Annotated in this window: 38 protein-coding genes (1 of these 38 cut by a window edge); 21 read left to right on the plus strand and 17 right to left on the minus strand. The window is 63.0% G+C overall.

Annotation, left to right across the window (positions count from 1 at the left end; all coding sequences use genetic code 11):
* Window positions 1-209, plus strand: the 3' portion of a protein-coding gene (locus tag AC27VE_RS14795; protein WP_488704288.1) for a hypothetical protein. 25 nt of this gene lie to the left of the window's left edge; 209 of the gene's 234 nt are visible here — the last part of the coding sequence; the start codon falls outside the window, past its left edge; it ends in the stop codon at window positions 207-209.
* An 864-nt stretch (window positions 210-1,073) separates the two neighbouring features.
* Window positions 1,074-2,057 (plus strand): Bug family tripartite tricarboxylate transporter substrate binding protein, encoded by a 984-nt coding sequence (locus tag AC27VE_RS14800; RefSeq protein WP_488704289.1) that lies wholly within the window; start codon window positions 1,074-1,076, stop codon window positions 2,055-2,057.
* Window positions 2,058-2,102: 45 nt separating this feature from the next.
* Here AC27VE_RS14800 and AC27VE_RS14805 read toward each other — a convergent pair whose 3' ends face one another.
* The 3 genes from AC27VE_RS14805 to msuE form a co-directional block, all read right to left on the minus strand.
* Entirely contained in the window at window positions 2,103-3,131 is a 1,029-nt protein-coding gene (locus tag AC27VE_RS14805) for a methionine synthase (RefSeq protein WP_488704290.1), read from the minus strand.
* 28 nt (window positions 3,132-3,159) lie between these two features.
* A complete protein-coding gene (locus AC27VE_RS14810; RefSeq protein WP_006224243.1) occupies window positions 3,160-4,143 on the minus strand; it encodes a DUF1852 domain-containing protein in 984 nt (327 codons plus the stop codon).
* 98 nt (window positions 4,144-4,241) lie between these two features.
* Entirely contained in the window at window positions 4,242-4,823 is a 582-nt protein-coding gene (gene msuE, locus AC27VE_RS14815) for an FMN reductase (RefSeq protein WP_488704291.1), read from the minus strand.
* 144 nt (window positions 4,824-4,967) lie between these two features.
* Between msuE and AC27VE_RS14820 the strand changes: the two genes are divergently transcribed.
* The 3 genes from AC27VE_RS14820 to AC27VE_RS14830 all read left to right on the plus strand — a co-directional run bounded on the left by AC27VE_RS14820 (window position 4,968) and on the right by AC27VE_RS14830 (window position 8,109).
* Window positions 4,968-5,891: a LysR family transcriptional regulator gene (locus AC27VE_RS14820; protein ID WP_488704292.1), complete on the plus strand. Its 924-nt coding sequence runs from the start codon at window positions 4,968-4,970 to the stop codon at window positions 5,889-5,891.
* 54 nt (window positions 5,892-5,945) lie between these two features.
* Window positions 5,946-6,839, plus strand: coding sequence for a methylenetetrahydrofolate reductase (locus AC27VE_RS14825; RefSeq protein WP_488704293.1), 894 nt, complete (start codon window positions 5,946-5,948; stop codon window positions 6,837-6,839).
* A 100-nt stretch (window positions 6,840-6,939) separates the two neighbouring features.
* Complete coding sequence (locus AC27VE_RS14830; RefSeq protein WP_488704294.1) at window positions 6,940-8,109, plus strand: hypothetical protein; 1,170 nt, start codon at window positions 6,940-6,942, stop codon at window positions 8,107-8,109.
* 12 nt (window positions 8,110-8,121) lie between these two features.
* Here the strand turns inward: AC27VE_RS14830 and AC27VE_RS14835 are convergent, their stop codons facing one another.
* Together AC27VE_RS14835 and AC27VE_RS14840 are read right to left on the minus strand one after the other, a co-directional pair.
* Window positions 8,122-9,219: a DNA glycosylase AlkZ-like family protein gene (locus AC27VE_RS14835; protein WP_488704295.1), complete on the minus strand. Its 1,098-nt coding sequence runs from the start codon at window positions 9,217-9,219 to the stop codon at window positions 8,122-8,124.
* A gap of 12 nt (window positions 9,220-9,231) precedes the next feature.
* Window positions 9,232-10,119, minus strand: a complete 888-nt coding sequence (locus AC27VE_RS14840; RefSeq protein ID WP_315131342.1) for a LysR family transcriptional regulator — start codon at window positions 10,117-10,119, stop codon at window positions 9,232-9,234.
* Between the two features lie 82 nt (window positions 10,120-10,201).
* On the opposite strand from AC27VE_RS14840, the gene AC27VE_RS14845 reads away from it, so the two are divergent.
* Both AC27VE_RS14845 and AC27VE_RS14850 read left to right on the plus strand, forming a co-directional pair.
* Window positions 10,202-10,912: an SDR family NAD(P)-dependent oxidoreductase gene (locus AC27VE_RS14845; protein WP_488704296.1), complete on the plus strand. Its 711-nt coding sequence runs from the start codon at window positions 10,202-10,204 to the stop codon at window positions 10,910-10,912.
* Window positions 10,913-10,962: 50 nt separating this feature from the next.
* A complete protein-coding gene (locus tag AC27VE_RS14850) occupies window positions 10,963-11,199 on the plus strand; it encodes a tautomerase family protein (protein ID WP_006224253.1) in 237 nt (78 codons plus the stop codon).
* 287 nt (window positions 11,200-11,486) lie between these two features.
* Here AC27VE_RS14850 and AC27VE_RS14855 read toward each other — a convergent pair whose 3' ends face one another.
* Entirely contained in the window at window positions 11,487-12,101 is a 615-nt protein-coding gene (locus AC27VE_RS14855) for a TetR/AcrR family transcriptional regulator (protein WP_488704297.1), read from the minus strand.
* Between the two features lie 94 nt (window positions 12,102-12,195).
* Here AC27VE_RS14855 and AC27VE_RS14860 point away from each other — a divergent pair, with 94 nt between their 5' ends.
* Complete coding sequence (locus tag AC27VE_RS14860) at window positions 12,196-13,428, plus strand: glycosyltransferase (RefSeq protein WP_488704298.1); 1,233 nt, start codon at window positions 12,196-12,198, stop codon at window positions 13,426-13,428.
* On the opposite strand, the gene AC27VE_RS14865 is transcribed toward AC27VE_RS14860, so the two are convergent.
* The gene (locus AC27VE_RS14865; protein ID WP_488704299.1) at window positions 13,414-14,541 is read right to left on the minus strand and encodes an MBL fold metallo-hydrolase; all 1,128 of its coding nucleotides are present in this window, start codon (window positions 14,539-14,541) and stop codon (window positions 13,414-13,416) included. The two genes, AC27VE_RS14860 and AC27VE_RS14865, sit on opposite strands and share 15 nt — an antisense overlap.
* A gap of 99 nt (window positions 14,542-14,640) precedes the next feature.
* Here AC27VE_RS14865 and AC27VE_RS14870 point away from each other — a divergent pair, with 99 nt between their 5' ends.
* Window positions 14,641-15,258 (plus strand): TetR/AcrR family transcriptional regulator, encoded by a 618-nt coding sequence (locus tag AC27VE_RS14870; RefSeq protein WP_006224258.1) that lies wholly within the window; start codon window positions 14,641-14,643, stop codon window positions 15,256-15,258.
* A gap of 47 nt (window positions 15,259-15,305) precedes the next feature.
* On the opposite strand, the gene AC27VE_RS14875 is transcribed toward AC27VE_RS14870, so the two are convergent.
* Window positions 15,306-16,919 carry an NAD(P)/FAD-dependent oxidoreductase gene (locus AC27VE_RS14875; RefSeq protein ID WP_280025961.1) on the minus strand — a complete coding sequence of 538 codons (1,614 nt, stop codon included), beginning with the start codon at window positions 16,917-16,919 and terminating at the stop codon, window positions 15,306-15,308.
* A gap of 342 nt (window positions 16,920-17,261) precedes the next feature.
* Between AC27VE_RS14875 and AC27VE_RS14880 the strand changes: the two genes are divergently transcribed.
* From AC27VE_RS14880 to AC27VE_RS14900, 5 genes are all read left to right on the plus strand, one after another.
* Window positions 17,262-17,840, plus strand: a complete 579-nt coding sequence (locus AC27VE_RS14880; RefSeq protein ID WP_488704300.1) for a fimbrial protein — start codon at window positions 17,262-17,264, stop codon at window positions 17,838-17,840.
* Between the two features lie 30 nt (window positions 17,841-17,870).
* Complete coding sequence (locus AC27VE_RS14885; RefSeq protein WP_488704301.1) at window positions 17,871-18,611, plus strand: fimbria/pilus periplasmic chaperone; 741 nt, start codon at window positions 17,871-17,873, stop codon at window positions 18,609-18,611.
* 162 nt (window positions 18,612-18,773) lie between these two features.
* Complete coding sequence (locus AC27VE_RS14890; protein ID WP_488704302.1) at window positions 18,774-21,347, plus strand: fimbria/pilus outer membrane usher protein; 2,574 nt, start codon at window positions 18,774-18,776, stop codon at window positions 21,345-21,347.
* Window positions 21,344-22,111 carry a fimbrial biogenesis chaperone gene (locus AC27VE_RS14895; RefSeq protein ID WP_488704303.1) on the plus strand — a complete coding sequence of 256 codons (768 nt, stop codon included), beginning with the start codon at window positions 21,344-21,346 and terminating at the stop codon, window positions 22,109-22,111. Before AC27VE_RS14890 ends, AC27VE_RS14895 begins: the two co-directional genes overlap by 4 nt.
* 322 nt (window positions 22,112-22,433) lie before the next feature.
* Window positions 22,434-23,429, plus strand: coding sequence for a fimbrial protein (locus tag AC27VE_RS14900; protein ID WP_488704304.1), 996 nt, complete (start codon window positions 22,434-22,436; stop codon window positions 23,427-23,429).
* A gap of 110 nt (window positions 23,430-23,539) precedes the next feature.
* On the opposite strand, the gene AC27VE_RS14905 is transcribed toward AC27VE_RS14900, so the two are convergent.
* Window positions 23,540-26,770 (minus strand): two-partner secretion domain-containing protein, encoded by a 3,231-nt coding sequence (locus AC27VE_RS14905; RefSeq protein WP_488704305.1) that lies wholly within the window; start codon window positions 26,768-26,770, stop codon window positions 23,540-23,542.
* 71 nt (window positions 26,771-26,841) lie between these two features.
* Window positions 26,842-28,494 (minus strand): ShlB/FhaC/HecB family hemolysin secretion/activation protein, encoded by a 1,653-nt coding sequence (locus AC27VE_RS14910; protein ID WP_488704316.1) that lies wholly within the window; start codon window positions 28,492-28,494, stop codon window positions 26,842-26,844.
* Between the two features lie 549 nt (window positions 28,495-29,043).
* Between AC27VE_RS14910 and AC27VE_RS14915 the strand changes: the two genes are divergently transcribed.
* Window positions 29,044-29,727 (plus strand): response regulator, encoded by a 684-nt coding sequence (locus tag AC27VE_RS14915; protein ID WP_488704306.1) that lies wholly within the window; start codon window positions 29,044-29,046, stop codon window positions 29,725-29,727.
* Between the two features lie 38 nt (window positions 29,728-29,765).
* Here the strand turns inward: AC27VE_RS14915 and AC27VE_RS14920 are convergent, their stop codons facing one another.
* The 6 genes from AC27VE_RS14920 to AC27VE_RS14945 all read right to left on the minus strand — a co-directional run bounded on the left by AC27VE_RS14920 (window position 29,766) and on the right by AC27VE_RS14945 (window position 36,084).
* A complete protein-coding gene (locus tag AC27VE_RS14920) occupies window positions 29,766-30,566 on the minus strand; it encodes an APH(3')-II family aminoglycoside O-phosphotransferase (RefSeq protein WP_488704307.1) in 801 nt (266 codons plus the stop codon).
* Window positions 30,567-30,637: 71 nt separating this feature from the next.
* A complete protein-coding gene (locus AC27VE_RS14925; protein WP_488704308.1) occupies window positions 30,638-31,492 on the minus strand; it encodes a class I fructose-bisphosphate aldolase in 855 nt (284 codons plus the stop codon).
* A 17-nt stretch (window positions 31,493-31,509) separates the two neighbouring features.
* Window positions 31,510-32,490, minus strand: coding sequence for an aldo/keto reductase (locus tag AC27VE_RS14930; protein WP_488704309.1), 981 nt, complete (start codon window positions 32,488-32,490; stop codon window positions 31,510-31,512).
* Window positions 32,487-33,527, minus strand: a complete 1,041-nt coding sequence (locus tag AC27VE_RS14935; protein WP_488704310.1) for an ABC transporter permease — start codon at window positions 33,525-33,527, stop codon at window positions 32,487-32,489. Before AC27VE_RS14935 ends, AC27VE_RS14930 begins: the two co-directional genes overlap by 4 nt.
* Window positions 33,527-35,047: a sugar ABC transporter ATP-binding protein gene (locus tag AC27VE_RS14940; protein WP_088587129.1), complete on the minus strand. Its 1,521-nt coding sequence runs from the start codon at window positions 35,045-35,047 to the stop codon at window positions 33,527-33,529. Before AC27VE_RS14940 ends, AC27VE_RS14935 begins: the two co-directional genes overlap by 1 nt.
* On the minus strand, window positions 35,044-36,084 hold the full coding sequence (locus AC27VE_RS14945; protein ID WP_035212942.1) for a substrate-binding domain-containing protein: 1,041 nt from the start codon (window positions 36,082-36,084) through the stop codon (window positions 35,044-35,046). The genes AC27VE_RS14940 and AC27VE_RS14945 overlap by 4 nt, the downstream gene beginning before the upstream one ends.
* A 178-nt stretch (window positions 36,085-36,262) precedes the next feature.
* On the opposite strand from AC27VE_RS14945, the gene AC27VE_RS14950 reads away from it, so the two are divergent.
* Genes AC27VE_RS14950 through AC27VE_RS14960 form a run of 3 tightly spaced genes read left to right on the plus strand, consistent with a single transcriptional unit; the run spans window position 36,263 to window position 40,220 of the window.
* On the plus strand, window positions 36,263-37,753 hold the full coding sequence (locus tag AC27VE_RS14950) for an FGGY family carbohydrate kinase (RefSeq protein ID WP_488704311.1): 1,491 nt from the start codon (window positions 36,263-36,265) through the stop codon (window positions 37,751-37,753).
* On the plus strand, window positions 37,750-39,468 hold the full coding sequence (locus AC27VE_RS14955; RefSeq protein WP_488704312.1) for a glycerol-3-phosphate dehydrogenase/oxidase: 1,719 nt from the start codon (window positions 37,750-37,752) through the stop codon (window positions 39,466-39,468). The genes AC27VE_RS14950 and AC27VE_RS14955 overlap by 4 nt, the downstream gene beginning before the upstream one ends.
* Window positions 39,465-40,220, plus strand: a complete 756-nt coding sequence (locus AC27VE_RS14960) for a GntR family transcriptional regulator (protein ID WP_488704313.1) — start codon at window positions 39,465-39,467, stop codon at window positions 40,218-40,220. The genes AC27VE_RS14955 and AC27VE_RS14960 overlap by 4 nt, the downstream gene beginning before the upstream one ends.
* 17 nt (window positions 40,221-40,237) lie before the next feature.
* Here the strand turns inward: AC27VE_RS14960 and AC27VE_RS14965 are convergent, their stop codons facing one another.
* Window positions 40,238-40,831 (minus strand): hypothetical protein, encoded by a 594-nt coding sequence (locus AC27VE_RS14965; RefSeq protein WP_488704314.1) that lies wholly within the window; start codon window positions 40,829-40,831, stop codon window positions 40,238-40,240.
* 328 nt (window positions 40,832-41,159) lie between these two features.
* Between AC27VE_RS14965 and AC27VE_RS14970 the strand changes: the two genes are divergently transcribed.
* From AC27VE_RS14970 to AC27VE_RS14980, 3 genes are read left to right on the plus strand one after another with little or no spacing between them, the layout of a single operon-like run.
* Window positions 41,160-41,873: a gluconate 2-dehydrogenase subunit 3 family protein gene (locus tag AC27VE_RS14970; RefSeq protein WP_088587135.1), complete on the plus strand. Its 714-nt coding sequence runs from the start codon at window positions 41,160-41,162 to the stop codon at window positions 41,871-41,873.
* Between the two features lie 2 nt (window positions 41,874-41,875).
* Complete coding sequence (locus tag AC27VE_RS14975; protein WP_006224279.1) at window positions 41,876-43,651, plus strand: GMC family oxidoreductase; 1,776 nt, start codon at window positions 41,876-41,878, stop codon at window positions 43,649-43,651.
* Window positions 43,652-43,663: 12 nt separating this feature from the next.
* On the plus strand, window positions 43,664-44,977 hold the full coding sequence (locus AC27VE_RS14980) for a c-type cytochrome (protein WP_424624684.1): 1,314 nt from the start codon (window positions 43,664-43,666) through the stop codon (window positions 44,975-44,977).
* The last annotated feature ends 111 nt before the right edge of the window (window positions 44,978-45,088 follow it).

The following is a 45,088-nucleotide window of genomic DNA, read 5'->3' on the forward strand; positions in this document are numbered from 1 at the left end:
TAGATTACGAGTGGATTGCAAAGCAGATCGGGAAACTGCTTGCCGATTCAAATAACGGCATTACGATCATTGATTTCTCTAAAGTACCGGCTCATGTGCGTCCTGTCGTCACCGGGACACTGGTCCGTCTGCTTTACGACGTCCAGTTTTGGATGAGTGCGGATGCCCGCACACCGATCACATTGCTTTGCGATGAGGCGCACCTCTAGCTGCCAGTGAAGGATGACCCTGACGCCGTTCAACGACAGCCCCTATGGTCATTCGAGCGCATCGCAAAGGAAGGGAGGAAGTATGGCTTCTCTTTACTTGTGGTGAGCTAGAGACCATCGGATGTCAGCCGGACGATTCTGTCTCAATGCAATAATTTCCTGGCTCTCAGACTTACGAACGATAGCGGTCACAATGTCATCAAGAGGCTTAGGCCAGACTCTCTAGTTGGTTTGACGGCTATGCTTCCTCTGCTCGACACGGGCGAAGCCCTCTTACTGTATGGTGCTGTACTTCTCCCGACACGGATCAAACTGGATCAACCTCAAGTGAGCCTGATAGCGCCACACGAGACTTCTGGAGGGAATGGGGTACGCTCATGCCCGACGAGAAGCTAGTTGGGGCTGCAGTCGAGTCTTTGCGCAGTCAGTGGCGGGCAGGTGGCTAGGACTTTTCCCTGCTTCACGGACGGGCAGACTGATGGAAATCGAGGCATGGCACTTCTCATGGTATTGGGAGCGGGGTATTGCTTCTACACACCTATTTCAATAGGTTAATGCGGTCGATTGATAACTGAGTGGGAATAACGTCCTTGGCGGGCAACCGCCAGCGATTGCAATAAGAACGGGAGGACTCGAATTCGAGTCCTCCCTTTTTTTCGTTCGGACTAAAGCGGTATCGCTAAGCCGTGCTTGTCGTCACCAGCAAACTAGGGTTATCCGGGATTCTTTATGCTTAAAGTTTTGTGAAGAATGAGCGGCAGATGCAGGGCTGCCGCCGCGATGAGGCATCACGGCGGTTCACCGGGGTGCGGCACCTGACGCACCGTACGCAGGTCGCGTGGTGGCGCCCCGTAGGAGAATTGCATGCTGCTGCGTAGACAATGCCTGGCCATGATGATGCTGGCGCTGACGGGCTGGGCGACGGGCAGCCATGCGCAAACGCAGTCTCAGGCCTGGCCCGCCAAGCCGGTGCGCCTGGTCGTGGGGCTGGCCCCTGGCGGGTTGGTCGACGTGCTGGCGCGCACGGTACAGCCGCATTTGGCCGAGGCCTTGAAGCAGACCGTTATCGTGGAGAATCGGGGCGGCGCGGGCGGCAACCTGGCGGGCGCCGAGGTCGTGCGCAACGGCGGAGATAATCACACCTTCTTGCTCAATCCGTCGACGACTGAATCAGTCAACCCGCTGATGTTCGCCAGCATGCCGTTCGATCCGCAGCGGGACCTGCGGCCGGTCGCCTTGTTGGCCAACAGCCAGTTGTTCCTGTTCGTCCGGTCCTCGCTGGGCGTCGATACGCTCGAAGCCTTCGTCGAATACGCGCGCAAGCAGCCCAATCCGCTCAACTATGGGTCGGCCGGCAACGGCACGACGCCGCATCTGGCTGGCGAGCTGCTCAAGCAGGCTACCGGCATGCAGGCCACCCATGCGCCGTATCGCGGCGTGGCGCCGGCGATACAAGACCTGGCCGCGGGCCAGATCGACTTTGCGTTTGGACCGGCCACGGTCTTCCCCATGGTGCAATCGGGCAAGCTGAAGGTGCTGGCGGTGGCGAGCCGGCAACGGGCGGCCGTGGCGCCCGACATCCGCACCTTTTCTGAGGCCGGCATTGACGGCGTTTTCGCGGACAGCCTATTTGGCGTGTATGCCGCCGCCGGCACCCGCGATGATGTGGTCGATCGCATGAACGGAGAGATCAACAAGGTGCTGGCGCGGCCCGAGATCCAGGCGCGTTTCCTGGACGCGGGCGCCGAGGCGCTACCGCTGCGCGCGGCAGACTATGCCGCGCGCGTGCAGGACGAAAAGAAACTGTTCGCCCCGTTGATGAAGTCTTTGGGGTTGAAGGAACAGTAGATAGAACAACGGTCCCTTCGCACCCCTTACCGCTTCAGCTCAACATTAGCCGAGCAGTTCCTTCCGAACAATCTCCGCGCCTTCGCTCAGCGCCAGCAGCTTGCCTTTCGCAATGGCGCGCGACAACGGCGCCATGCCGCAGTTCGTGCACGGATACAGCTTGTCGGCGTCCACGAACTTAAGCGCGTTGCGCAGCGTATTGGCGACTTCTTCCGGCGTTTCAACCTTGTCGCTGGCCACGTCGATGGCGCCGACCATGACCTTCTTGCCGCGAATCAGTTCGAGCAGATCGATCGGCACGTGCGAGTTGTGGCATTCCAGCGAGATAATGTCGATATTGGATTGCTGCAGCTTGGGGAACGATTCCTCGTACTGACGCCATTCCGAACCCAGGGTCTTCTTCCAGTCGGTGTTGGCCTTGATGCCGTAGCCGTAGCAGATGTGCACGGCGGTTTCGCACTTCAGGCCTTCGATGGCGCGTTCCAGGGTGGCGATGCCCCAGTCATTCACTTCGTCGAAGAAGACGTTGAATGCCGGCTCGTCGAATTGAATGATGTCGACGCCTGCGGCTTCGAGTTCCCGGGCTTCCTGGTTCAGGATCTTGGCGAATTCCCAGGCCAGCTTTTCGCGGCTCTTGTAGTGGCCGTCGTACAGCGTGTCGATCATCGTCATGGGGCCAGGCAGGGCCCATTTGATGGGTTGCTTGGTTTGCTGACGCAGGAACTTGGCGTCTTCGACGAAAACCGGCTTCTCGCGGCTGACGTCGCCCACGACGGTGGGCACGCTGGCGTCATAGCGATCACGAATGCGGACGGTTTCGCGCTTTTCGAAATCCACGCCGCTCAGGTGCTCGATGAACGTGGTGACGAAGTGCTGGCGGGTTTGCTCGCCGTCGCTGACGATATCAATGCCGGCGTGTTGTTGTTCTTGCAGCGCCAGGCGCAGGGCGTCTTGCTTGCCCTCGACCAGTTCCTGGTCTTCCAGTTTCCACGGCGACCACAGCTTTTCGGGCTGGGCAAGCCAGGAAGGCTTGGGCAGGCTGCCGGCGGTCGAGGTGGGCAATAGCTTTTTCATGATCTGTGGTCTTGTGTGTTTTGAGTGATTAGAGGGCGTAGTTGGCGGCCCAGCTTTCGAGCGTCTTTGCGTACGGCTTGATGAAGTGCTCTTCCGTGAACTTCCCTTGCTTGACGGCTAGCTGGCTGCGTTCTTCGCGGTCATAGACAATCTGCGTCAACGAGTAATCCTGGTTCTTCAGGCTCGGTTGATAGAGCTTGCCGGCGGCGGAATTGGCGTTGTAGATCTCGGGGCGGTAGATCTTCTGGAACGTATCCATCGTGCTGATGAGGCTGATCAGCTCAAGATTGGTGTAGTGGCCAAGCAGATCGCCTTGGAAGTAAAAAGCCAAGGGCGCGGCGCTACCCGGGGGCATGAAGTAGCGCACCTGCAAACCCATTTTTTCGAAGTACTGATCCGTCGGGGAGAATTCATTTTGCTGATATTCAACGCCCAGGATGGGGTGCTGGTTTTCAGTGCGATGGTAGGTCTTGCTGCTGGACGCGCTGATGCAGATGACAGGCGGCTTGCTGAAGTGCGCCTTGTAAGTGCTTGAATTCACAAAGTGCTTGAACAGCTTGCCGTGCAATTCGCCGAAATTGTCGGGCGTGCTGAACGTGGATTTATTGTTGTTGTGTTCCGACAGCAGCACGCTGAAGTCGTAGTCGCGCACGTAGGACGAGAAGTTATTCCCGGTAATGCCTTCAATGCGTTCATTGTTTTTCCGGTCGACGATATTGGTTTTCAATATTTCGATCAGCGGAAAAACGTCACTGCCGCCTTCGGCGCCAATGTGCATTTCAACGGAAATGATTTCGAGCTCAACCGCGTAACGATCGCCCTTGGGGTTGTCCCAATGCGCCAAGCTGTTGAAACGCCGGTCAATCATTCGCAGGGTGTTGCGCAAATTCTCCTGGCGGCTCGCGCCCCTGGCCAGATTGGCAAAGTTGGTCGTGATGCGCGTGCTGTCGGACGGCTGATAATTCTCATCAAAAGAGATGCTCTTGATGCTGAAGGTGAAGTCTTGGCTCATTGCGATTAGGTGTGATTATTTTTGCGAAAATTGAGTCGGTCTGCCGCTGGTCGGCGGACGCTATCGCCGCGCGACGCGGCAGCCGGATTAGCTTGGGTTCAGGCTGCGACCGCTTCTCGCTCGGTGGCAGCACTTGAAGGGCGCATCAATTCGACCAAGGGCAACGCCCGTTGGACCGCCAGCCTGGCCCGTTCGATCAGGGCCTCGTCCTGCAGGCGGTAGTCGGCGAAATCCTTGTCGGTCGCGTAGACGCCCAGCGGCAACGTGCGTGCCTGGAAGAAGCTGAACAGCGGCCGCAATTGGTGATCGATCATCAGGGCATGGCGTTCGCTGCCGCCGGTAGCCGCCAACAAGACGGGCTTGTCGATCAAGGCGTCCTGATGAATGAAGTCGAAGAAGTGCTTGAACAGTCCCGTGTACGAGCCGCGGTAGACCGGGGTGGTCACCACCAGGATGTCAGCCTGCTCAACCACGGCAAGTTCGCGCTCCACCGTGTCGGGCAACTGCGAGCGCCAGACCGCGCCCGCCAGTTGCGGGGCGAGCTGGCCCAGTTCGACCAGGTGCTGTTCACACGGAACTTCGTCGGCGATCAGGTCCAGCAGGTGCTCTGCCAGGGCTGCCGACTTCGAGGGGCGTTGCAGTCCGCCGGAAACTGCTACGAGACGGAGTGGACGTGTCATCTTTGCTTCACATGAATGGGTCTACGCGGCGCCGCATCTGCTTTTGTGCGGGTGCAGCAACAGGCCGGGATCCGCATACTAGGGGAGGGTGGTGATGAAGTAAAATGGTTTTATTTCACGAATCCATGAGCGGAAATCATCTGAATGCTTGAGCGCATCCACCTCAGCATCGTCCAGCAGGTCGAAAAGCAAGGGTCGTTGACGGCCGCTGCCGGCGTGCTGAACCTGACCCAGTCGGCCCTGAGCCACAGCATGAAGAAGCTGGAGCAGCAACTGGGCACCGACGTCTGGCTGCGCGAAGGTCGAAGCCTGCGCCTGACGCAGGCCGGCCAATACCTGCTGGCGGTGGCAAACCGCGTGCTGCCGCAACTGGACCTGGCCGAAGAGCGCCTGGGCCAGTTCGCGCAGGGCGAGCGGGGGGCGCTGCGCATTGGCATGGAATGCCACCCTTGCTACCAGTGGCTGCTAAAGGTGGTGTCCCCCTATCTGGCCGCATGGCCCGACGTGGATGTGGACGTCAAGCAGAAGTTCCAGTTCGGCGGGATCGGCGCGCTGTTCGGCTACGAGATCGATCTGCTGGTCACGCCTGACCCGCTGTTCAAGCCGGGCCTGAAGTTCGAGCCCGTGTTCGATTACGAACAGGTGCTGGTCGTGCCCAAGGGCCATGCCCTGGCAACGGCTGCGTACGTAAAGCCCCAGCAGTTGACCCAGGAAGTGCTTATCAGCTATCCCGTGGACATCGAGCGCCTGGACATCTACAACCAGTTCCTGTTGCCGGCCGGCGTGACGCCCAAGCGCCACAAAGCCATTGAAACTACCGACATCATGGTGCAGATGGTGGCCAGCGGCCGCGGCGTGGCGGCGCTGCCACGCTGGCTAGTCGAGGAATACGCGGCCAGGATGGACGTGGTGCCCGTGCGGCTGGGCGTGCGCGGCATCGCCAAGCAGATCTTCCTGGGTGCGCGCGAGGCAGAAACCGCCATCGACTACGTGCGGGCCTTCATCGAACTGGCCCGCCAGCCGGCCGCTGGCGCCACCTCGGCCCCTGTGCAAGAAGTCACTCGCTGAATCCCACCGTTGAACGTAAACCGCTAGCCGAGCCGTTCGGCGTGCCTGTCATTGATGCCCTTGATTCATCCCCGTTCCCCCAAGTCGCCCAGCCACATCACCGATGCCTATTCATTGGAAGTCAGCGCGAAGGACATTCCAGCGCTGACCGCGGCGGCGCCGCGGATATTGCCGGGGTCGACCATTTCCATTCCCTATCTGCCAGGCCAGGACGACGACGCGCGACTAGCCGCCGCGCGGGCCGTGCGCGCACTGGGCTTGGTACCCATGCCGCACCTTTCTGCGCGCCGTATCGCCTCGCTTGCCGAGCTGGATTCCTTCGTCCAGCGCGCCGTCGCTGAAGCCGGCGTCGAGCGCTGCTTCGTGATCGCAGGAGATCCGTCGACGCCGCTGGGGCCGTTTGCCGATAGTTCCTCGTTGATCGAAACCGGCGTATTCGAGCGCGCGGGCATCCAGGTTGTCGGCGTAGGCGGGCATCCGGAAGGCCATCCGGTCATGAGCGCGGCCGACCGGTGGGAGGTACTTGAACGCAAGTGCCGCAGCATCGGCATGCGCGGCATGACGCCCTTGATCGTCACGCAGTTTGGATTTGATGCCGACATCGTGCTGGCGTGGCTGAAAACCCTGCGCGAGCGTGGCATTGAGCATCCCGTGCGCGTGGGCGTGCCGGGCCCCGCAGGTATCGCGGTGCTTGCGCGCTATGCCGCCTTGTGCGGCGTCAGCGCATGCGCATCGATGTGGTCCAAGTACGGCATTTCCCTGGGCAAGCTGTTCGGCACGGCTGGGCCGGATGTTTTTGTGGATCGCTTGGCTGCGGGGCTCACAGAAGAACATGGAGAGGTAAGCCTGCATTTCTTTCCATTCGGAGGGATCGCACAGTCTGTGAAATGGATAGAGCAGTATCGTTCCCGCGTCGAGCAACGGCGCCCCGCCAGCGCATCCCTATAGTGCTCATAAGCATTGAGGTACCATCTTTCGACAGCGATCCTGGGATGTTCTTGAAGGCGGCCACAGGCCGTCTTCAACGATGCAGACAGGGATCGCATCAATGCCAAACGAATCAAGAAAAGGAAAAAATCTGATGCGCTTAAAGGCTCTTGCCCTCTGCTTGATGGCCGGTTTTGCAGGTTCGGCCGCCGCACAAGACAGCACCCAATCGTTGCAGCAGGCATTCAAGCAGATACCGCAGGTGGTGCTTACCGCCCCGGAAGCGATGCAGATATTCTTTGTGGACGTGCAAGCGTGGCGCGGGCTGGAGAAAGCCGGACCCTCTGCGGATGGCATGCGAAGATTGGCGATGGCGCAGTGGATCAGCCCGCTTCAATCCGTGGGATACGGTCTGGATCAGTGGTCGACCAACGCGAAAATCCCTTTCGATGAGCTCTCCTATTTCGCCGCGTTCGGCCAGGCGCCTGGCAACGTCACCTATTGGGGGATGAAGGACGGTAAATCCGTGGCGGGGCTGGTTGATCGCTTAAAGCAGGCCGATTTCGCCGCGGTGGGGGGCGACGTCCCCGGCGTGCTCGCCAATGGCGAGGCGCAGAAGATGGACATGAAAAAGGCCAATCCCAGAGACCCCTGGAGAGGCTCGATGGGCAAGGCCAGCTTTGTCCTGCCGCTGGATACCGCGCTGGTTCAAGCGCCCGCCGCAACGGGAATGAACGTACTGGCGAAACCGACGCCGTCGGTGGCCGACAGTGCAGTCGTTGCCGCCTCGGTTGCTGGGCTGAAGGAAGCCGTTTCTTCTGCCGACGGCCACATTGTGCAGGCCGCGGTGATTTCGCCGGTCTTGGGCCTGGAAGGCGTGGATCCGGCGAAGGTATTGCCCGCTACGTCCGCAGACTTCGACGCGGCAAAGCGCAATCTTGAAGCGGCTGCGGCATCCAGCGCACGCGGCATCCCGCCTTACTTCTCCGGCATCCTGGCAGACGCCCAGATCAACAACGTCCCCGCTGTGGTGATTTCGCTGGCTTACGCGGATTGCGCCACCGCCAAGCAGGCCGTTGACGGCATCGGCGCCGCATGGAAGGAAAGCATGGCTGCGTCGGTAGAGGCCACGGTTTCAGGGCGTACCGTCCAGGCCGGTAAGCTGTGTGCCGCGGTCGTCAGCATGACTTCCCCCAAAGCAGAGAATGCGGGCAACCCGATTCTGTCTCAGGTGATGAACCGCTATATGCAGCGCGATTTCAAGGTGCTGCAGATCGGCGCGTCGCGCTGATTGCCAGACAGGTCAGCGCGGGGTGAGGAAGTGCTTCATGCCTTCTATTTCCTCATCCAGCGCATTGCGGAACGCAGCGTCTTTGGGCGCTGTGCCCGCCACATAACCGAACGCGGGCGCCAGGCGTCCTTCGTTCGCTGACACGTTGGCCCAGCCGATCACCTTGTCCCGCCATAGCATCGGCAGTGCGTAATAGCCAAACTGGCGTTGCGCCGGCGGCGTGTAGGCCTCGAACTTATACGTCCAGTCCCAGAGCAGCGTGAAGCGGCGCCGGTCCCAGACCACGGGGTCGAACGGGGCCAGCAGCCGTAGTCGGTCATCGACCGCATAACGGCGCGAGCGCGGGTTTTCGTCGGCAGGCCAGTACCAGGTGGTTCCATCGATGTGGCAACTGGCCAGGTGCTCGCGCGCCAGGCGCAACGCCGCCTGGATTTGCGCGGTCAGATGGGGAGCCCCATAGCCGAGCAATCGCAGCAGATAGGTCAGGCTGGCGGCGGGCAGCGGCGCGTATTTGCGTACCACCAGGTCGATCAACGTGGCGGCGCGCCGAACGGCGCCGGCGGGGCTGTCGTCCGCGGGCGGGTGCGAGGCGGCCTCGTAGATACGCGTGCCACTGTCGCGCCGTTTCACTCGCAGCAGGCCGCGATAGTGCATGCCGTCCAGCAATTGCGTGCTGGCGTTGCTTGATCCGCCCCAATAGTTTTTCACGCGGCCATGCTGGAAATGCTGATCGACCTGGCGCGGGTGAACCGCGCCGTGTTCACGCACGAAAGCCAGCACGTCCGCGGCTTTGCGCTCGGTCTCGGCATCCCAGGCTTTCCTGGCCTGGCGGGGGTGCATCAGCGTCAGGTGTTCGCTGGGCAGGAAGCCGTAGTTGACCAGGCAGTCCTCGTCGATGGCCAGGCGCGTGTAGCGGCGCTCCAGGTCGCCCGCGCGGTAGTCCTTGACGCGGTGGCGCAGCGTCAGGTCCTGTGCCCGGGCGGGGGCGCGGATCGGGTCGGCCTGCACAAAGCCCAGGCGTCGGATTGCCGCCGGCAAGGTGACGGGCGTGAACAGGCTGCGCACCACGGCGTAGCGGCGCAGGTCTTCAAGGCGGGGTTCAGTAGGCATGTGGCAATTGAATCACGGTGAGAACAACGCCCGCTCATCGTCGAACACTTCAACCAGATATTCGACAACCGTCCGAATCGGCAGGTCTTTACGGTCTTGCCGTCGAGTCAGCAGCATGATCTCGCGCGGCGGCGGTGCCGCGTCCAGCTTGCACGGTGCAAGACCCGGCGTCGTCCGCCCGACGTAGTGCGGCAGCAGCGCAATCCCCACGCCTGATCCGGCTGCCGTGGCCTGCGCCACCTGATTGTTCGCCCGAAAGACCATGCGGGCCTGCGGAAAATGGCGGGCAAGCCAAACGGCCTCGGGTAGATAGGCATTCGCCTCATCGAACCCGACAAAGACAGGTTCCGCCCCGCCTTCGATCCGTTCACAAAGGGTGGGTGTTCCATAGAAACCGAATGCCATCAGGCCCAGGGGCTTTGCGATGAAGTCACCGTCCTGGGGGCGGCCCAGGCGGACGGCGATATCAGTGACATGCCGCTCCAGGCTGACCGAGCGCAGATCAGTGGCCAGGTCGATGTCGATGCCGGGGTGCTGCAGCGGCAATCTGGCCAGTCTGCCCACCAGAAACCCCTGGGACAGGGCAGGGGGAGCATTGACCCGGACCAGGCCGCGCGGCGTGCCATCCGCGCTGCCTCTGCCCAGGGTGTGGACGGCAGCCTCCATGTCGCTGGCGGCCGCCAGCGCGTGGGTTCCTGCCGGCGTCAACACGTATCCCTCGGGCCGGCGTTCGACCAGCTTTTCCCCAAGTGTGGCCTCCAGGGACTGAAGGCGGCGCGAGATCGTCGAATGGTTGGTCGACAGCGCCCGCGCAGCCGCGGACAGGCTGCCGTAGCGCCCTAGCGCGAGGAATACGCGGATGTCCTGCCAATCGGGCTCTGTGCGTTTTTTATCAGCCATTGAGCAAGAATAGCGGATTTTCGAACAGGTGCGATGCGCCTACTGTACGGGTCACGCCAACCCCAATACAGAAGGAAGCATCATGAGCAACGAACAGAAAGTCGCCATCGTTACCGGCGCATCGCAGGGCCTGGGCGAGGGTATCGCCCGTGCATTTCTCAGCCGCGGCTACCGCGTCGTCGGGACGTCCCGGTCCATCAAACCGTCGGACAATCCGAACTACCTGACCATCGCGGGCGACATCGGCGATCCGGCGACGGGAAGGCAGGTTGTGGAGCAGGCGTTGGCCCGTTTCGGACGGGTGGACACCCTGATCAACAACGCCGGCATTTTCGTCGCCAGCGAATTCACGGCATATACCGAGCAGCAATACCGGGACATGCTGTCGACCAACTTGAATGGGTTCTTCTACACCACGCAGCATGCCGTCGAGGCGATGCTCAAGCAGGGCAGCGGCCACATCGTGCAGATCACTACGACCCTGGTTGACCAGGCCAACTCCAACGTTCCGTCGGTTCTGGCGTCATTGACCAAGGGTGGCCTGGCCGCGGCAACGCGTAGCCTTGCGATCGAGTATGCCTCGCGCAACATTCGCGTGAACGCGGTGTCGCCGGGCATCATCAAGACGCCCATGCACGCCCCGGAAACGCATGGCGCGCTGGCCGCGTTGCATCCCATGAAGCGCATGGGCGAGGTCGCCGACGTGACCCAGGCGGTACTCTATCTGGAGGATGCCGGTTTCGTGACTGGCGAGATCCTGCATGTGGACGGCGGGCAAGTCGCGGGCGCCTGACCGTCGAGAAGGCCGACCCCTATAGCGATGCAATCAACCGGAGAACACAGATGCCCTACGTGAATATCAAAGTCACCCGCGAAGGAACCGCGCCCGGCGCGACGGCGACCACGCCCGAGCAAAAGCGCGCGCTCATCAAGGGCGTCAGCGACTTGCTGTTCGAGGTGCTGGGAAAGCCCCATGCGTCGACCTTCGTCGTCATCGACGAGGTCGACATGGAGAACTGGGGCGTTGGTGGCGTCACGGTGCCGGAATACCGCGCGCAACAGGCCAAGGTCGACAAGTAGATCCGCCGACATGGCATCCGGCTGCGGTTCCGGTGTTCAGGAACGGTGGTCGGATGCCCGCCGGACGGATCTGTCTGTGCCGCTGGCGCGACCGCTATTTGTCCACCGACCGCATATCGCAGGTCGTTTCCTCAGCGGTGCAGATGCCGCGAAACCAGGCGCGCACCTGTATCGCGGGCTTCTCATTGGCTGTCCAACCCGAGAAACTGCATGCCGTCGGGCCTGGCGGGACCCAGGCTGCGACCTTGGGCGCGGCATGGGCCGTGAGCTGCCAGCGAATGCCGCCTTTATCCGGGTTGTTTTTTCGCGCCAGCCCCATTCAGGAACAAGTCCATCACAGCCTGGAATTCCCTGGAAAGAGACAGGCCCGGTACGCTCAGCCAGCGCAGCAGTGCACCGAAATACAGGTGATGGAACGAGGTTGCAAGCTGGTCCGCGGCAAGGGTGGCGTCCAGCTCGCCCGCCTGCTGGCCGCCCGCAATCAGCTGTTGCCACGCGGATGCGATACCGCCGCTGCGCTGGTCGTCGGCGGACCCCATGTTCAGCAGCCGATACCGAAGGTATGCCATCAGATAGGTCGGATGCGCTTCGCACCAATCCGCCGACGCGCTCAAAATGCACCAGAGCCGGTCCCTGAATGTCTTGCATTGGCTGACCGCATGCTGCAGGCCCGCCAGGTCGCGTTCAAGCTCCGCATCCACCCAACAGGCAAGCACGGCCTCCTTTGTGGGGAAGTGGTTGTAGAGCGTTCGTTTGGCGACATCGGCAGTGGCGGCAATTTGCTCCATCGTCACGGTTTCGTAGCCGTGCGCGTCGAAGAGGGATGCTGCGGTGCGCGTCAGATGGGCCAGCATCTGCAGCCGCTTGCGTGCACGGCGTCCCGGGTCGTCGATCGGATCCATCGCTTGAATTCCATTTAAGTGCACGAATTGCAAAAGTATACGTCGTGCACTAATATGCGTCCACTTCCAGTGCCAGATTTGGAAAGGGCGAACCATGCAACTCGCTGTCGTGACTTACGGGACCGAGGGCGATGCCCGCCCCCTCGCGGCCCTCTGCCGCGCCCTGATGGATGCCGGGCACGAAGCCCGGCTGTTGGCCGACCGCTCCACGCTGAGTTCGGCGCACGCGCTGGGCGTGCCTTGCGGGGCGCAGTCGGGCGATATCCGGCAAGCGCTGATGCCCGGCCAGGCCCTTTCCGTCGCCGTGCAAGAAAAGGGCGGCTTCAACCGCACAGCCAAGGCGTTGGCGGAAATCGCCAACACCCACACGTCGGCCTGGATGCGGGAGGTGCTTGAGGCCTCGGAGGGTTGCGATGCCATCATCGTGTCGGGGCTGGCGGCCTTCGTGGGCTTGTCAGTGGCCGAATACCGGGGCATCAAGGCAATCGGCGCAGGCCTGATTCCGATCACGCCCACGGCTGATTTCCCTTCACCCTTCCTTCCGCCCGGCAAAGTGCCGCGCTGGCTCAACCGCGCCAGTCATCGCTTGGTCAATGGATTGCTGTGGCAGGCGTTCCGGAAGAAAACCAATGCAGCCCGGGCGAGTGTGTGCGGCTTGAGCCCCAGAAAAAAGGTGTGGACCGATCACCCCATGCTGTACGGCTTGTCGCCCAGTCTGCTTGCCCAGCCCGGTGATTGGCCCGGCAACGCGCGGGTGTGCGGCCAATGGAATATGCCGCCTGCGGCGTGGACGCCGCCTCAGGACCTGGACGACTTCCTGTCCGCGGGCGAAGCTCCCCTCTATATCGGATTCGGAAGCATGGCGGGCTTTGACCGCCGGCAATTCCTGGACACGCTGGTCAACGCGGTCGGCGGCCGGCGAGCCTTGTTCTATCCTGGTTGGAGCGGCATGGAGGCGGCAGCGCTGCCGGCGAACTTCTTCAAGATCGGCGAAGTGCCCCATCATTGGCTGTTCCCGCGCACCGCCCTCGTCGTTCACCACGGCGGAGCGGGAACGACCCATTCGGCGGCACGCGCCGGCGTCCCCTCGGTAGTGATCCCTTTCGCCGGAGATCAGTTCTTCTGGGCGGACCGGCTCCGGCAATTAGGGGTTGCGCCCGCGCCCGTGATGGGCAAAAGCATTTCTGCCGCCCAACTCAGGCAGGCGATCGATGACGCAGCGCGTGACGACATGCGAGTCCGCGCGCGCGCGCTTGGCCTGAAGATGGCCGGCGAGAACGGCCTGGGCACGGCAGTGAAGGCGGTCGAGGAACTATTGCGCCGCTGACGCGGGCGCCTGCTCGGCGTGGCTGACAGGCACCAGTTTTCGCCACCATGCTTCACCCGCGTGGGGCGCGTTCAGGTCCACCCGCTCGCCCATTTCAGGCGTGGTCAAGGCCACGTTTTTCATGGCGGCCAATTCCGCCACGCGTTCAAACGGTTCCTGCCAGGCGTGCATCGCCAGGTCGAAGGTGCCGTTATGAATCGGCAGCAACCAGCGGCCGCGAAGATCCAGGTGCGCCTGAAGCGTCTGTTCCGGCTGCATGTGCACGTAGGCCCAGCGCTTGTCGTAGGCGCCGGTCTCCATCAGCGTCAGATCAAATGGGCCGAAGGCGTCGCCGATGGCCTTGAAGCCGTCGAAGTAGCCGGTGTCTCCGCTGAAGAACACGCGCAGGTCCGCATCTTGGATGACCCATGATGCCCACAGGCTGCGGTCGCTGTCGGTCAAGCCACGGCCCGAGAAGTGCTGGGCCGGCGTGGCCGTCAAGCGCAGCCCGTCGACTTCCGTCGACTGCCACCAGTCCAGTTGTTCCACCTGCTTCGGATCGATGCCCCAGGCGATCAGTTGGTCGCCGACGCCTAGCGGGGTGATGAAGCGGCCGGTCTTGCCGGCCAGTTGCATGACGGCCGCGTGGTCCAGATGGTCGTAATGGTTGTGGGACAGGATGATCCCGGCAATGGGGGGCAGGTCTTCAATGGCGATGGGGGGCGCATGAAAGCGCGCCGGCCCGAACCATTGCACCGGCGAGGCGCGTTTGGAGAAGACCGGGTCGGTCAGCCAGTAACGGCCACGCAGTTTCAAGAGCACGGTGGAATGGCCCAGGCGGTACAGGCTGCGGTCGGGGGCGGCGTCAAGCTGGGCGCGAGTTAGCGCGCGGACAGGAATGGGTTGGTCGGGAACCGTGCCGGTGGGCTTGTCGAACAGGAATGCCCACGTCAATTTCAGACCGTTCCAGAAGCCCATGGGCGGGCGCGGCGATACGTTCCCGAAACGGCCGTCGCGATGCTGGGGCGAGTCGGGGTAGCTCGGCTGAGTGCAATGGACGTAGGCGGTATTGGCGGTCACGGCAAGAATTCCAAGCAGTAAGAAGGCAAGGGCGTAGACGGAGAGACGCTTCATGGAAGGCATCTTGAATGTAGACTGCACAGTGTAGTTTTGTTTTTTTAAAAAGTACACTGCCCGGTGTAAAATAGCGTTTCTATCGTCTTAGGCCGTTCCATGCCCAATCCGCCCAAACGTCTGACCGACCGCAAACGTGAAGCCATCATGCGTGCGGCGGTGGACGAATTCCGGACGGCGGGATACGAGGCCACCAGCATGGACCGCATTGCCGCTGCCGCGGGCGTTTCCAAGCGTACGGTCTACAACCATTTCCCCAGCAAGGAAGAGCTATTCGGACAGATGCTTGAGCAACTATGGGACAGCAGCGCCTCCAGCGTGGACTTGGCCTATCGCACTGACCTGCCGCTGGATCAGCAGCTTAAGCAGCTATTGATGCAGAAGCTTGAATTGCTGGGCGATTCCAATTTCATCGATCTGGCGCGCGTAGCGCTGGCCGAGATCATCCATTCCCCCGAGCGGGCGCAGGGCATCGTGTGCCGGATGGGAGAAAAGGAAAGCGGCGTCACCGCATGGATCCAGGCCGCGATCGCGGATGGACGCCTGGCCGCAGTCGACCCGGATTTTGCGGGCCATCAGTTGCAGGGGCTGGTGAAGAGTTTTGCGTTCTGGCCCCAGGTGACCTTGGGGCAAGCGCCGTTGAACCCGGCCGAGCGTCAGCGGGTGGCGGATTCCGCAGTGGCGATGTTCCTGGGCTGCTACCAGCGCCGTAGCTGAAGGGGCGGGCGGCATTGCGCCGCCCACGCACCCCGAATCAAGTCAGCTCAGGCCTGCCGGCCCATGATGCTTAGTGCCACGGCCTCGGCAATCTTGATGCCGTCCACGCCGGCCGACAGGATTCCCCCCGCATAACCGGCGCCTTCGCCAGCCGGGAACAAGCCCTTGGTGTTGATGCTTTGCAGCGTTTCGTTGTCGCGCTTGATGCGGATCGGCGACGAGGTCCGCGTCTCTACGCCGGTCAGCACGGCGTCGTGCATGCCATAACCCTTGATGGTCTTGTCGAAGGCGGGAAGCGCCTCGCGGATGGCGGTAATGGCAAACTCGGGCAGTGCGGTGGCCAGGTCGGTCAGGTGCACGCCGGGCGTGTAAGAGGGCAGCACGGAACCGAATTCCGTCGACGCCTTGCCCGCGATGAAATCCCCCACCAGTTGGCCCGGCGCGCTGTAATCGCCGCCGCCCAGCTCAAACGCGCGCGACTCCAGCGCACGTTGGAAATCCACGCCAGCCAGCACGTGTTCCGGGTAATCCTCCTCGGGCGAAATTCCCACGACAATACCCGCGTTGGCGTTGCGTTCGTTGCGCGAATATTGGCTCATGCCGTTGGTGACGACGCGATTGGGTTCAGAGGTTGCCGCCACCACCGTGCCGCCGGGGCACATGCAGAAGCTGTATACCGATCGCCCGTTGCTGGCGTGGTGCACCAGCTTGTAATCCGCCGCGCCCAGAATCGGATGGCCGGCGTTCGGCCCGAACCGCGCCTTGTCGATCAGCGACTGCGGGTGTTCGATCCGGAAACCCACCGAAAACGGCTTGGCTTCCATGAACACGCCCTGGTCGTGCAGCATCTGGAAGGTGTCGCGCGCGCTATGGCCGATGGCCAGCACGACGTGGTCGGCCTCGATATGCTCGCCACTGGCCAGCGTCACGCCGGTGATCTGGCCGTTCTCTCGCTGCAGCGTTTCCACCTTGCTGGAGAACCGGACTTCGCCACCCAGTTTGGTGATGGTGTCGCGCATGACTTCCACCATGCCCACCAGGCGGAACGTGCCGATGTGCGGCTTGCTCACGTACAGGATTTCTTCCGGCGCGCCGGCCAGCACGAATTCCTTGAGCACCTTTTCGCCGTAATGCTTGGGGTCCTTGATCTGGCTGTACAGCTTGCCGTCCGAGAAAGTCCCCGCACCGCCTTCGCCGAACTGCACGTTCGATTCCGGATTCAGTACGCGCTTGCGCCACAGGCCCCACGTATCTTTGGTGCGTTCCCGCACCGCCTTGCCGCGTTCCAGGATGATGGGCTTGAAGCCCATCTGCGCCAGTACCAGTCCGGCAAACAGGCCACAGGGGCCGGTGCCGATGACGATAGGGCGCTTGTTCAGGCTGGCGGGCGCCTGGGCAACGAACTTGTATTCGGTGTCGGGCGTGGGCTTCACATGGCGATCATCGTGAAACCGCTTGAGCAGCGCGGCTTCATTTTCGATATCGATATCCAGCGTGTAAGTCAGCAGGATATTGTGCTTTTTGCGCGCGTCGTAGCTGCGCAGGAAGATGGTGAAGCCGTGCAGGTCGCTGGCCGGAACGCCCAGTTTTTTCAGAATCGCTGCGGGCAATTCTTCGGGGGTGTGGTTCAACGGCAGCTTGATTTCAGACAGTCGCAACATGCTTTGGTCCAGATGAATGGGCGATCACAACGTCGCCAAACCGCGAATTGTACTGGACGGCACCTGACTGGACCCCAGCGAAAGGCCGTGGCATGGCCTCATTCGACGTCGTTTTTCTCCTGGAACGATTCGAGAAATTACGAGGCGGTTTTACTCGGCTTCCTACGGACTTGGTGGGGGGATATCACTAAAGTATTGCTTGTCTATTGCATTCGCTGCGATGGCATAAGCCCGACGGCAACGCATCGCGTGCGAACGAAACTGCGCATGCGGTGCGGCGCTAGTTCGCTGCCAGGGTCTTGTCGACCTTGGCGGTTAATCCTTTAGTCCCAGGAAAAAAACATGAAACGTAGTACTTTCGCATCTCTTTCTGCAGCCGGCGCATTGGTGGTGGCATTGGCGCCGGGCGTCTCGCACGCCCAATGGGATGGCCAAGTCAAATTCGTGGGTAAGGTCAGCGACGTCACTTGCCTGATCAACGGCAACGCGCCCGGCATGAACAACATTCTGGAAGTGCCCATGGGTGAGTACGCGCCCACCGTGTTTACCGGTATCGGTGTCAAAACCCGGGACGAACCGTTCCATATCAGCCTGACTGCCGGTGGCGGGCTAGCGTGCTCAACCAGCGCGACCGCCCGCGTCGCGTTTGACAACGATTCCATCCACGTTGACAAGGCATCTGGCAACTTGAAGATCTCCAGCACCTCGCCCGCTCAGGGCGTGCAGATCGAGATCTATGATGCCGGCAACAACCGCTCGGGCAAGATTCATCTGGGCGTGGCCCAAACGTCTCCCCAGGAAGTCGTGCTTGGCACTGCGGGTGGCACCCTGTCTTACACGGCCAACTACGTCTCGACCGCCGCGGCCGTCCTGCCTGGTACGGCCAATTCGATTATTCCGTTCATGGTTGCGTACGAATAATCGACGGCTGAGTCAGTAGGGGTATCAATCATGACGCTAGTGGTGCGTAAGATGTTTTTTGCTATGGCGGCTGGCGTCATGACCTGGGCGGCTTGCGCCAGTTCGGCGCAAGCTGCTTTGGTGCTGATGGGAACGCGGGTGGTGTACCCGTCCGATGCCAAGGATGTTTCAATCCGGGCCCGCAACGAGGGTTCTGAACCCATGCTTACGCAGGTTTGGGTGGATGATGGCAGCGCGGGCATCGCGCCGGCAAATATGGTGGTCCCATTCACGGTCTCGCCTGTGCTGACCCGGGTTGACCCAAACTCCAGCGCCCTGATCCGCTTGACCTATACCGGCGGCGAACTGCCGGACGACCGGGAATCCCTGTTCTACCTGAATGTGCTGGAAGCGCCGCCACGCAGCGATTCCACCACGTCGGCGATGTTCACCTTCAGGACTCGTATCAAGATTTTCTTCCGGCCAGCGGCTCTGCGCGACCGCCAGGAGGACGCACCCGCCGCACTCGAATGGAAACTGGTCGGCTCGGGGGGAAGCAGGGCGCTAGAAGTCAAAAACCCGACGCCATTTCACGTGTCCATGTCTTCCATCGAATCGGTGGTTGGCGGAAAGCGCACAAGCATCGGCAATGGGATGGTCGAGCCCTATGGTGTGCAGCGCTTCAAACTGCCCGAGGGCACAAGCACCGGCTCCGGAAAGATTCGCGTCGAGTACGAAGCGATCAACGATTTCGGCGGTCGTCACACGTTGACGCGCGAGTTGTCGCGCTAGACGCATCTGGCCGCGACGCTTCAGCGGCCATACCACTAAAGCACTTGCATCTGGATGGTTGGAATGTACGCTTCACTGCGGGGAAAGACACGTCTTGTGATTGGCCAATGCCGGGACGAACACGGGTTCGGTCATGCCGCACCGCGACTAAGGCCCAGGCGGTTGATCGTCGCGTTGGCCCTGGCTTTCAGTTCCGAAGCCCAGGCCGTGGAGCCTACGCGGCACGTCCAGTTCGACCCCCAGGTTCTTATGCCTGGCCTCGGGGGCGACACCATCGACCTTTCCCGTTTTGAGCGCAGTGGCTTTATTTCGCCGGGGCAGTACCGGCTGGAACTCTACGTCAACGGCAAGTGGCGCGGCACGCAGGATATCGAGTACCGCGGTTCGCAGGCGCTTGGCGGGCAGCCCTGCTACGACGTGGGCTTTTTGCAGCGCGCGGGCCTAGATGTTCAGCGCAGCGCCCGCTATGTCGCCGAGCAGGGTCGGGTGCCGCTGGGTGACAACCCGGTTTGCGAGGAACTGGACCAATTTGTGCCGGGCGTTTTGGTGAAGACCGATTTGGGTGAGCAGCGGCTGTATCTGACCGTGCCGACCTACTACCTGCGTACCGAATTGGCCGACAACTACGTGGATCCAAGTTATTGGGACAGCGGCATCACGTCGGGCAGGCTGAACTACAACGCCAATGCCAACACGATGGAAAGTCGCGGCAATCGCTACACGCGGGCTTATGCAGGCTTGAATGCGGGGCTGAACGTGGGCGCCTGGCGCTTGCGTCACATGGGGTCGTTGACGTGGGGGTCCAGGGGCGCTGGCGCGGACTATCAGCGCGGGCAGACCTATCTTAGTACCGACATCCCGGCATGGCGCTCGCAGTTGCGCATCGGCGAAACCTCCACCAATGGCGATTATTTCGACGCCGTATCGTTTCGCGGCGTGAATATCAGCAGTGACGAGCGCATGCTTCCTCGAAGCCTTCGTAACTACGCGCCGGTGATACGCGGCACGGCGTCCACCAACGCGTCGGTATCGGTGTATCAGCGCGGATTCCTCATCTACGAGGTCACGGTGCCGCCAGGGCCGTTTGCCATCGACTCCCTGCAGGCCGCGGGGTACGGCGGAGATCTCGAGGTCAAGGTCGTCGAGGCCAATGGCGAGGAGCGCCGATTCATCGTGCCGTTCGCCACGGGCGTAGAGCTCCTGCGTCCGGGTACGACGCGCTATTCGGTCTCGGCCGGTCGCGCGATGTCGTCGGTGAACCGCAGCAGCGGTCAGAACATATTCGAAGGGGTCATCCGGCGAGGCCTGAGCAATATGGTGACCGGCTATGGCGGCGTGGCAGCCAGCGATTACTACGGCGCGGCCATGGGAGGAATGGCGCTCAATACGTCGTTGGGCGCATTTGGCGGCGATGTGACCGTGGCCAGCGCGAATCTGCCGGACCAATCCAGCATTTCTGGTTCCAGCTATCGCTTTGCCTACAGCAAGAATCTTCCAAACAGCGGAACCAACTTTTCGTTGGCGGCCTACCGGTACTCCACCAGCGGCTACGTCGGTCTGAACGAGGCGATCGCCATGCGCGATGCGGGTCGAGGCAGACACTATGGCGATCTGGGCCGGCCACGCAATCGTTTCGACCTGAATATCAGCCAGCGCCTGGGGGCATCCGGTGGAACGCTATATGCCAGCGGAACCGCAACGCAGTACTGGAATCGCTCTGGCAGTGCCGTGAACTACAGCATGGGGTACTCCAACCAGTGGCGCGATGTGTCCTATTCGTTCAGCGTGCAGCGATCGCAAAGCATATGGCCGGGAAGCGCTGTATACAGGGCGGGCCGTGAGAAGAACACGGTGCTGGCGTTCAACCTCTCTTTTCCATTGGGCCGCTCCGCACGTGCGCCTGTGATGAATACGTTCGTCAGTCGAGACAGCCGGGCTGGCACCAACGTGACCACGGGCGTCGGAGGAACCCTGGATCAAGCCGGTGATCTTTCGTATTCCGTGTCCGCTTCCCGAGACACCCGTGCCGGCAGCAATTCGGCCAACGGCAGCCTGGACTACCGGGCGCCGATGGCCAGCGTGGGTGCCAGCGTTTCCCAGGGAACGGGCTACCGGCAAGGCAATTTGCGGGCCAATGGAAGCGTGCTGGCGCACCAAGGCGGGCTGACATTTGCGCCCATGATGGGCGAAACCGTGGGGCTGCTGTATGCGCCGGATGCCGAGGATGCTCGAGTCGGATTCGGGCAGAGCAAGATCGACAGCCGTGGGTATGGCCTGATTTCAAGCCTGTCCCCCTACCAGATCAACACCGTTGAGCTGAACCCGGGCGACATGTCCGATGACGTGGAATTGATGAACAGTTCCCGCACCGTGGCGCCGCGAGCGGGGGCGGTTGTGCTGCTTTCCTATCCCACCCGGCGTGCGCGGCCCGTGCTGATCGACAGCACGCGGCCCGATGGCAGCACGCTTCCGTTTGGAGCGGAGGTGTTTGACATCGCCAGTGGCGAGTCCATCGGCGGGGTGGGCCAAGGCAGCCGCATTGTCATGCGGGCGCCGCAAGACCAAGGTTCCATTCGCGTAGAGTGGGGCAGCAAGCCCGAGCAGCAATGCCAGATTGACTATGAATTGCCGCAACGCGCAAGAGGCGTCAAACAGGACGGCTTCGATACGTTGCAACAGACCTGCCACCCGGTGCCCGTGCAAGCGCGGCCGATGTCTCCGCTGGCGCGCCGATGAGCAACATCAATCGCGCCTGTTCCACGCGATGGTCGATAGGATGGCTGTTATTGCTGCTGTGCCTGCCGATGGCGGCTGCGTGGGCTGACCTGGCCGTCACCGGCACGCGCTTCGTCTATCGCGAGGGGGCAAAGCACGTCTTGGTTCCTCTGAGCAACACCGGCGAAGCTCCCATTCTGGTGCAGGCCTGGCTAGACCACGATGGCGCTGAAGCGGACCTTAGCCGCCTGCAAGTGCCATTCGTGTTGATGCCCACGCTGTTCAGAATCGACCCCGGCGAACGTACGACGTTGCAATTGCGGTATACGGGCGAGGCGCTGCCGCAAGATCGGGAGACGGTCTTGCGGATCAACCTTCGGCATACGCCATCCACCGGCCAGTCAGAGAACAAGCTGCAGCTGGTGTTGAGCTATGTGATGAAGGTGCTGTACCGCCCCAAAGGCCTTCCGGGCACGCCCCAGGATGCGCCAGGGCAGGTGCGATGGTCGTACCACCCTGGGACAGCGCAGGGCGCGCCCTACCTGCAGGCCGAGAACCCCACTCCGTACAGCGTGTCCCTGGCGACCGTCCGCATTCGCGGCAGACCGGGGGCCACCGAATTGAAGGGCCTGACCCTCATGCCGAAGGCGGTTGAACGGTTTTCGCTTCCCATGGACACGGCCGCGCCGTCCCCGGCGGGCGACAAGCTGGAATTTGAGGCCGTCGACGACCTGGGCCTTGTGGTGCCCGGCACGGCAACGCTGCGCGCCGCATCCCCCCGCTAACGATTTCTATGCGTCCCGGCCCAGCGGGAAAGGGGCGGACGCCACCTCTTGGAGTACATCAGCGATGAAAACAGTCTCGATTCTTCCTCGCCTTGGACGGCACGGCCGGCAACTGGGCTTGGGCGTCGCGCTAATAGCGGGTTCGGCAGGGCCTGCGCAAGCTCAGGTCTCCGACTACTACCTGAGAAATTGCAAACTATTCCAATTTTCCGCCAGCCCGGTCGGGGGGGCGACCCCTTGGGTCAAGACAGGCTTGGACACGTCCACGGTTGACAACGTGATCGCCACGCGCACGTTGAGCCTGAGCTCCGAGGGGACTTTCGTGCGTCAAGACGACACGGAGGCCAAGCCCAAAATGCTTATCGGTGGAAGGTGGGCGGGAGGACCTCCGTATGCGGGTGCCCTTATTCCGACCAACGTGAAAGGGTTGGCCATTCGCGTCAAGAAAGGCACCGCCGTGGTCAAGGCAGAGCGAATGGATGATTTTTTGACGCTGTATACCGCCAGGATCAGGTCCTCGCTCCCCCCGTTGTTAGTAGTGGGCCGCAAAGAGCAATATGGCACTTCGATCGATATTGAGCTGGTGGTGATAGGGGATGTGGCGCCAGGCACGCACACTGTGACGGGTCTGGATCCCAGGTGGAGTAGCACCGTGTTTGAAGCCGTGACGCTGCAGCGGCCCGAGGCATTGGCACCGGAAGTGGGTGCACATTTGGTTGCTCCCCTTGACGATGGACCCGTGCCGCCGGGAGGAGGCGTCCAGTGCTACCAGCGCCTGGAATTCGACGTCTCGGATATGTTGACCCTTGAGGGTGGGGGGCCGGTTATCGAGGCCAGGTGTACAGTGGACGCCAAATTCACAGGCGCCGGGTTCACGCTGCCGATGACCACCCACCGCGTCAACGAATTCCCGAACGATGGCGATGTTGGCCGGCAGGTTCCCTTCAGTGTGTCCGTAAATAGTTGCGCGGCCGGGGCCAAACCCAGGATTGCGTTCAATGCGCAGTACGGCTTGGTGTCGGGCGCCTCGGGCAGCGTCCTACAGCTCAAAGACGCGGGCCACGTGGGGGTCGCAAAGAATCTTGGCATTATCCTTACCCGGGCCGGCCAATCTTCTGCGTTAAGTATTGGTGATGGCCCTGGCGCCGTTGGCACCAAGTACGATTTTGACAACATTCCTGCCTCGGGCGTTGCTGCCAATGCCATGGCTGAGATCGCCTTGGAAGCCCGTTACAAGCGGGTAGATCAGTCCGGCGTGCGCGGTGTCCAGCCCGGCGCCGCCATTAGCCAAGTCAATTTCAAGATTTTCTATGATTGAAGACTGAACGCATACCGGCTGAGCGGTAAGGGCAACTTGGCCGCCGCGTTGCCGCGGCGGCCAAATCGTTCATGCCGGCGCAACCGCGCCGGCCGGTCAACCCGCCTTTATCACCAAGACATATCGATCATGCCGTAGTTGGCGCCCGCCAGCGGTACCTGGCTTGCAGATGCAGACACGGTGTTGCCCAGCATCGCGCCAGCGTTGACCCCCACAAGCGCCCCGAAGGTTTGGCTTTGGCCGGGGGCGAAGTCTACCTGGGTGGATGTTTGGGAATAGGTGACTTTTCCTTCGTTCAAGCCGACCAGCCCGCCCATCGTCATGCCATACCCCCAATAGGAAGACCAGCCCGATTGATAGCCTGTGACGCGGCCGGTGGCGGAGGAGTAATCAATCGTGGCTTGCAGCAGATTGTGGCCCACCAGGCCCCCGACCGTGGCGTAAGAGTCGCCCGCCACGATACCGCTGGCGTACCCGGCCCTTATCGTTCCCGAGTTTTGCCCCGCCAATCCACCTGCCACGCTGTAACTGCCGGCTTGCACGGCGCTGGACGAGCTTGAGTCCGAAACGTGTCCGCGGTTCTCTCCTACCAGACCGCCTATCGTGGCGTACTCGCCCGCGCGGACATCCGCGACGCTAGACCTGCCATACTCAATGGTGCCGGCGTTGGCCCCTACAAGGCCCCCGATGCGGGTGCCCGAGTTGGGGTAATAGGCGTTGACCGTGGCGCTGCTGGCCACGCCGTTCTGGATTAGGCCACCCTCGCCGTTGTAGCCGACCAGGCCGCCGATGTTGCGGGCATTCTGGTTATCTTCGACGCCGTCGCCACTGGCCTGAACATTGCGCAAAGTGCCGTTGTGGTTGGCGCCGACCAACCCGCCTGTGTTTGCGCCGTTGTAGTTGTCGACCTTGCCGGAGGCTGTGGAGTCTGAAACGGTGCCACCGGCATTCAGGCCAATCAATCCGCCGATGGTGCTGTCTGTAGTGCCCACGACTTGGCTGCTGCTATGGCCTTGGGTGATAACGCCGCTGTTGATGCCGACCAAGCCACCGGCGTTGTTGGCGTTCGACGCGGACACCATTCCCGAACTGCTGACGTTGTGGAGATTACCGCTGTTGTGGTTCAGCCCCACCAGCCCGCCGATATTGCGCTTGGCGCTGTAGGAAAAGACCGACGATGTACTGCCCGAATTTTGGATGACGCCGCCGTTGTTGACGCCAGCCAGCCCCCCCATTCCACCCCGGTCGTTAAGCAGCAGGTTTCCGCCGACCGTGCCGGACGTATGGCTGTCGAGGATGGTGGCCAGGGAAGACAAGCTTGCCTGGTTGATGCCGACCAATCCGCCCAGGGTGTGGGTTGCCGAACCACTGTAGACCTCCCCCGCGAACGTCGAATTACTGATGGTGCCGCCGGCGTTGGTGCCGACCAGGCCGCCCGTGACGTTGAAACGATAATTGTCGCCATAAACGGTGGTGGCGGAGACGCGCACGTTGTCGATCAGGCCGGCGTTGCGGCCAGCCAGGGTACCCACGGACAGGGGCATGGCGCCGGCGTTGGATGAACTGACGGCCATGGAGGTCAGGGCCAGATTGCGGATAATGCCGGCCGAGGACGAAAATAATCCGACGTTGCCGCCACCATTGACCACATTGAAGCCGGTCAGCGTGTGGCCCAGGCCGTCGAAGGAACCGTTGAAGGTGGCGTAGGCGCCACCGATCGACTGGAACATGTCCGTGCCGTGCAAATCCACGCCCAACACGTAGCGACCGTTAAGGTTGCGGTTGACGGCTTGCAGATCTTGCTGATTCTGGATGATGTTGTGAGGGATGTCGTTCGACAGGAAAGCGGTGCCATCCCCGTTCAAGGTGATGTTGGCCTGGGATCCGCCCAAGAAATAATTGGCGGATGCCGGGTTTGAGGCGGCTGGACCGGTGCCGTTAGCGGCAGTGGTGGTGTTCAGCGCAAGGCGGTTGCCACTGCCGCTTAACTGGATCTGGTCGTTGATCTGGATGCGATCGTCCGCCTTGAGGAGCAGCGCGCTTCCCGTGCCGTTCGTTGCCACGTTGCTGTTCAGAACCGTCTTGCCCGAGGCGCCGTGTTGCGCGTTCAGCGTCAGGCTGTTGCCGCTGCTCCAGTTGATGGGCGCGTTGACGACCACGTCCCCGGCAGTGCTGGCCAGTTCGATGTTGTTATCGGCCAGGTTGCGGTTCAGCGTGTTGGCGTGAATCGTTGCGTCGACGATGGCGGGTGTGTCGTTTTCGACCTTGACTTCGCTAGCGGCGATTTTGACGTTGCCGGTATAGCCATTGATGGCGCGGGTATCGAAGGTGGTGCCCATTCGGACACGAACACGCTGACCGGAGGCTTCAATGGCGCCGCCGTTACCAGGGCCGGTGAACGCATTCGCGGTAAGCCGGCCGGCCACGTCCACGACGCCTCGAGCGCCCCCGTCCAGCACGATTTTGCCAGAGGCGTTGTTCAGCATGTTGGCTTCGATGATGCCGCTATTGTTGACGACCGTCGTCAAGGGTGAGGCATTTTCGTGCCTGGCCTTTAGCAACACTTGCCCGTCGCTAGCCTGGATCATCCCCGCATTTTGCGCCAGGGCCTGGGTGGACGCGGCATTGACTTCCAGCTTGAGCAGGCCGCTTCCCATGCTGACGGTGAAGCGGTCTCCCGCCCCCAGGGCGACCGTGCCGCCATTGGCGCGGATCATGCCGCTGTTGGTCGCGCGCGCGCCCAGAAACACCACGTCACCGCCCTGAGCGGTGATCCGCGCGCCGTTGTTCTCGACGAAGTTCGTCCCGCCGCCTTCGAAAATGAACTCCCCGTTGGTGTTGTTGTAGAAAAGATCGGGGTTGACCGATCGTGTCGAGGCCACCAGCCCGCCCACGTTCACCTGAGCGCCCGAGTTGAAGACGATGCCCTGGGGATTGACGATGAATACCTTGCCGCCCGCATTGAGACTGCCGTTGATGAGAGAGCGGTCGCTGGCAGGCACGTAGTTCAGGATCATGTCGCTGGCCTGCTGGTTGAAGGTGAGGCGTTCGCCGTAGTCGACGCCGAAGCTGTTCCAGTTAATGACGGCCTTGGGCGTGGTCTGGCCGACGACCATTTCCCGGCCGATGGCCTGAATGCTGGCCGTGCCATGGGTCACCTCGCCGCCATCGGGCAGCGCGTTCGCCGCAGGCATCAATGCCGTCAGGCCGAGCGCGACTGCCGCCATGACGCCGGCGCGTACGCCAGAGCAGCTGGACTTGCCGCGTTGCTTGGCGGATTCGCCGGCGACGCTCCAGCATCCCTTGGATTCATTCCATACCACGGTATAGGACTTGTTCATGTCTTCCTTCTTGCAAGTGACGCACGGGAGAAGTTCCGTGCGGGGTTGAAAAACGCGTAAACGCGTCGGGGTCAGAAAAGACGGGTGGCCTGGAACCACAAGCGCGGTTCGCGTTTGGGGCCTTCTTGTCGATAGTTGTTCTGCTCCAGCGGCCATGCCGCGGTCAGCGTGATCTGGTGCTGGCGGCCGGTCTGGATCAGGCTCACACCCGTGGCCGACAGGTGCTGGCTGTTGCGGCCGCCGATCCACGGGCGCTTGTTGAGCCGCACGGCGCCCTTGTCCACGAAGGCCGCCAGTTGCAGGCCGGGAAGCGGCAGGTAGCGCAGGTCCAGGCTGCTTTGCCAGCCTTCATCTCCGCTGCCGGCGCCATTGGGAAAGGCGCGTACGCCGAATGGCCCGCCCAGGCTGAATTTCTCGGAGCTGTCCAGGTTCTTCGACGCCCGTTGCGCGCTGAATTGCGCGGACAGCATGAAAGGGCCGGGCAGGTTCTGCAGGCGCAGCAGGGTGAGGTTGGCCTTGGCGAACCGGCCGGCCGCGCGGTTGTAGAGGCGGTCGCCCTGGCGGCTGGCTGCGTCGCGCAGCTGCAGTGAGCCGACGCCGTAGGACAGGTACAGGGCATTGCGGCCGCCGCCCAGGAAGGCGTCGTCGTTGTTGCCGCTAAGGGATGCCGTCCATAGGCCGATATGCTTGCGGCTGACGACGTCGAACAGATCCATGGCGTCGCGCATGCTCTTGTCTTCGTACTGCAGTTGCGCCTGCAGATTGATGCTGCGGCCCCGCAAGACGGGTTGCTGGACGAAGACGCTCGCGATGGAGGCGTTGCCGTGCGCTTGCAGCAGGTCGAAATCCCTGCCCAGGCGATAGCTCATGTTGGAGACGCTGGCGCCCAGGCGGGTCAGGCGCGCTCCGACCGGTACCTGGTAGGCCATGCGGTAATAGCGCTGCTTCTTGTCGCTGGTCAGCAGGCGCAGGTTCAACTGGTCGCCCAGGCGCAGCGGACTGTTCACGTCCAGACTGCCGGCCAGGCGAAACTCGCCTGTGTAATAGCCCCCGAAGTTGTCGGCGTCCAGGCTGCCCGCCACGAGGGGGCCGGGGTCGGCATCGATGAACAGTTCCGTGGAACCGGGGGCTTGCCCCGGGCGCAGGGTGCCCTGGACCCGGACGCCGGGAATGTCGTTGACGAGCATCAGGCGGTTGTCTAGCGCTTCAAGGTGCACGACGTCGCCTGGGCGCAACGGGGAAAGCGCCCGACGCAGGACCGAGTCGCGAACGCGAGTTCGGTTGGTGAGCGTCAGGCCGCCATAGACGCCTTCCTGAATGGCGATCTGGACGAGACCATCGACGATTTCTTGCGGCGGGAGGTAGGCCCGGGCCAGTAGATAGCCGTGGTCTTGATAGAACCTGGTGATGCGGTCGGCGGCGGCGCGCAGGCCGTCAAGGTCTTGCTGCGTACCGGTCAGATCGGCTAGCAGGGCCAGCAGATCTGTGTCCGGAAACACATGATTGCCTTGCAGATGAAAGCCGCTAATGGCCACGTTGGGGCCTTCCGATTGGCCCGTGGCCGAGGGCCGCGCGGGGGCAGAGCCCGACACGTCCAGACCGGGTTGCGAAGCCGGCGGGGCAAGCGCGGGCAGCGTCGATTCCAGTTCGCGCAGCGACCGGCCGGCGTCAGGTATCTGAGCCGGCGTCGTGGTATGTGTCAGCGCCAGCAGAAGTCCGCCGATCCCTTGACAAGCTCGGTGAGCCAGGCCGCTACGGAACGGAAATGGATCTGAGGGAAAAGAAGGGGGAGATTTTGGGCGCAGCAGCGCCACGGCGTTTCGCAATATCAATTCGTTCTAACCGTCTTTCGCAACGGCCCTCTCTGGGTCTTTTTTATTGTTCGAGCGAAAGGCCGCTACCTTTGCTCAGCGCGTGCGACAAGGGCCCGGGACAAGCTCGTTCCGGTGTCGTTGCCACATGCGATGACTATAGGTATGTGTAAGACGAAGAGAGTTAGTAAGACTACGAGATTGAACTGCGGTGTATTCGGAAAATAATTTAGCTATGCACGTGATTCTCTAGAATTTTTATTGAGGTTCGTGCGGACTTCGGAGAATTGGTGTTGTTTTGCGCGAATTAGTCCTAGATTTCGAGAGAGGTGGGGGTAATTGAGTCCTAAATTGAGGGGTGCAGATCGTCTGGTAAGCAAACGGGATGCGCATTTAGCATGAGGTGCCATCTACAATTAAATCGGTGATGGTGGTCCCGCGCTTGATAAGGAGAGAGTCCCGGTGTCTGAAGCCAATATATTCGTCGCACTGGTCGATGATCATCCTGCCGTGTCTTTGGGGGTGCAGGCGGTGTTGAACCGAAACCCCGCAATTGTCATTGTTGGGCACGCCCAGGATTCAACAGGGCTCGTTGAGTTGCTCAACGAAACGCGCTGCGACTTGCTGATTTCAGATTTTTCGATGCCCGGCGGAAAATACGGCGACGGCTTGGCGCTGGTGTCGTATCTGGCGCGAAACTACCCGAACCTGCGCACGATCATTCATACGATGTCCGATAATCCCATGTTGATATGGGCGCTGGTACGGCAAGAGATCATGGGGGTGGTGAGTAAATGCGATTCTCCCAGTCATCTTCTGAGTGCGGTGAATTCCGCATCCGCCGGTCGACGGTACTATTCGCCCGTGATTCAGGAGCTCTTCATGCACAACATGAGGATGGGAGACGTGGAAAGGCTGACGCCTCGCGAAACGGAGATCGTCCGGCTATTTTGCGCGGGGGGAACGATTACCGACATCGCCCAACTCGTGCATCGCAGCGTGCAGACGGTAAGCACCCAGAAGCGAAGCGCGATGCGAAAGCTGGGCGTGACAACGGACGCGGCGTTGGTGCGGCACGTGCTCAGCAACGGAATCAAGACGTCGCTGGACATGGCCGGTGCCACGGACGCCGAACCTGCGGCCTAGCTCCGAACAGGACGGGGCGGCATCGGCCGCCCAGCAGGTCAGAAGAATTCGTCCAGCAGGCAATAGAACTTGATGCGTTGCGCGTCGGGCGCGACGCCATACTCGCGGAAGAAGGGCGCAACCCAATCCTCCCCCACATTGCGGGCGATGCTGCGCGCAGCCAGGGCAAGGTCTTGAAAGCGGTCTGCGATGCCCAATCGACCGCAGTCGATGAAACCGGTGAAACGGTTACCGTCGACCATGAAGTTCGGCAGGCAGGCATCCCCATGCGTGACGACCAAGTCATGTGCCGTAGGGCAGGTCGATAGCAGTTCGGCCAGCACCTGGCCGGCTGATTGCCCCAGCCTTTCATCGTCGAAATCCGCTTCATCAACCAATCCGGCGTCGACGCGCCGTTTTGCGTCGGCGATGCGGGGCGCCAGCCTGTGGTCGAACGGGCAGGATTCCGTTGGGACGCGATGCAGGTTGCGTAATGCCGCGGCCAACAGGCCAATGACCTGGCCCGGGGGCAGAGGGGCACTGGCCAGGTCGCAGCCTTCCAGCGCAGTCATCAGCAGCCAGTGGCGGCCACCGTCGTCTACGGAATCGAGCACGGTGGGGGCCGGTTGGCCGATCTGCATCAACCAGCGAAGGCGATTGATCTCGTCGGGCAACTCGTTCACGGAGCTGGCAGATTCTGATTTCAGAAATAGGTCTGGCTGGCCGGGACGCCGCACGCGGAACACGTCTGCGCGCGACTCGCCAATGGACTGTTGTTCGATGGAGGCATGAGCGAAGCCGTCGCGCCACTTGGCGGGCAGGGCGATGCGGTTGCAGTCCGTTGTATTGAGCGATTCCATTGGCTTGCCAATTCTCTAGGCGGCTTCAGAGCGAGCTTCGACATGATAATCAGACTTGGCCACACTTGGCGCTATCCGCGCCCGGAATCGCTTTCGTACTGTTGCCACGCGTCCCGCGCGCTGGCGCCCTGATGGATCATCGCCATCAATGCCCGCACCACCGCCGCGGGATTAGCGTGCTGGTAGACGTTGCGTCCGTACACCAGGCCCACCGCGCCCTGGTCCAGCAGTTCCCATGACCGGCCGAATACGCGTTGCAGGTCTTCACGGCCGCCGCCTCGTACCAGAACGGGGCATCGAGCCGCCTGCACCACGCGGTGGAAATCGCGGGTTTCGGTGGTGGGATCGGCCTTGATGATGTCGGCGCCCATTTCGCGAGCCAGGCGCACCAGTGTCACGATCTTTTCGGCGTCGCCGTCCACCATGTAGCCGCCGCGGGCAGAGTGGGGCGCCATGACCAGCGGTTCGATCATCAGCGGCATGCCGTAGCGGTCGCAGTCGGCCCTGACGCGCGCGATGTTCGAGACGCATTGGCGGAACAGGTCGGGTTCGTCGGGCAGCATGAACAGGTTGACGACGACGCAGGCCGCATCCATCTGTACGGCGGGCAGCACCGGGTCTTGGGTGTTCTGGAGCACGGCCCACATCACGCGGTGCGTGGTGGCGTTGTAGGGGTTGCCCATGTCCAGGCGCATCACCAGCGCGGGCTTGTCACGCCCCGGGCGTTGCTGCAGCAGGCCGGCCTGGCCGTAGTTGAGCTGGATGGCGTCGGGGCGCGCGGCGGCCAACTGGTCGATGACGGCGGGCATGTCTTCCAGGCCGTCCAGGAATCCGGGTTCGTTGCAGACGCCGTGGTCGACGGCGATGTCCAGGCAACGCCCGGCGGTCAGCAGGCGGTTCAGGCGCGCTTCTTTGTTGTGCGTCATTGAGGTTTCCTTGTCCGTCAGTCGAGGTTGGCAAGATGGTGGGCGGCGGCCGCGTCGATGGCGGCGAGGGCGGCCGTATCCAGCCTGAGGTCGGCCGCGCCGGCGTTCTGGATCGCCTGCGTGGGCGTGCGCGCGCCGCACAGGGCGGTGCTGACGCCGCCGTTGCGGGTGGTCCAGGCGATCATCAACTGTGCGTATGAGCAATCCAAGCGTTGCTGCAAGGGAGCCAATGCCTCGAAGAAGGCTTTGAGCCGCTGGCGGTTGGCGGCGGAAAAGCGCGGGTTGCCGGCGCGCTGATCGTCGCCTGTGAATTGCCGGTCGGGGTCGATCGGGCCGGCCAGCAGGCCCAGCGCCAGCGACGAATAGCCCAGTGAGGCCACGCCGTGGTCCCGGCATGGGGGCAGCAGCGTGGATTCGATGTCGCGGTCGATCAGGCTGTAGCGTTCCTGGATGGCGTCCACGGGGCCCTGCTCCAGGTATTCGGCCAGCGTCTCGGGCGTGGCGTTGCTGATCCCGATGGCGCGGATCTTGCCCTGGCGCTTCAGGTCAAGCAGCGCGCCCATGGTTTCGGCGACCGGCGTGGTGCTGTCCTGCCAGTGCGTGATGTAGAGGTCGATGTAATCCGTTTGCAGGCGGGCCAGGCTTTGTTCCACTTCATGGAAGATGGAGGCGCGGCCCAGATGGCGGTGCACGGGTTTGCCGTCTTCGTCGAAGAAGTGCGCGCCCTGTTGCGTGTGCCAGACCAGCCCGCATTTGGTGGCGATGACGGCGTCGTGCCGGCGTCCTTTCAGCGCGGAGCCGACCAGGCGTTCGGCATGCCCCAGGCCATAGGCGGGCGCGGTATCGATCAGGCGGACGCCGGCGTCCACGGACGCGCGGATGGCGTCGATGGCTGCGGCGTCGTCGCCGCCGCCCCACATCCAGCCGCCCATGGCCCAGGTGCCCAGGCCGACGGTTTCGCATTCGATGCCGGACGCGCCCAGTGTTGTGATGTTCATCGGTGTCCTTTCTTGACGTTCATAAGATGGTCGACGGTGACGGCGGCCAGCAGGATCAGGCCCTTGACGACGTCTTGCCAGTACGGCGAGACATCCAGCAGGATCAGGGAACTGGTGACGACCGAGAGCAGGGCAAGACCCAGCACGGCGCCCAGGACCGTGCCGGAGCCGCCTTTCAGGCTGGCGCCGCCGATCACCACGGCGGCGATCACGTTCAGTTCCATTCCCAGGCCGAAGGTGGGCGTGGCGGCGCCGAAGCGTGCGGTGTAGACCACGCCCGCCAGCCCCGCGAGTGTCGAGCACAGCACGGTGACCCAGAACTTCACGCGGCCCGTGCGGATGCCGGAATACAGGGCGGCTTTCTCATTGCTGCCCGTGTAGAACACCTTGCGCAGCAGCGCCGCCCGGCGCAAGGCGAAGTCGCTGACGATGACGATGGCGGCGAAGATCAGGATGACGGCGGGGATGCCTCCGATGACGCCCTGGCCGATGAACTTGAACTGCGCCGGTAGCGAGAACAGCGACTGCGGCGTGCCCTGCGTGATGGCCAGCGACAAGCCGCGCACGATCACCATGAAGGCCAGGGACGCGATGAAATGGCTGAGCCCGATGCGGGTCACGCACAGGCCGATCAGCGCGCCCACGACGCCGCTTGCCGCGATGGCGGCCAGGCTGGCGGTCCATGGGTCCACGCCCATCAGGAACAGCTTGCCGGTGATCACCATGGCCATGCAGACGACGGAGCCCACCGACAGGTCGATGCCGCCCACGATCACCAGCAGGGTCATGCCGACCACGACGATGCCTTCGATGGAAAACGACAACAGCATCGCGCGTATGTTTTCCCAGGTCAGGAAATGCGGTGACGCGAAGCTCATGCCGATGGCAAGAAGCGCAATGATCAATAACAGGCCGGCTTCGCGCATGCTTGCCAGCCGGTGCCGCAACGGGACCCCGGTGGGGGGGCGCGCGGGCGTCAGTCCGGCGTCATGCAGCAGAACGGCGTCGGCCGCGGGGGAGGGTTTGAGTTCGGACATCAGATCGTCTCCTGGGCGCTGAGGCCCGAGGCTAGTCTCAGCAGCCTTTCTTCAGTCATTTCGCTGGCCGCCAGCTCGCCGGCCAGGCGGCCGTCGCGGATCACCAGCGCCCGGTCGCACAGCCCGATGATTTCGGGCAGTTCGGAAGAGATCACGACCACGCCCACGCCCTGGCTGGCCAGGTCGCGCAGGATGTGATGGATCTCGGATTTGGCGCCTACGTCCACGCCGCGCGTGGGTTCGTCCATCAGCAGCACGGCGGGGTTGGTGGCCAGCAATTTGGCGATCGCCACCTTCTGCTGGTTGCCGCCCGACAGGCTTGCGGCGTCGATGGCCACGCCGTCGGACTTGAGCTTGAGCCGCGCGCCCAGCTCCGTGGCCAGGCGCCGTTCCGCGCGTCGCCGCAACAGGCCGAAACGCGAACTGATGCGGGCCAGCGCCATCGACGATATATTCTGTTCAATGGGAAGTTCCAGGAACAGGCCCGCCGCCTTGCGGTCTTCGCTGAGGTAGGCGATGCCATGGCGCAGGGCGTCGCCGTAGCGGCGGATCCGCAGCGGTTCGCCTCGCAACCGCACGCTGCCGCGCCGCGCGCGCCGCAGACCGCACAGCGTCTCGGCCAGTTCGCTGCGCCCGGCGCCCATCAGGCCCGAGATGCCCAGGATCTCGCCGCGCTTGAGCGTGAACGAGATGCCGTGCACGCTGACGTCGTCGGCGATGCCGTCAACTTCAAGCAAGGGGGCGGCGTTACCGCCTGCCGCCTGTTTGGGCGGGTAGTAGCAGCCCAGGTCACGCCCGACCATGCTGCGCACCAGCGCATCCGGCGTCAGGCCCGACAGCGGGGCGCAGAGTACGTCGCGGCCGTCGCGCAGGACGGTGACGCGGTCGCAGTGCTGGAAGATCTCGGCCATGCGGTGGCTGATGTAGATGATGCCGATGCCCTGTGCTTTCAGATCGTGCAGCACGCGAAAGAGGGCGGCGGATTCCACTTCGGTCAGCGCCGCCGTGGGTTCATCCAGGATCAGGACTTTGCAGTCCAGGGTCAGCGCTTTGGCAATTTCGACCAGTTGCTGGCTGGAGATGCCCAGGTCGTCCACGCGCAGGCCAGGGTCGATCTGCTGCCCCAGCCTTGCCAGTACCTGGGCGGCGCGCGCATTCAGGCTGGCGAAGTCCATCCAGGCGCGCGGCCGGGTGGTGATCTCGGGCATGAAGATGTTCTCGGCTACCGTGGCGTCGCCGCACAGCGCGATTTCCTGGTGGACCAGACCGATGCCCAGCCGCATGGCGTGGGCCGGCCCGTCGATGACCACGCGCTCGCCGTTCAGCCGGATGTCGCCCTCGTCAGGCGCGTGGATGCCGTCGATGATTTTCATCAACGTCGACTTGCCGGCGCCGTTCTCGCCGCACAGGGCGTGGATTTCGCCCCGTTGCAGCGAGAAATGCACGCCGGCCAGCGCGCGCGACGCCCCGAAACGCTTGGCGATGCCGTGCAGTTCCAGCAGGGGCGGTTGCGCGGTCATTCGTTGATGCCCTTGGTGCCGCGGCGCGCCAGGTACTTGTCCCAGTAGAAGTCGTCGGCGTTGGCCTTGCTGACGATGGACAGGCCGTTGTCCAGGAAGGGTACGGCCATCGGGTTGGTGCCATTGCGCTTGGCGTCGTTCATGGGGTCGATCAGTTGCTGGTTGCGCGCCAGGAACAGCAGCATCATGCCCATGTAGCCTTGCACGCCCTGGTTCGGGTTGACCGAGCCATAGACCTCGCCCGACTTGATCATGTCCAGGATCTTGGCGTTGACGTCGCAGCACAGCACCTTGATGTTCTTCTTGGTTTCGATGCTGGCTTGCGCCGCGCCCAGCGCGGAATTGGCTTCGGGCATGAACAGCGCGGCCAGGCCGGGATTTGCCTGCGCCAGGCTCAAGGTGGCCTGGTAGGCCTTGTTGGGGTCCTGGTTGCTGGCGGCGCGGCCCACGAGTTTCATGCCGGGGTGCTTCGTCTTCATGCGGTTGATGAAGGCGGCGATGCGGCGGTCGTGGTTGTCCTGGCCGGGGTTCTCCAGCACGGCGTAGTCGCCTTTGCCGTTCAGCGCCGCGGCGATCGCGTCGGCGGCCTGGGCGCCTTCGCGTTCGTTGTCGGACGTGACGAACGACACGCGCTTGGAGTTGGGGGAGTCGGCCGCGAAGGTGACGACGGGGATGCCCATCGCCGCGGCGCGGTTGATGGGCTCGATGAACGGATCCGGGTTCATCGGGTGCAGCAGGATGCCGGCGGGCTTGCGGGCCAGCTCCTGCTCGAAGGAGGCCAGTTGCTTGTTGACGTCGTACTCGGGCGTGCCCGAATACCGCGTCTTGACGCCTAGCGTGTGGCCCAGCTGCTTCATCATTTCATAGACCGGGAACCAGTATTCCACCCCGGACACCATGACGTTCATGACATAGACGTCGCTGGCGGCTCCCTTCAAGCCCGTACCCGGCGCGGCGGGCGCGCTTTGTGCAAAGGCATTGGCTCCTGCCAGGCTGGCGCCCGCAGCAGCTACGGTCTTCAAGAAATCTCTTCTCATGTTGCGCTCCTTTTCCTCGCATTGATCCATTGCCTGCTGGCTTGGATACCCGGTGGTGAGCCTGATTGGCTTAACTCGTTGTTATGACATCGACTGAACTATATGGCAGCGGAATTATTTCTTTTACTAGGGGAAACACTGCTATCCTGCCGAAAATATCTGTAGACAATGTCATAACATGAAAGCCGACATATTCCTGGGTATCGACATGGGGTCCACGGGCCTGAAGGCAGTTGCCTTCGAGGCTGGGACGGGAGCCACGCTGGCCGCCTCGGGCGGCGGGCTGCCCTATAGGCATCTGCCTGGTGGCGGCTGCGAATTGCGTGCGGACGCCATCGACGCGGCGCTGATGCAGGCCCTGCGCGGCGTGGCCGAGCAACTGGGGCCGCGTGTGGCTCAGGTGCAGGCGCTGTGCTGCACGGGCCATGGCGCGGGGCTGTACGCGCTGGACGAGCGGGGCGATCTGTTGGCCGGGCGCGCCGTGGCGTCGACCGACCAGCGGGCTGCCGGGCTGGCGCGGAATCTGGCGCAGCGGCAGGGGGACGCCCTGTATCAGGAAGTGGGCTGCCGGCCGTGGTCGGGCCAGCCCAGCCTGGTTGCCGCGGAATTATTCGATGCGCAAGGCGGTGGGCATCGGGCGATTCGCCGCCTGCTGTTCGCCAAGGACTATCTGGGGTTCCTGCTTAGCGGAGAAATCGCCACCGACGCCAGCGACGTCAGCACGGCGGGCCTGCTGAATCTGGACACCGGCGTGTGGTCCGCGTTGGCATTCGAGGCGGCCGGCCTGGCGGATCTGATGCCGCGCGCCTTGCCACCGATCGTGCCCACGGGCACGGTGATCGGGCGCCTGCTGCCGGCGCGCGCGGCCGCCTGCGGGCTGCCTGCCGGCCTGCCGGTCGTCATGGGCGCGATCGATCTGCTGGCCTCCCTGTCGGCGGTGGGCGCCGTCAAAAGCGGCCATGCGGTGGCGGTGTTCGGCACCTGGTGCGTGAACGCCGTTGTGGCCGATGCGCGCGAACCCAAGCCGGAGGTCGGCGCGATCGTGCGCCATGGGCCGCCGGCCTCGCGGCTATATCTTGAGAACAGCCCTTCGTCCATGGCGAATGTGGCGTGGCTGGCACGCGCGCTGCAGTTCGACGATGCGGCCGCGGCGGTGGACTGCGCGATGTCGGTGCCGCTGGGCGCGGAGGGCTTGCGCTTTCTGCCTTTCATCAACGGGGGCGGGGTGGCGGCGGGCGCAACGGCGGGCTTCGTGGCCTTGAAGGGGCATCACGGGCGTGCGCACATGGCGCGCGCGGTGATCGACGGCGTGGCGGCGTTGCATGCCTGGCACTTGAAGCGCCTGGCCGCGCATGGCCTGGGCGTGCCGGGCCGGGTGGCTGCCTTGGGTGGCGGCGCGCGCGATCCGCGCCTGGTGCGCTTGCTGGCCGATTTCCTGGGCCATCCTGTTGAGCGCTGCGGCGATGACGAGACCGGGGCGCGCGGCGCGGCCGGCTATGCGGCGTTGTCCCAAGGCGCAAGCGCGGACGAGGCCTTGCCCGTGCGTTGCGTGACCGAAGCGCCGGATGCGACGACGGCGCAAGCGCATGCCGAGTTCCATTCGGAATTTGAAGCGCTGATCGGCAATATGGCGCCCGCCTTCGCGCAATTGGCGGGGCGTGCGCCATGACGACGCCAACCTTGCCCTATGTGCGTCCGGCCGCGTTGGCGGGCCGGCATTTTTCCACGGTGATCGTGGGCGCCGGCATCAATGGCGTGGGCGTGTTCCGCGATTTGTCGTTGCAGGGCGTGGACTGCCTGATCGTCGACAAGGGCGACTTTGCGGCCGGCGCCAGCAGTGCGCCGTCGCGGATGATCCATGGCGGCTTGCGTTACCTGGAAAGCGGCGCATTCGCGCTGGTGGCGGAAGCCACCCGCGAACGCAATCGGCTGCTGCGCAACGCGCCGCATCTGGTGCGTCCGCTGGAAACGGTGGTGCCGTTGTCCAGCCGTTTCGGCGGCCTGCTGGGCAGCGTGCTGCGCTTTGCCGGATTCAAGGCGTCGCCCGGGGCGCGCGGCGTATTCGTGGTGGCGCTGGGCCTGCGCCTGTATGACCGCCTGGGACGGCGCCAGCGCGTGATGCCGGAACACCGCATCGCCAGGGCTTCGGCCGCCGACAACATCCTGTTCCGGGAGTCGGTGGGCTGGACGGCCACGTATTTCGATGCCTGGATCAGCCATCCCGAATGGTTGATCCAGGAACTGATCGCCGACGCGCATGCCGACCAGCCCGCGTCGCTGGCGGCCAACTATTGCAATGTGACGGCGTGCCGGGGCAGGACGCTTAGCCTGCGCGACGAGATCAACGGGGAAACCGTCGAGGTCACCGCGGACACCGTGGTCAATGCCACGGGCGCGTGGCTGGACCGGTCCGCCGGCGTGCTGGAAGGGGCGGGTTCACGCGTCATGGGCACGAAGGGCTCGCACTTGATCCTGGACCATCCCGCGTTGCGCGCGGCGTTGGACGGGCGCATGGTGTATTTCGAAGCGTCTGACGGACGGGTCTGCATCGTTTATCCCTTTATGGATCGCGTGCTGGTCGGGTCCACCGACATTCCGGTTGATGATCCCGACCAGGCGGCTACCGAATCCGCCGAGATCGATTACCTGCTGGACGTGCTGGGCGAGGTCTTCCCGCGGCTGCGTTTTGCGCGCGGCGACGTCGTCTACACTTACGTCGGTGTGCGTCCGCTGGCGTATTCGGATGCGGACAAGCCCGGCCAGATATCGCGCGACCACGCGGTGGTGGTCGATCCGCCGAACGCCGTGCGCGAGGTTCCGCTGGTGTGTCTGGTGGGCGGCAAATGGACCACGTTCCGATCCCTGGCGGAGCTGGCCGCGAACCAGGTGCTGACGCTGCTGGACCGGCCCCGTCTGCGCTTGACCGAGGCGCTGGCCATCGGCGGTGGTGCGGACATGCCCGCGGACGGCCCGGCCAGGGAACAACTGGTCGATACGATCCGGGCTAGCTCAGGCCTTTCGCGCGAACGGATCGACGGGCTGGTCAGCCGCTACGGTTCGCGTGCCGACGGCCTGGCGCAGGCCTTCGCGGCGGCAGGGGACGTTCCGCTGCGCCATGCGCCGGACTATTCCGAAGCCGAGATCCGCATGCTGTGCCGCCAGACCGGCGTGCAGCATCTGGCCGATCTGGTGATCCGCCGGACCTTGCTGGCGATATGCGGCCGCGTCACCGACGGCTTGCTGGCCGAATTGGCGGAGCTGGCCGCAGAGGCGCTGGGTTGGACGGATACGCGCCGGCGCGACGAGTGGCTGGCGTGCGCCGCCATTCTGCGCGATCGGCATTTTGTAGATATTGATTCAAGCCTTAGCCTTATCACGACATGAGCAGCCCCATCCCGACCCAAGACGTACTGGACCGCAGCGCCGGCGCCCCGCTTTGGGCGCAGTTTCGCGACGTGGTGCGCGGCAAGATCCTTCAAGGCGAACTGGAGGTGGGGGCCAAGCTGCCCACCGAGGCCGAGTTCGGCGAACAGTACGGCATTTCACGCATTGTGGTGCGGGAGGCGTTGGCGGATCTGGTGCGCAATGGCCTGATCTACAAGATCCGCGGGCAGGGCGCTTTTGTGTCGGCACGCGAACGCGACGAGGACTTCGTATCGACGGTGCTGGGCTTTTCAGACGAAATGGCCCGCAAGGGTCGCACCGTCCGCACTCAGGTGCTGGTGCAGGAGCTGCGCGCGCCGACTGCGCAGGAAGCGACGTCGCTGGCGCTGAATGAAGCGGACATGGTGGTGGCGCTAAAGCGCTTGCGTAGCGTGGACGGCGAACTGCAGTTACTGGTGGAGACCGCCGTGCCGGCAGATCTGGCGCCCGGCCTGCACCGCACGCGTCTGGAAAACCGTTCGCTGTATGACGTGCTGCGCCGCCAGTATGGGTTGCGCATCGTGCGGGCGGAGCGCTGGATCGATGCGGTGGCGCCCGACGCGCACACGTGTGAATTGTTGGGCATGGCCAGCGCCGAACCGTTGCTGCGCATCGAGTCCATTGCTTACGGTTCGAATGGCCGGCCTCTGGAATACTACCGCGCGTTGCACCGCTGCAAATCCAGCCGGCTGCACGTTCAGACCACGACCTGAGGCCGCGGTCCGCCCCATTAGAAGAGGTTCAGCGCTTGCGCCACCCATAGCGCCAGGCCGATCGCGATGCCGATCAGCAGCATGCGCCGCAGTCCGCCACCCGAGGGGACCGCGCCGGGCGACAACGACGGATCCGCATTGACGCGCGAGGGGTGCGACGCGCCGGCGGCGGGAGCAGGGCGCGCCGAGGGCGCGTCGGCCTGATCTGGGCTATCGGTTTCGATGGTGAAGGCAGGCTTGCGCTTGCCGTCAGCCGCATCGCCGGCGAAGTCCTGCACGTCGATGCCCGCGTTTTTCAGCATGTCCCACAGGCCGCTCAGGTCTTTGCCGCTGCGCAACGCCTCGATGCGTTCGCGTTCGGCGCGCGGGACCTCATCCAGGCTGTCGTATTTGCGGCCGTTCACCGTGACCGCGCCGTCCTTGATCAGGACGTTGAACGATTCCCCGTTTTCCAGGCCTGCGTAGCTCCATTCCTGAGTGACGGTGACGCCGTCCATCTTGCTGTCCAGCAGGTCTTCGATGTGGACGCGCTGCTCGGGCGTGAGGTCCGAGGTGGAACTCCAGCTGCGCGTAGTCGTCGAACTGCGCCAGGTCTTCGTCTTGTCGTTCATGGGAGGGATCCGTTGCTGTTCCTTGCCGCGAAATATACAGAATCCGTTAACCCGCTTGTCAGAAAAGCCCGCTTTTGCGGGCTTCTTACATTGTCCTTAAAGCAAAAGACAATCCCATGTCAAGAAAATCGAACTGATATGGTCACTTGAGCAGATCAGATGGTCGAAAAGGCGCATAATGCGACCACCTTCTCTTATGTCCCTTTTCAAGAGCAGGTTCGATTTTCTGTAAGCAAAGAGCGTGTTGTCACTAGCTCGGCAGTTCGTGTTTCCAGGTTTCATGTTCGGTAGCGCGCTAGGACAACTTGGAGTATTCACGGAGATGTCTATGACAGAAGATGCAAAGCCGCGCCGGCGGTTTCTGCAAGCGTTGGCCATCGTGCCAGCGTCGACGATGGCGGTAGGGGCCTTGACCACGGCCTGTACCAGCGCCGACGAAGGCAAGGCCGCCCAGGCCGCCAAGCCCTACGCACCCACCTATTTCACCCAGCCTGAATGGACCTTCATCGTGGCGGCCGTGGATCACCTGATCCCCGCCGACGAGTACGGTCCGGGCGCCATTGCCGCCGGCGTGCCTGAGTTCATTGACCGCCAGATGGAAACGCCCTTTGGCCACGGCAAGCTCTGGTACATGCAAGGCCCGTTCCATCCCGACCAGGTGCCGGAACTGGGTTACCAGCTGAACCAGACTCCCCGCGAGGTCTACCGCCACGGCATCGAAGCCTGCAACGCCTGGTGCGTGAAGACGCACGGCAAGGTGTATGCCGAGCTGGACAAGCCGCTGCAGGAACAGATCCTGAAAGATCTGCAGGGCGGCAAGATCGAGCTCGAGACCGTGCCTGCCAGGACGTTCTTCAGCTTCCTCTTGTCCAACACGAAGGAAGGGTTCTTTGCCGATCCGATCTACGGCGGCAACAAGAACATGGTGGGTTGGAAGATGGTGGGCTTTCCCGGCGCGCGCGCCGACTATATGGACTGGGTTGACCAGCCCAATGTGAAGTACCCCTATGGCCCCGTGTCGATCTCTGGGGAGAAGGGTTAATCATGGCGATCAAGAAAGATAAAGTGGATGCGGTCCTGGTCGGGTTCGGCTGGACCGGTGCGATCCTGGGTCAGGAACTGACCGAAGCCGGGTTGCACGTGCTGGCCCTGGAGCGCGGCGGCATGCAGGATACGCCGAAGGACGCCGAGTACCCGAAGGTGATCGACGAGCTGGCGTATTCCGTGCGCGGCAAGCTGTTCCAGGACCTGTCCAAGGAAACCGTGACGATCCGCCACGGCGTGGACGACGTGGCCGTGCCGTACCGCCAGAACGGCTCGTTCCTGCTGGGAACGGGCGTGGGCGGCGCAGGCTTTCACTGGAACGGCATGCACTACCGCGCGCTGCCTGAAGAGCTGGAACTGCGCACGCGCTACGAAACGCGCTACGGCAAGAAGTTCATTCCGGAAGGCATGACCATCCAGGACTTCGGCGTGACGTACGACGAACTGGAACCGTACTTCTCGAAATTCGAGTACGTGTGCGGCACGTCCGGCAAGGCCGGCAACCTGAACGGCAAGATCGTGGAAGGCGGCAACCCGCTGGAAGGCAAGCGCAGCAAGGAATTCCCGCTGCCCGCGCTGCCCAACACGTATGGCGCGCAGTTGTTCGAGAAGGCCGCGCGCGAAGTCGGGTTCAATCCGTATCCGGCACCCGCCGCCAATGCCTCGGGCCCGTACACCAACCCCTACGGCGTGCGCCTGGGCCCCTGTAACTTCTGCGGTTTCTGCGAAAACTACGGGTGCTACATGTACTCGAAGGCGTCGCCGCAGACGACCATCCTGCCGGTGCTGCTGAAGAAGCCGAATTTCGAGCTGCGCACGCATTCGCAGGTGATCAAGGTCAATCTGGATTCCACCGGCAAGAAGGCCATCGGCGTGACGTATATCGACGCCCAGGGCCGCGAAATCGACCAGCCGGCCGATCTGGTGATCCTGTCGGCCTACCAGATGCACAACGTGCGCCTCTTGCTGCTCTCGGGTATCGGCAAGCCGTATGACCCGAAGACCAATGAAGGCGTGGTCGGCAAGAACTACGCATACCAGATGAACGGCGCAGTGAACGTGCTGCTGCCCAAGGGCACCCAGCTGAACCCCTTCGTGGGCACCGGCGCGGGCGGCGTGGGCATGGACGACTTGAACGGCGACCAGTTCGACCACGGCCCGCTGGGCTTTCTGGGCGGCGCCAGCATCCGCCACGTGCGCTACGGCGGCCGTCCCATCAAGCAGACGCCGACGACGCCGGGCACCCCCAGCTGGGGCACGGCCTGGAAGGCGGGTGTGCAGGACGCGTACCAGCGCTTCATGACCATCGGCATTTCCGGCTCGGTGATGTCGTACCGCGACGCCTATCTGTCGCTGGATCCGACGTACAAGGACGCCTATGGCCAGCCGCTGCTGCGCATGACGTTCGACTGGCATGACAACGAGTTCGACATGCTGGGCTACATGGGCAAGCGCATGGAGACCGTGGCCAAGGCCATGAATCCGGAGAAGCACTTCGTGGCCGTGCGCAAGAAGGGCGCGCGCTATGACACGCGCGTCTACCAAAGCACGCACAACACCGGCGGCGCGATCATGGGCTCGAACCCCAAGGAAAGCGTGGTCAACAAGTACCTGCAAAGCTGGGATGTGCCGAACGTGTTCGTGATGGGCGCCTGCGTGTTCCCGCAGAACATGGGCTACAACCCGACCGGGCTGGTGGGCGCCTTGGCCTTCTGGGCCGCGCAGGCGATCCGCGACCAGTATCTGAAGAACCCCGGCCCGCTGGTCCAGGCTTAAGGAGACGGAACAATGTTGAAGCAAACCATTGTTGCGGCCTTCTCGGCCCTGGTCGCCAGCGCCGCATTCGCGGCGGACGGCACGCCGGCCGCGGCGGATGCGCAGATGATCAAGCAGGGCGAATACCTGTCGCGCGCCGGCGACTGCATCGCCTGCCATACGGCCAAGGGCGGCAAGCCCTTCGCCGGCGGATTGGGCATCGAGTCGCCGCTGGGCACGATCTATTCGACCAACATCACGCCCGACAAAGAGACGGGCATCGGCAACTACACCTACGAGGACTTCGACCAGGCCGTGCGCCACGGCAAGGCCCGCGACGGGCATTCGCTTTATCCGGCCATGCCGTACACCGCGTACGCCAAGGTCACGCCCGATGACGTGAAGGCGCTGTATGCCTACTTCATGCATGGCGTGGAACCGGTCAAGCAGGAAAACAAGGACACGGACATCTCGTGGCCCATGTCGATGCGTTGGCCCTTGACCGTGTGGCGCTGGATGTTCGCACCCGACGTCGTCAGCGGCCCCGCTGCGAGCGACTTGAAGGGCGCCGACCGCGAAGCGCTGCTGCGTGGCCAGTACCTGGTCGAAGGCCTGGGCCATTGCAGCACCTGCCATACGCCGCGCGGTTTCGCCTTGCAGGAAAAGGCGCTGAGCGACGCGGACGGCTCGGCCTTCCTGTCGGGCGGCGTGGTGGAAGGCTGGCTGGCCAAGAACCTGCGCGGCGACGCCACCGACGGCCTGGGCAACTGGACGAAGGAAGACATTGCTGTCTTCCTGAAGTCTGGCCGCAACGGCCATTCGGCTGCGTTCGGCGGCATGGCGCAAGTGGTCGAGGACAGCACGCAGCACTTGTCCGACGCCGATCTGAACGCCATTGCGGTGTATCTGAAGAGCTTGCCGCCGGTCAACAAGGACGCGACCAAGCCGCTGGCCTATGACGAGTCCGTGGCGCAAGCGCTGCGTACCGGCAAGGATAAGAGCGATGGCGCGATGGCGTTCCTGAATAACTGCGCCGCCTGCCACCGCAGCACCGGCAAGGGTTATACGGAAACGTTCCCGCAGTTGGCGTTGAGCTCGACGGTGAATTCCGCGGATCCGGCCTCGCTGATCCACATCGTGCTCAAGGGCGCGCAGATGCCGGGCACGACGGCGGCGCCCACGGCCTACGCGATGCCTGGCTTCGACTGGCGCATGACCGACAAGGAAGTCGCCGACGTGGTGACCTTCGTGCGGTCCAGCTGGGGCAACAAGGGCGCGGCAGTCAGCGCGTCGGATGTGGCCAAGGTGCGCAAGGAAGTGGGGGCGGCCGCGCAGCCCGCGCGTTAACGCGCCCGGCGGTTCCGCAAGACGGTTCTGCATGATGGCGGGGGGGGGGCGGCCCCCCCCTTCCGCCCCCCCCTATTTTTTTTTTAAAATCACCCCTGCGGCCGGCAGCGC

This window comes from Achromobacter sp. 18P8.1.1 (assembly GCF_057799415.1).

Coding starts and splice junctions, on each gene's coding strand:
- msuE (WP_488704291.1), bottom strand. CDS start 4,823: ATGACACGTCCACTCCGTCTCGTAGCAGTTTCCGGCGGACTGCAACGC.
- AC27VE_RS14935 (WP_488704310.1), bottom strand. CDS start 33,527: ATGTCCGAACTCAAACCCTCCCCCGCGGCCGACGCCGTTCTGCTGCAT.
- AC27VE_RS14975 (WP_006224279.1), top strand. CDS start 41,876: ATGGCGATCAAGAAAGATAAAGTGGATGCGGTCCTGGTCGGGTTCGGC.
- AC27VE_RS14875 (WP_280025961.1), bottom strand. CDS start 16,919: ATGTTGCGACTGTCTGAAATCAAGCTGCCGTTGAACCACACCCCCGAA.
- AC27VE_RS14955 (WP_488704312.1), top strand. CDS start 37,750: ATGACGACGCCAACCTTGCCCTATGTGCGTCCGGCCGCGTTGGCGGGC.
- AC27VE_RS14905 (WP_488704305.1), bottom strand. CDS start 26,770: ATGAACAAGTCCTATACCGTGGTATGGAATGAATCCAAGGGATGCTGG.
- AC27VE_RS14870 (WP_006224258.1), top strand. CDS start 14,641: ATGCCCAATCCGCCCAAACGTCTGACCGACCGCAAACGTGAAGCCATC.
- AC27VE_RS14885 (WP_488704301.1), top strand. CDS start 17,871: ATGACGCTAGTGGTGCGTAAGATGTTTTTTGCTATGGCGGCTGGCGTC.
- AC27VE_RS14840 (WP_315131342.1), bottom strand. CDS start 10,119: ATGGCTGATAAAAAACGCACAGAGCCCGATTGGCAGGACATCCGCGTA.
- AC27VE_RS14950 (WP_488704311.1), top strand. CDS start 36,263: ATGAAAGCCGACATATTCCTGGGTATCGACATGGGGTCCACGGGCCTG.
- AC27VE_RS14965 (WP_488704314.1), bottom strand. CDS start 40,831: ATGAACGACAAGACGAAGACCTGGCGCAGTTCGACGACTACGCGCAGC.
- AC27VE_RS14930 (WP_488704309.1), bottom strand. CDS start 32,490: ATGAACATCACAACACTGGGCGCGTCCGGCATCGAATGCGAAACCGTC.
- AC27VE_RS14970 (WP_088587135.1), top strand. CDS start 41,160: ATGACAGAAGATGCAAAGCCGCGCCGGCGGTTTCTGCAAGCGTTGGCC.
- AC27VE_RS14850 (WP_006224253.1), top strand. CDS start 10,963: ATGCCCTACGTGAATATCAAAGTCACCCGCGAAGGAACCGCGCCCGGC.
- AC27VE_RS14820 (WP_488704292.1), top strand. CDS start 4,968: ATGCTTGAGCGCATCCACCTCAGCATCGTCCAGCAGGTCGAAAAGCAA.
- AC27VE_RS14860 (WP_488704298.1), top strand. CDS start 12,196: ATGCAACTCGCTGTCGTGACTTACGGGACCGAGGGCGATGCCCGCCCC.
- AC27VE_RS14960 (WP_488704313.1), top strand. CDS start 39,465: ATGAGCAGCCCCATCCCGACCCAAGACGTACTGGACCGCAGCGCCGGC.
- AC27VE_RS14865 (WP_488704299.1), bottom strand. CDS start 14,541: ATGAAGCGTCTCTCCGTCTACGCCCTTGCCTTCTTACTGCTTGGAATT.
- AC27VE_RS14830 (WP_488704294.1), top strand. CDS start 6,940: ATGCCAAACGAATCAAGAAAAGGAAAAAATCTGATGCGCTTAAAGGCT.
- AC27VE_RS14800 (WP_488704289.1), top strand. CDS start 1,074: ATGCTGCTGCGTAGACAATGCCTGGCCATGATGATGCTGGCGCTGACG.
- AC27VE_RS14845 (WP_488704296.1), top strand. CDS start 10,202: ATGAGCAACGAACAGAAAGTCGCCATCGTTACCGGCGCATCGCAGGGC.
- AC27VE_RS14945 (WP_035212942.1), bottom strand. CDS start 36,084: ATGAGAAGAGATTTCTTGAAGACCGTAGCTGCTGCGGGCGCCAGCCTG.
- AC27VE_RS14810 (WP_006224243.1), bottom strand. CDS start 4,143: ATGAGCCAAGACTTCACCTTCAGCATCAAGAGCATCTCTTTTGATGAG.
- AC27VE_RS14880 (WP_488704300.1), top strand. CDS start 17,262: ATGAAACGTAGTACTTTCGCATCTCTTTCTGCAGCCGGCGCATTGGTG.
- AC27VE_RS14805 (WP_488704290.1), bottom strand. CDS start 3,131: ATGAAAAAGCTATTGCCCACCTCGACCGCCGGCAGCCTGCCCAAGCCT.
- AC27VE_RS14920 (WP_488704307.1), bottom strand. CDS start 30,566: ATGGAATCGCTCAATACAACGGACTGCAACCGCATCGCCCTGCCCGCC.
- AC27VE_RS14895 (WP_488704303.1), top strand. CDS start 21,344: ATGAGCAACATCAATCGCGCCTGTTCCACGCGATGGTCGATAGGATGG.
- AC27VE_RS14825 (WP_488704293.1), top strand. CDS start 5,946: ATGCCCTTGATTCATCCCCGTTCCCCCAAGTCGCCCAGCCACATCACC.
- AC27VE_RS14855 (WP_488704297.1), bottom strand. CDS start 12,101: ATGGATCCGATCGACGACCCGGGACGCCGTGCACGCAAGCGGCTGCAG.
- AC27VE_RS14940 (WP_088587129.1), bottom strand. CDS start 35,047: ATGACCGCGCAACCGCCCCTGCTGGAACTGCACGGCATCGCCAAGCGT.
- AC27VE_RS14835 (WP_488704295.1), bottom strand. CDS start 9,219: ATGCCTACTGAACCCCGCCTTGAAGACCTGCGCCGCTACGCCGTGGTG.
- AC27VE_RS14980 (WP_424624684.1), top strand. CDS start 43,664: ATGTTGAAGCAAACCATTGTTGCGGCCTTCTCGGCCCTGGTCGCCAGC.
- AC27VE_RS14925 (WP_488704308.1), bottom strand. CDS start 31,492: ATGACGCACAACAAAGAAGCGCGCCTGAACCGCCTGCTGACCGCCGGG.